At 72.3% G+C, this 56,272-nt stretch carries 57 protein-coding genes (1 of these 57 cut by a window edge); 10 read left to right on the forward strand and 47 right to left on the reverse strand.

All coding sequences use genetic code 11. The features are described 5' to 3' along the window. The first annotated feature begins 304 nt into the window (after positions 1-304). The 5 genes from LV78_RS37755 (at position 305) to LV78_RS37775 (ending at position 6,300) form a co-directional block, all read left to right on the forward strand. Positions 305-1,441, forward strand: coding sequence for a Gfo/Idh/MocA family protein (locus LV78_RS37755; RefSeq protein ID WP_253851005.1), 1,137 nt, complete (start codon positions 305-307; stop codon positions 1,439-1,441). Between the two features lie 53 nt (positions 1,442-1,494). Then, positions 1,495-2,499 (forward strand): sugar phosphate isomerase/epimerase family protein, encoded by a 1,005-nt coding sequence (locus tag LV78_RS37760; RefSeq protein WP_253851006.1) that lies wholly within the window; start codon positions 1,495-1,497, stop codon positions 2,497-2,499. Positions 2,500-2,597: 98 nt separating this feature from the next. After that, complete coding sequence (locus tag LV78_RS37765) at positions 2,598-3,839, forward strand: D-arabinono-1,4-lactone oxidase (protein WP_253851007.1); 1,242 nt, start codon at positions 2,598-2,600, stop codon at positions 3,837-3,839. 500 nt (positions 3,840-4,339) lie between these two features. After that, complete coding sequence (locus tag LV78_RS37770; RefSeq protein WP_253851008.1) at positions 4,340-5,512, forward strand: MFS transporter; 1,173 nt, start codon at positions 4,340-4,342, stop codon at positions 5,510-5,512. A 200-nt stretch (positions 5,513-5,712) separates the two neighbouring features. Beyond that, a complete protein-coding gene (locus tag LV78_RS37775; RefSeq protein WP_253851009.1) occupies positions 5,713-6,300 on the forward strand; it encodes a TetR family transcriptional regulator in 588 nt (195 codons plus the stop codon). A gap of 140 nt (positions 6,301-6,440) precedes the next feature. On the opposite strand, the gene LV78_RS37780 is transcribed toward LV78_RS37775, so the two are convergent. Further along, positions 6,441-6,623, reverse strand: coding sequence for a hypothetical protein (locus LV78_RS37780; RefSeq protein WP_041836710.1), 183 nt, complete (start codon positions 6,621-6,623; stop codon positions 6,441-6,443). 238 nt (positions 6,624-6,861) lie between these two features. On the opposite strand from LV78_RS37780, the gene LV78_RS37785 reads away from it, so the two are divergent. The 3 genes from LV78_RS37785 to LV78_RS37795 all read left to right on the forward strand — a co-directional run bounded on the left by LV78_RS37785 (position 6,862) and on the right by LV78_RS37795 (position 8,127). Then, positions 6,862-7,218 carry an STAS domain-containing protein gene (locus tag LV78_RS37785; RefSeq protein WP_253851010.1) on the forward strand — a complete coding sequence of 119 codons (357 nt, stop codon included), beginning with the start codon at positions 6,862-6,864 and terminating at the stop codon, positions 7,216-7,218. Between the two features lie 71 nt (positions 7,219-7,289). Next, positions 7,290-7,934 (forward strand): HemK2/MTQ2 family protein methyltransferase, encoded by a 645-nt coding sequence (locus LV78_RS37790; protein ID WP_253851011.1) that lies wholly within the window; start codon positions 7,290-7,292, stop codon positions 7,932-7,934. After that, on the forward strand, positions 7,918-8,127 hold the full coding sequence (locus LV78_RS37795) for a CDGSH iron-sulfur domain-containing protein (RefSeq protein WP_253851012.1): 210 nt from the start codon (positions 7,918-7,920) through the stop codon (positions 8,125-8,127). Before LV78_RS37790 ends, LV78_RS37795 begins: the two co-directional genes overlap by 17 nt. Before the next feature lie 102 nt (positions 8,128-8,229). Here the strand turns inward: LV78_RS37795 and LV78_RS37800 are convergent, their stop codons facing one another. The 18 genes from LV78_RS37800 to LV78_RS37885 all read right to left on the reverse strand — a co-directional run bounded on the left by LV78_RS37800 (position 8,230) and on the right by LV78_RS37885 (position 30,497). Next, positions 8,230-9,345 (reverse strand): iron-containing redox enzyme family protein, encoded by a 1,116-nt coding sequence (locus tag LV78_RS37800; protein WP_253851013.1) that lies wholly within the window; start codon positions 9,343-9,345, stop codon positions 8,230-8,232. Between the two features lie 621 nt (positions 9,346-9,966). Next, positions 9,967-11,043 carry a carboxylate-amine ligase gene (locus LV78_RS37805; protein WP_308208801.1) on the reverse strand — a complete coding sequence of 359 codons (1,077 nt, stop codon included), beginning with the start codon at positions 11,041-11,043 and terminating at the stop codon, positions 9,967-9,969. Positions 11,044-11,329: 286 nt separating this feature from the next. Next, positions 11,330-12,367: an LLM class flavin-dependent oxidoreductase gene (locus tag LV78_RS37810; protein ID WP_253851014.1), complete on the reverse strand. Its 1,038-nt coding sequence runs from the start codon at positions 12,365-12,367 to the stop codon at positions 11,330-11,332. 19 nt (positions 12,368-12,386) lie between these two features. Continuing rightward, positions 12,387-14,036, reverse strand: a complete 1,650-nt coding sequence (locus tag LV78_RS37815; protein ID WP_253851015.1) for a sensor histidine kinase — start codon at positions 14,034-14,036, stop codon at positions 12,387-12,389. A gap of 26 nt (positions 14,037-14,062) precedes the next feature. Then, a complete protein-coding gene (locus LV78_RS37820) occupies positions 14,063-14,356 on the reverse strand; it encodes a hypothetical protein (RefSeq protein WP_253851016.1) in 294 nt (97 codons plus the stop codon). A gap of 4 nt (positions 14,357-14,360) precedes the next feature. Then, positions 14,361-17,618 (reverse strand): hypothetical protein, encoded by a 3,258-nt coding sequence (locus tag LV78_RS37825; RefSeq protein WP_253851017.1) that lies wholly within the window; start codon positions 17,616-17,618, stop codon positions 14,361-14,363. After that, positions 17,596-19,638, reverse strand: coding sequence for a flagellar biosynthesis protein FlhA (locus LV78_RS37830; protein WP_253851018.1), 2,043 nt, complete (start codon positions 19,636-19,638; stop codon positions 17,596-17,598). The genes LV78_RS37825 and LV78_RS37830 overlap by 23 nt, the downstream gene beginning before the upstream one ends. 106 nt (positions 19,639-19,744) lie before the next feature. Then, positions 19,745-20,221, reverse strand: a complete 477-nt coding sequence (locus LV78_RS37835; protein ID WP_015801145.1) for a hypothetical protein — start codon at positions 20,219-20,221, stop codon at positions 19,745-19,747. Positions 20,222-20,226: 5 nt separating this feature from the next. After that, a complete protein-coding gene (locus LV78_RS37840) occupies positions 20,227-20,589 on the reverse strand; it encodes a response regulator (protein WP_015801146.1) in 363 nt (120 codons plus the stop codon). Next, the gene (locus tag LV78_RS37845; protein ID WP_015801147.1) at positions 20,586-21,071 is read right to left on the reverse strand and encodes a chemotaxis protein CheX; all 486 of its coding nucleotides are present in this window, start codon (positions 21,069-21,071) and stop codon (positions 20,586-20,588) included. The genes LV78_RS37840 and LV78_RS37845 overlap by 4 nt, the downstream gene beginning before the upstream one ends. After that, positions 21,068-21,457 carry a response regulator gene (locus LV78_RS37850; RefSeq protein ID WP_253851019.1) on the reverse strand — a complete coding sequence of 130 codons (390 nt, stop codon included), beginning with the start codon at positions 21,455-21,457 and terminating at the stop codon, positions 21,068-21,070. Before LV78_RS37850 ends, LV78_RS37845 begins: the two co-directional genes overlap by 4 nt. After that, positions 21,442-22,314, reverse strand: coding sequence for a CheR family methyltransferase (locus LV78_RS37855; protein ID WP_253851020.1), 873 nt, complete (start codon positions 22,312-22,314; stop codon positions 21,442-21,444). The genes LV78_RS37850 and LV78_RS37855 overlap by 16 nt, the downstream gene beginning before the upstream one ends. Continuing rightward, positions 22,314-23,498 (reverse strand): protein-glutamate methylesterase/protein-glutamine glutaminase, encoded by a 1,185-nt coding sequence (locus tag LV78_RS37860; RefSeq protein ID WP_253851021.1) that lies wholly within the window; start codon positions 23,496-23,498, stop codon positions 22,314-22,316. The genes LV78_RS37855 and LV78_RS37860 overlap by 1 nt, the downstream gene beginning before the upstream one ends. Before the next feature lie 431 nt (positions 23,499-23,929). Next, a complete protein-coding gene (locus LV78_RS37865) occupies positions 23,930-24,790 on the reverse strand; it encodes a hypothetical protein (RefSeq protein WP_253851022.1) in 861 nt (286 codons plus the stop codon). A gap of 118 nt (positions 24,791-24,908) precedes the next feature. Further along, positions 24,909-26,549: a methyl-accepting chemotaxis protein gene (locus LV78_RS37870; RefSeq protein ID WP_253851023.1), complete on the reverse strand. Its 1,641-nt coding sequence runs from the start codon at positions 26,547-26,549 to the stop codon at positions 24,909-24,911. Between the two features lie 173 nt (positions 26,550-26,722). After that, on the reverse strand, positions 26,723-27,157 hold the full coding sequence (locus LV78_RS37875; protein WP_253851024.1) for a chemotaxis protein CheW: 435 nt from the start codon (positions 27,155-27,157) through the stop codon (positions 26,723-26,725). A gap of 2 nt (positions 27,158-27,159) precedes the next feature. Further along, positions 27,160-29,436: a chemotaxis protein CheW gene (locus LV78_RS37880; RefSeq protein ID WP_253851025.1), complete on the reverse strand. Its 2,277-nt coding sequence runs from the start codon at positions 29,434-29,436 to the stop codon at positions 27,160-27,162. A gap of 845 nt (positions 29,437-30,281) precedes the next feature. Then, positions 30,282-30,497, reverse strand: coding sequence for a hypothetical protein (locus LV78_RS37885; protein WP_253851026.1), 216 nt, complete (start codon positions 30,495-30,497; stop codon positions 30,282-30,284). 224 nt (positions 30,498-30,721) lie between these two features. On the opposite strand from LV78_RS37885, the gene LV78_RS37890 reads away from it, so the two are divergent. After that, positions 30,722-31,210 (forward strand): hypothetical protein, encoded by a 489-nt coding sequence (locus LV78_RS37890; RefSeq protein WP_253851027.1) that lies wholly within the window; start codon positions 30,722-30,724, stop codon positions 31,208-31,210. Positions 31,211-31,721: 511 nt separating this feature from the next. Here the strand turns inward: LV78_RS37890 and LV78_RS37895 are convergent. From LV78_RS37895 to LV78_RS38030, 28 genes are all read right to left on the reverse strand, one after another. Further along, positions 31,722-32,813 (reverse strand): EscU/YscU/HrcU family type III secretion system export apparatus switch protein, encoded by a 1,092-nt coding sequence (locus LV78_RS37895; protein ID WP_253851028.1) that lies wholly within the window; start codon positions 32,811-32,813, stop codon positions 31,722-31,724. A 7-nt stretch (positions 32,814-32,820) separates the two neighbouring features. Then, complete coding sequence (locus LV78_RS37900; RefSeq protein ID WP_253851029.1) at positions 32,821-33,591, reverse strand: flagellar biosynthetic protein FliR; 771 nt, start codon at positions 33,589-33,591, stop codon at positions 32,821-32,823. A gap of 7 nt (positions 33,592-33,598) precedes the next feature. Next, entirely contained in the window at positions 33,599-33,871 is a 273-nt protein-coding gene (gene fliQ, locus LV78_RS37905) for a flagellar biosynthesis protein FliQ (RefSeq protein WP_015801159.1), read from the reverse strand. 11 nt (positions 33,872-33,882) lie between these two features. Continuing rightward, a complete protein-coding gene (gene fliP, locus LV78_RS37910) occupies positions 33,883-34,764 on the reverse strand; it encodes a flagellar type III secretion system pore protein FliP (protein WP_253851030.1) in 882 nt (293 codons plus the stop codon). Next, entirely contained in the window at positions 34,761-35,675 is a 915-nt protein-coding gene (locus tag LV78_RS37915; protein ID WP_253851031.1) for a FliO/MopB family protein, read from the reverse strand. Before LV78_RS37915 ends, fliP begins: the two co-directional genes overlap by 4 nt. Further along, a complete protein-coding gene (fliN, locus tag LV78_RS37920) occupies positions 35,675-36,430 on the reverse strand; it encodes a flagellar motor switch protein FliN (protein ID WP_253851032.1) in 756 nt (251 codons plus the stop codon). The genes LV78_RS37915 and fliN overlap by 1 nt, the downstream gene beginning before the upstream one ends. Further along, positions 36,427-37,329 (reverse strand): flagellar motor switch protein FliM, encoded by a 903-nt coding sequence (locus tag LV78_RS37925; RefSeq protein WP_253851033.1) that lies wholly within the window; start codon positions 37,327-37,329, stop codon positions 36,427-36,429. The genes fliN and LV78_RS37925 overlap by 4 nt, the downstream gene beginning before the upstream one ends. 271 nt (positions 37,330-37,600) lie before the next feature. Continuing rightward, positions 37,601-38,050, reverse strand: coding sequence for a flagellar basal body-associated FliL family protein (locus LV78_RS37930; RefSeq protein ID WP_015801164.1), 450 nt, complete (start codon positions 38,048-38,050; stop codon positions 37,601-37,603). A gap of 24 nt (positions 38,051-38,074) precedes the next feature. Beyond that, a complete protein-coding gene (locus LV78_RS37935; RefSeq protein ID WP_253851034.1) occupies positions 38,075-38,977 on the reverse strand; it encodes a flagellar motor protein MotB in 903 nt (300 codons plus the stop codon). Then, positions 38,977-39,750, reverse strand: coding sequence for a motility protein A (locus tag LV78_RS37940; RefSeq protein ID WP_253851035.1), 774 nt, complete (start codon positions 39,748-39,750; stop codon positions 38,977-38,979). Before LV78_RS37940 ends, LV78_RS37935 begins: the two co-directional genes overlap by 1 nt. Beyond that, entirely contained in the window at positions 39,751-40,056 is a 306-nt protein-coding gene (locus tag LV78_RS37945; RefSeq protein ID WP_015801167.1) for a flagellar FlbD family protein, read from the reverse strand. It lies immediately after the preceding gene. 133 nt (positions 40,057-40,189) lie between these two features. Continuing rightward, positions 40,190-41,020, reverse strand: coding sequence for a flagellar hook-basal body complex protein (locus tag LV78_RS37950; protein WP_015801168.1), 831 nt, complete (start codon positions 41,018-41,020; stop codon positions 40,190-40,192). A gap of 60 nt (positions 41,021-41,080) precedes the next feature. Then, entirely contained in the window at positions 41,081-41,500 is a 420-nt protein-coding gene (locus LV78_RS37955; protein ID WP_253851036.1) for a flagellar hook assembly protein FlgD, read from the reverse strand. 28 nt (positions 41,501-41,528) lie between these two features. Next, positions 41,529-43,517: a flagellar hook-length control protein FliK gene (locus LV78_RS37960; RefSeq protein WP_253851037.1), complete on the reverse strand. Its 1,989-nt coding sequence runs from the start codon at positions 43,515-43,517 to the stop codon at positions 41,529-41,531. Next, the gene (locus LV78_RS37965) at positions 43,518-44,498 is read right to left on the reverse strand and encodes a transglycosylase SLT domain-containing protein (RefSeq protein WP_253851038.1); all 981 of its coding nucleotides are present in this window, start codon (positions 44,496-44,498) and stop codon (positions 43,518-43,520) included. Beyond that, a complete protein-coding gene (locus tag LV78_RS37970) occupies positions 44,495-44,920 on the reverse strand; it encodes a flagellar FliJ family protein (RefSeq protein WP_253851039.1) in 426 nt (141 codons plus the stop codon). The genes LV78_RS37965 and LV78_RS37970 overlap by 4 nt, the downstream gene beginning before the upstream one ends. Beyond that, positions 44,917-46,236: a FliI/YscN family ATPase gene (locus LV78_RS37975; RefSeq protein ID WP_253851040.1), complete on the reverse strand. Its 1,320-nt coding sequence runs from the start codon at positions 46,234-46,236 to the stop codon at positions 44,917-44,919. The genes LV78_RS37970 and LV78_RS37975 overlap by 4 nt, the downstream gene beginning before the upstream one ends. Then, positions 46,233-46,913 carry a FliH/SctL family protein gene (locus LV78_RS41345; protein ID WP_301308132.1) on the reverse strand — a complete coding sequence of 227 codons (681 nt, stop codon included), beginning with the start codon at positions 46,911-46,913 and terminating at the stop codon, positions 46,233-46,235. The genes LV78_RS37975 and LV78_RS41345 overlap by 4 nt, the downstream gene beginning before the upstream one ends. Then, positions 46,894-47,910: a flagellar motor switch protein FliG gene (fliG, locus tag LV78_RS37985; RefSeq protein WP_253851041.1), complete on the reverse strand. Its 1,017-nt coding sequence runs from the start codon at positions 47,908-47,910 to the stop codon at positions 46,894-46,896. The genes LV78_RS41345 and fliG overlap by 20 nt, the downstream gene beginning before the upstream one ends. Before the next feature lies 1 nt (position 47,911). Beyond that, the gene (fliF, locus tag LV78_RS37990; RefSeq protein ID WP_253851042.1) at positions 47,912-49,591 is read right to left on the reverse strand and encodes a flagellar basal-body MS-ring/collar protein FliF; all 1,680 of its coding nucleotides are present in this window, start codon (positions 49,589-49,591) and stop codon (positions 47,912-47,914) included. Then, on the reverse strand, positions 49,588-49,905 hold the full coding sequence (gene fliE / locus LV78_RS37995; protein ID WP_253851043.1) for a flagellar hook-basal body complex protein FliE: 318 nt from the start codon (positions 49,903-49,905) through the stop codon (positions 49,588-49,590). Before fliE ends, fliF begins: the two co-directional genes overlap by 4 nt. Then, positions 49,902-50,300, reverse strand: coding sequence for a flagellar basal body rod protein FlgC (locus tag LV78_RS38000; RefSeq protein WP_253851044.1), 399 nt, complete (start codon positions 50,298-50,300; stop codon positions 49,902-49,904). Before LV78_RS38000 ends, fliE begins: the two co-directional genes overlap by 4 nt. Before the next feature lies 1 nt (position 50,301). Further along, a complete protein-coding gene (flgB, locus tag LV78_RS38005) occupies positions 50,302-50,658 on the reverse strand; it encodes a flagellar basal body rod protein FlgB (protein WP_253851045.1) in 357 nt (118 codons plus the stop codon). Between the two features lie 527 nt (positions 50,659-51,185). Then, positions 51,186-51,521: a hypothetical protein gene (locus tag LV78_RS38010; protein ID WP_253851046.1), complete on the reverse strand. Its 336-nt coding sequence runs from the start codon at positions 51,519-51,521 to the stop codon at positions 51,186-51,188. Further along, entirely contained in the window at positions 51,518-51,916 is a 399-nt protein-coding gene (gene fliS, locus LV78_RS38015) for a flagellar export chaperone FliS (protein ID WP_253851047.1), read from the reverse strand. The genes LV78_RS38010 and fliS overlap by 4 nt, the downstream gene beginning before the upstream one ends. A 7-nt stretch (positions 51,917-51,923) precedes the next feature. Further along, entirely contained in the window at positions 51,924-53,216 is a 1,293-nt protein-coding gene (fliD, locus tag LV78_RS38020) for a flagellar filament capping protein FliD (protein WP_253851048.1), read from the reverse strand. Between the two features lie 142 nt (positions 53,217-53,358). Further along, positions 53,359-54,519 carry a flagellin N-terminal helical domain-containing protein gene (locus LV78_RS38025; protein ID WP_253851049.1) on the reverse strand — a complete coding sequence of 387 codons (1,161 nt, stop codon included), beginning with the start codon at positions 54,517-54,519 and terminating at the stop codon, positions 53,359-53,361. 570 nt (positions 54,520-55,089) lie between these two features. Further along, entirely contained in the window at positions 55,090-55,974 is an 885-nt protein-coding gene (locus tag LV78_RS38030) for a sigma-70 family RNA polymerase sigma factor (RefSeq protein WP_015801184.1), read from the reverse strand. Positions 55,975-56,209: 235 nt separating this feature from the next. Between LV78_RS38030 and flgN the strand changes: the two genes are divergently transcribed. Continuing rightward, a protein-coding gene (flgN, locus tag LV78_RS38035) for a flagellar export chaperone FlgN (protein ID WP_015801185.1) crosses the window boundary here: on the forward strand, positions 56,210-56,272 show its 5' end (the start). It continues 420 nt past the right edge of the window; the window shows 63 of its 483 coding nt (coding positions 1-63); it begins with the start codon at positions 56,210-56,212; its stop codon lies off the right edge, out of view.

Genomic DNA, 56,272 nt, shown 5'->3' on the forward strand with positions numbered 1-56,272 from the left:
TGCGGCGGCGTCTTGACACCTGCGCTCGGGCTTCGCCAGGCCACACGGAGAAGAGGGACGCGGGAGTGGGGCTGCGTGGGCTCGCTGCGCTCGCCCCGCAGCCCGCGAGGAGGTCATCTCTCGTTGGTCGTTGGTCGTTGGGCGTTGGTCGTTGCGCTTTGGGGGACTTTTGTCGAGAATCAGCAAAAGTTGGGGGAGCTTACTGCGGCATCTGGCCTAATCTGGGGTGGCGGTCGTGTGAGTTGGCCCCTTTTGGGCTGGTTCGGTCTGGTTCGGGCTTGTTTGGGCTGGGTGAGAGGTGGCGATGACGCGATCGGGTGAGCGGATCGGCGTTGGGTTGGTTGGGCACGCGTTCATGGGGGCGGTGCACTCTCAGGCGTGGCGGACTGTTGGGCACTTCTTTGACGTGCCGCTTGTGCCTGACCTGGCCGTGTTGTGCGGGCGGGACGCCTTGCGCACCCGTGCCTCTGCTGACAAGTACGGGTGGCGTGAGGTCGAGACGGACTGGCGGGCGCTTGTCGCTCGGGACGACATCGGGATCGTGGACGTCTGCACGCCTGGGGACAGTCATGCGGACATCGCCATCGCTGCGCTTGAGGCCGGCAAGCACGTGTTGTGCGAGAAGCCGTTGGCCAACAGCGTTGACGAGGCCGAGCGGATGGTTGCCGCTGCTGAGCGGGCTGCCGCGCGTGGGGTGAAGGCGATGGTGGCCTTCAACTACCGGCGGGTTCCGGCGCTCGCGTTGGCGCGCAAGCTGGTCGCCGACGGGGAGATCGGGGAGGTGCGGCACGTTCGGGCCGTGTACCTCCAGGACTGGCTGTCCGACGCCGAGTCGCCCATGACGTGGCGGTTGCGCAAGGAGACCGCCGGGTCCGGGGCGCTCGGGGACCTCGGGGCGCACATCGTGGACGCGGCGCAGTTCGTCACGGGTGGGCTGGTCACCGGGGTTTCCGCGCTCACCGAGACCTTCGTGACGGAGCGGCCGGACGAGCGCGGGGGGCGGGATCAGGTCACCGTCGACGACGCGGCGCTGTTCCTCGCCCGGTTCGACAACGGGGCTGTCGGCACGTTCGAGGCCACTCGGTACGCGCTCGGGCGCAAGAACGCCATGCGGATCGAGGTCAACGGGTCCAAGGGGAGCCTCGCGTTCGACTTCGAGTCCATGAACGAGCTGTCCGTCTTCACCGACTCGGGGCCCGACTCCGGGTTCCGGCGGGTCCTGGTCACCGAGCCCGGTCACCCCTACCTGGAGGGGTGGTGGCCGCCGGGGCACCTGCTCGGGTACGAGCACACCTTCACGCACGAGGTCGCCGACCTGCTCTCCGCCATCGGGACCGGCGTCGACCCGCACCCCAGCTTCGCGGACGGGCTGCGCGTGCAGCGGGTCCTCGACGCCGTCCAGACCAGCGCGGGCTCCGGCTCCGCCTGGACCGCGATCTGACCGTCCCCGGCAAGCCGTCTGACAACGCCGACAGAACGGAACGGAACACCACGATGAGCCGACCCGTCACGCTGTTCACCGGCCAGTGGGCCGACCTGCCCTTCGAGGAGGTCTGCCGCCTGGCGTCGAGCTGGGGGTACGACGGCCTGGAGATCGCCTGCTCCGGCGACCACTTCGAGGTCGACAAGGCGCTCGCCGACGACGACTACGTCCCGGCCAAGCTGGCGGTGCTGGAGAAGCACGGGCTGAAGGTCTGGGCCATCTCCAACCACCTGGTCGGGCAGGCCATCTGCGACGACCCGATCGACGAGCGCCACAAGGCGATCATCCCCGCCTCGGTGTGGGGCGACGGCGACCCGGAGGGCGTGCGGCAGCGCGCCGCCGCGCACATGGCCGACGCCGCCCGCGCCGCCGCGAAGCTGGGCGTGGACACCGTCGTCGGGTTCACCGGGTCGAAGATCTGGAAGTACGTGGCGATGTTCCCGCCGGTCTCGCAGGCGGTCATCGACGACGGCTACCAGGACTTCGCCGACCGGTGGAACCCGATCCTGGACGTGTTCGACGAGGTGGGCGTGCGGTTCGCGCACGAGGTTCACCCGTCCGAGATCGCCTACGACTACTGGACCACCAAGCGCGCTCTGGACGCCCTGGGCAACCGCCCGGCGTTCGGCATCAACTGGGACCCGTCGCACTTCGTGTGGCAGGACCTGGACCCGGTCGGCTTCATCCTGGACTTCGCAGACCGGATCTACCACGTGGACTGCAAGGACACGAAGAAGCGCTTCGACGGCCGCAACGGCCGCCTCGGCTCGCACCTGGCGTGGGCCGACCCCCGGCGCGGCTGGGACTTCGTGTCCACCGGCCACGGCGACGTGCCGTGGGAGGAGTGCTTCCGCGCGCTCAACGCGATCGGCTACAGCGGCCCGATCTCGGTCGAGTGGGAGGACGCGGGCATGGACCGCCTGCGCGGCGCGGAGGAAGCGGTGACCTACATCCGCAAGCACCTCTTCGACCCGCCCGCGGCCGCCTTCGACGCGGCCTTCTCCGTCAAGGAGTGACCTGGGCCCACCGGGTGTGATGCGCCCGTCCCGCTTCCCTGCGGGACGGGCGTTCCGGTAGCTCCCCCAACCGGGTTAAAGTCCGCTCGGGAGGCACGATGACGCGCACCAACTGGGCCAAGAACCTGACCTTCTCCGCGCAGGAGATCAGCGTTCCCGAGACGGTCGAGCAGGTCCAGGAGGTGGTGGCGCGCTCGCGCGCGGTCCACGTCGTGGGCACCGGCCACTCCTTCAGCCCGATCGCCGACACCACCGGAACCCTGATCACCCTGGAGCGGATGCCGGAGCAGTTCGAGCTGACCGGCTCCACGGCGCGGGTGTCGGCCGGGATGCGCCTGGCGAGACTGGCCGAACTGCTGCACGCGAGCGGCGCGGCCCTCCCGACCATGCCGTCCCTGCCGCACATCACCCTGGCGGGCACCTGCACCACCGCTACCCACGGCTCCGGCAACACCGTCCCGTCCTTGGCGAGCACCGTGCGCGCGATCGAACTGGTCGGCCCCGACGGCACCCTCCGCAGGGTCGAGCGCGGCACCCCCGACTTCAACGGCTCCGTGGTGGCTCTGGGCGCCCTGGGCGTGGCGGTCACCCTGGAGATCGACGTGGAGCCCACGTTCGAGGTGGAGCAGCGCGTCCACCGCGACGTCCCCTGGGCCACCCTGACCGACCACTTCGACGCCCTCTACGGCTCCGCCTACAGCGTCAGCTCCTTCACCCAGTACCGGGGCACCGCCGAGGTCTGGGTCAAGCGCCGCCTGGACGCCCCGCAGCCGGACCTGTCCTGGCTGGGCGGCCACGAGTCCACCGAACCCCGCCACCCGGTCCCAGGCCAACCCGCCCACCACTGCACCGCCCAACTGGGCGAGCCGGGCCCCTGGCACGAACGCCTCCCGCACTTCCGCGCAGCCTTCACCCCGAGCGTGGGCACCGAACTCCAGTCCGAGTTCTTCGTGGCCAGGGAGCACGCGTCCCCCGCACTCCAAGCCCTGACCACCCTCGCGAACGACTTCGCCCCGATCCTGCTCACCTCCGAGATCCGCACGGTAGACGCGGACGAGCAGTGGCTGAGCCCAGTGCACGACCGCCCCAGCGTCGCCTTCCACTTCACCTGGCGACAGGAGGCGGAGGCAGTAGCGGCCGTGGCGAACAAGATCGAGCACGCCCTGGCCCCATTCACCCCAAGGCCCCACTGGGGCAAGGTCTTCACCCTGGACCGCACCACCCTGGCCTCCCGCTACCCCCGCTGGACGGACTTCGCAGCCCTCCTGAACCGCACCGATCCCCAGGGCAAGTTCCGCAACACCACCATCAACACCTGGTTCCCCCAACCGCCAGCATGACCGCCAGCACCACCATGGCCACCACGACCACCACCACCTAAGCCGACGGGCACGCAGCCTGACCGCTTCGCAGCCTGACCACTTCGCAGGCTGATCGCCTCGCGGGCTGCGGGGCGAGCGCAGCGAGCCCGCAGCCGCCCAATCCCGCGTCCCTCGTCTCCGTTTGGCCTGGCGAAGCCCGAGCGCGCTCGTCAAGATGCCGCCGCACCGCCACGGCAGACCGGGGTGTCATACGGCGTCTTGACGAGTGTGCTTGCCTGAAAGGAGGCCAAACGGAGACGAGGGACCCGGACCACCGCAGTGGTAAACCGGACCACTGCCGGAAGCGCCACCGGCCGGCAGAGCCCTTCCCCCTCGTTTTTGGAGGTCTGCCCCGCTGGCGAGGCGAGCTCTTCAGCTCTTGATCTTCACACCCAACTCCCACACCACCCCGCCCCACCCAACTCCCGCCCCACCAAGTCGCGGTACCCACCCCACCACCCCACCGCCACGATCGAACGGTGATCACCACGTTCGCCGTGCTGTCCAACCGGGACCTGCGCCTGCTCTGGCTCTCCCGCGCGGTCAGCTCCCTGGGCGCCTGGCTGGTGGTGGTCGCCATCCCAGCCCACGTCTACGCCGAAACCGGCTCGACCACCGCGACCGGCCTCGTCGTCGCGGCCCAGTACCTACCCCCCGTGCTGCTGGGCCCTCTGGCGGGCGCCCTGGCCGACCGCCTCGACCGCCGCCACGTCATGGTCGCCTCGGACCTCCTCCGAGCCGCAGCCATCGCCGTCCTCCTGCTCTCCGACGAGTTCTGGCTGGTCTACCCGGTCATGGTGGTGGAGAGCGCGGGCACCGTCCTCTTCCGCCCCGCAGCCCAGGCCCACATCCCCACCGTCGTGGGCACCGGCCCGTCCCTGACCGCCGCGAACGCCCTGACCGCCCTGACCGACGGCGCCATGCGCCTCATCGGCCCATCCCTGGGCGCGGCACTGCTCTTCACCGCCGGCTACCAAGCCCTCATCGCCGCCGACGTCCTCAGCTACCTCCTCTCCGCCGTCCTGATCGCCAAAACCACCCGCCACCCCCGCCCCCGTTCCACCCACACCCGGATCTCAGCGGGCGCCGTCTTCCTCCGCGACAACCCCGCCCCCCGCGCGCTCGTCCTCTCCCTGACCCTCTTCTTCGCCGGGAACGCCGCCCTGAGCGCGCTCGTCGTCCCCTTCTCCGTCACCGACCTGGGCGGCGAGGTCCACGCGGGCCTGGTCATGTCCGCCTTGGGCGCGGGCTCCCTCCTGGGCGCCCCCTTGGTCACCCCGCTGATGAACCGGCTCCCCGCCCACCTCCTCCTGGCCGCCTCCCTCCTCGGCGTGGCACTCGGCTTCGTCCTCCTCTTCTCCTCCGCCACCCTCCCCCCGGCCCTGACCGCAGCCGCCCTGACCGGCGCCGCAGGCACCCTCGCCCTCACCTCCGCCCACACCGCCCTGCAACGAGCCACCCCCACCGACCTCCTGGGCCGGGTCACCGCGGTCCTCCTCATGGCCGAAGCAGCCGCGACCCTCTCCGGCGCGGTGATCGGCCCCGTAGCGGCCGGGTCCCCAGGCGGCTCGACCCTCGCCGTGGCCTGGGCCGCAGCCGCCCTCACCACCCTCGCCGCCGCGACAGCCCTGCGCGGCAACCGCTACGCGTGACCCGCACCCCCGCACCCCGTGCCCTCACACCTGGCGTCCCCGCGCCCCCCGCACCCGGCGCTCCCACCCCCTCTGCACACCTGCCACTTGCACACCGTGCAAAGGGTCACGTGGCAAAGGACCACCCCCAAAGGGTCTACAGTGCACGCCATGCCAGCGCCGCTGATCAAGCCGCCGCTCCCGCACCACGGGGCAGCCGCGTGACGGGCCTGAGGGAGCGCCGCCGCCGCTCGACGCGCAAGGACATCTCCAAGGCCGCCGCGGAACTGGTCCTGGAACGCGGCCTGGCCGACGTCACCGTCGAGGAGATCGCCCACCGCGCGGGCGTCTCACCCCGGACCTTCTTCAACTACTTCCCCAGCAAGCGCTCCGCCGTCATCCCCGGCCCGGAACCGCTCCCCGCCGACCTGGTCGAGGCGTTCGTCGCCGACCGGGACCGCCCGGTGCTCGACGGCCTCGTCGCCCTCTTCTCCGACGAGCGCGTGCTCACCGACACCGAGCGCGCCGACCTGCGCACCGCGCAGGAGCTGGTGACCCGTCACCCCGAGCTGATCCCGGTGCTGCACGAGCGGATGGCCGACTTCGAGCGCGTCGTCGTCGAGGCGGTCGCGCGGCGCCTGGAAGCGCCGTCCGGCGACTGCCGCCCCGAGGTCGCCGCCGCCGTGCTCGGCGTGCTGCTGCGGGTGGCCATGACGCGAGGTCTCGACGACCCGACCCGCCAGTGCGTGGTCGGCGCCGAGTTCCAGGCCGACCTGGCCCAGGCGTTCGCCGCCCTGCGCGCCCTCTGAAAAACCCTTTCCCCCCGCTCGATCCGGTCACGCTTCGCGTTCGCGCGCCCCGTTCCGGTCGCGCTGCGTTCCGCCCCGACCGTCCTTTCCGGAGACCCGTGCGCCCACGTTCGGTGCGCGCACTCCCCGTCCGGTCGCTTTCAGTTCGCCGACGGGGCGCGCGCGGCGGTGGTGAGCCTCCGCCGCACCGATCCCCGGTCCCGCACCGCGAGCGCGTTGTCGGCGGCGCAGACCACCAGCAGGAAACCCGTCAGCGCGGGCAGCACCACCCCACCGTCCACTGCCGACCAGCAGGTCATCGTCATCCACAGCAGCAGTCTCATAATCCGCATCGTAGGGAGACCTGGATCACATCGGTATTCATTTGGGGCAAGCTTGATGTTTTCGCGAGAATGCCCTGGCAAATCGATTAGCCATTCCGGGTGACCTGGAAGTCGCGCCCCGCCACACCCGAACGCGGCAACCTCCTTGCCCGGCGGCGATCTCGGGTTAGGCTCGTGACCGAGCAGCAGGCGCCTCCTCAGGGCCGCTGCAATTCCCCGCGTGGTGAGGAGGCGAGCGGTGAGGGACCTCGACGAGGAGATGAGCGTCCACTCGCGGGAGTGCGGTGGCGCGGTGGTGCTCAAGGTCAGCGGTGAGGTCGACCAGCTCACGGTCGAACCGCTGCACCGCGAGCTGCTGGCCGCGCTCGCCCGCGTGCGCCCGCCGGAACCGGTGGTGGTCGACCTGACCGAGGTCGGGTTCTTCGGTTCGGCCGGGCTGAACGAGCTGGTCACCGGGCACCTCCAGGCCGAACTGCTCGGCACCAGGCTCGCCGTGGTCGCCCGGCACCGGGAAGTCCTGCGCCCGCTCGCCATCAGCGGCCTCGACGAGCAGCTGGACGTGCACCCGACGCTCCAGGCGGCGCTGGGGGCCTGACCGCCCCCCGACCGGGTGCCCGGTTGGCCCCGGTCCGTTTGGGCCGCTCCCGCGCGGGAACCACACCCCCCGTGCTGCTGCTGAGACCACCGGGCGTGTACCGCCCGCAGGAGGACACCGAACTCCTGGCCCGTTCACTGGCCGAGGCCGGTGTCCCGCGCGGGGCGACCGTGCTCGACGCGTGCACCGGCACCGGTGCGCTGGCGGTCGCCGCCGCGCGCGCCGGGGCGGGCGAGGTGACCGCCGTCGACCGGAGCCGCCGCGCGGTGGCGACCGCGTTCGTGAACTGCCTGCTGCACGGGGTTCCCGTGCGGGTGCGGCACGGGGACTTCTCGTCCGTGGGCGGGCGCTACGACGTGGTGTGCTCCAACCCGCCCTACGTGCCCGCGCCTGGCCCGCCCGAACCGACCGGGGCCGCGCGGGCGTGGGACGCCGGGGCGGACGGTCGCGCGGTGCTGGACCGGTTGTGCTCGGCGCTGCCGTCGCTGCTCGCGCCCGGCGGGTTCGGGCTCGTCGTGCACTCCGCGCTGTGCGGGGTGGAGCGGACGCTGCGGCAGCTGCGCGACGGCGGGCTGGGCGCCGAGGTGGTGGCGTGGCGGGACGTCGGCTTCGGGCCGGTGCTGCGCTCGCGCGCCCGGTGGCTGGAGGGGCGCAGGATGATCGCGCCGGGGCAGCGGCACGAGAGGCTGGTGGTGGTCCGTGCCGACGCCCCGTGAACCCCGTCGGGTGGTGGTGAGCCGGGAGGGGCCGGTGCTGGTGGAGGGGCCGGTGGAGGTGGTGGTCGAGGGCGGGGAGGTGGTGCGGTCGGACCGAGTGGTGGTCGCGCTGTGCGCGTGCAGGCGGAGCCGGAGCTACCCGTTCTGCGACACGAGCCACCGGAAGCGGGTGAAGCGGGAGGACGGGGGGTAGGGGAGCGGCTGGCGCGCGGAGCAGGGCGACGGCTGGTGCGCGCGGGCCGAGTTCCCCGGCCGGAGGATTGGCAGGCGGCGACGCCAAGCCGCGGTGGCTCGCTCAGCCCTGTACCTGCCCCTGCTCCTTCCCCTTCTCCTTCTCCTGCTCCTGCCCGTGCGCCTGCTCCCGTCCCCGCCCGTGGGCCGAGCTCTCACCGCGCGCCCACGCGCCCAGCACGTGCTCGCCGTACCGCCCCTCCACGAGTTCCGTCGCCCGCACGCCCAGCACCACGTCCGGGGTCAGCTCGGGTTCCCGGCGCAGCAGGTCACCGATCACGTCGTGCCGAACCACCTGCTCGTGCACCGCGTCGGCCTCGACGTGCTCGGTGAAGAACTCGACGCAGTCCGGGTGCGCCCCCATCCGCTCCAGCGCCGCCGCCATGCGCTTCGCGCTCGGGGCGGTGGTGATCTCGGCCGCCGCGAAGTGCCCGACCAGGGCCCCGCGCAGCGAGCGGCGCAGCCCGAACGCCGACATCAGGTTCACCACGGCCAGCATCGGCGCGGGCGCGCTGTTCTGGTGGGCGAGGTACGCGCGGGACAGCCCGGCCCCGGTGAGCAACCGCCCGTACAGCTCCGAGTGCATCCGCTCCGGCCGTCCGCCGCCGAACTCGTCGAACTCCACCGCGACCAGTGCCGCCTTGGCACGCCCGGTCAACCTGGGGATCACCCACGCGTGGGGATCAGCCTCTTTCAGGTGATACACGGACCGGTGAGCCAAGTGCTCCTGCATCTGCCACCACCGCCCGTCGGCCTTGAGGTGGTGGCTGATGCCGCTGCCGTCGACGGGTTCGACGAGAAGCTCGCCGATGACCTCGTCCACCGGGGGCGAACCGGGCAGCTCGTCCCGCACCGCCCCGAGGAACCGCCGCTCCAGCTCCCCGCGCAACCCCAGCAGGCGGGTGTCCCACTCCAGGTCGGGGTCGACGCCCGCGAACCCCCGGTAGTGCAGCTCGTAGAGGGTGTGGAGGGCGAGCTGGAGGTCGTCGCCCCACGGATCGGGGTCACCGGCAGCGGCGGGCGGAGGTGGCGCGCCGTCGCGCAGGGCGGCCACCACCCCCTCGGACAACGACCCGCGCGGCAGGGGCAGCGGAGGGCTCACCACCTGCTCGGCGAGGGGCCGCTCACCGGAGGCCTGCGAGGGCACCGCACCGGCCACGACCGCACCACGAACGCTCATGGCCGAGGGCTACCCCGGTGGGGGTCGGATACACGGGGGCGGTGGCGGGTGGCTGGCAGGCGGTGGTTCGGGCGGGGGGTGACTCGGGGCGGCTTTGACCGGTGGGGCGGGCTCGGCACGGAGACGGTGGGCCTGCGGGAGGCGAGTGGTCGGGCTGGCAGGCGGGCTGGCGGGTGGACGGGCAGGCGGGCAGGCGGGCAGGCGGGCAGGCGAGCGGGTGAACGGACGGCAAGGTGGTGGACAGGCAGGCGGCAAGGCGGTCGGCGGCTGGCGGGCAGGCGGGTGGACGGACGGGCGCGTGGACGGACGGCAAGGTGGTGGGTGGGCAGGCGGCGAGGCAGTGAACAGGCAGGCGGCAAGGCGGCGGTAAGGCGGCGATCGGGCAGGCGGGCGGCGATTGGGATGGCGGCTTGGAGCGGCGGCTGGCAGGAGGTTCGGCTGGTGGGGCGGGCGCTGATGTCGCCGGGGAGTGCCCAGACTCGGGCGTGGGCGTGGGCGTGGGCGTGGGCGCGGGCTCGGGGTCTGTGGCGGGCGTGGGTGTGGGTTTGCTGTCGGGGGCGTTGGTCCGGTGTTGTGGCAGGCCCGCGATCCCGCCAGTGCTCCAGCGAACGGTCCGTTCGCTCAACTTCCCGATGCGGTGAAAACCTCCGCCAGCGCCCGTACCGCCCCCGTCGCCCCACCACCCGCCCCGCGTTGCAGCGCCGCGCCCGACCGGCCGTGCAGGGCCAGGTCCGTCACCCACCCCGCGTCCGCCCCCAGCGCCTCCCGGACGTGGGCCAGCAGCGCGCGCACCAGCCCCTCCGCCCGCACCGCCCGCCCCGTCACCGGGTCCACGCCCCACCCCGCCGTCCCGTGCCGGGCCGCCGACCACAGGGCCGCCGCCAGCACCGCCTGCTCGTGGTCCCCCGCCTCCTCGCCCCTCTCCAGCGCGGCCAGCGCCGTGTCCACCAGCGCCCTGGTCAGCACCGCCTGCACCACCGCGCCCTCGGCCGTGGCCGCCGTGTCCGCCGCGCGGACCTCCACGGTCGGGTACTTCGGGGACAGCCTCGCCAGCCAGAACGTCATCGTCGCGTCCACCAGCACCCCCGCCCCCACCGCCGCGTCCACCAGCCGGTCGTGGCGCGCCGCCGTGCGCAGCACGGGCTGGACCCCCCACCCTGGGAACGACGACTGCCGCACCGCCCGCCAGCTGCCGTGCCCGGTGTCCTCACCCCGGTCGAACGGCGAGTTCACCGACAGCGCCAGCAACGTCGGCAACCACGGCCGCAGGTGGTCCAGCACCGCCACCCCGGTGTCCCGGTCCGGCACGCCGACGTGCACGTGGCAACCGCAGCACTGGTAGTCCGCCAACTGCGCCCGGTAGAGGTCGGTGATCCCCCGGTAGCGCGAACCGCGCGTCACCGGGACCCGGTTGAACAGGGGCGGGTTCCCGGTGGCCACCGGGCGGACGCCCGCCCGGTCCGCCGCGTCCGCGATCGCCGCCCGGCCCGCCCGCAGCTGGGCGCGCAGCTCCGGAACGCTCCGGCACACCCCGGTGGCGAACTCCACCTGGCTGGACAGCAGCTCCGGCTGGGCCAGCGCCCCCGGAGGCAGGTCGCGGACACCCGCCAGCACCTCGGGGGCGCTCGCGGTGGGCAGCCACGTCTCCGGGGAGACCAGCAGGTACTCCTCCTCGACGCCGAACGTCGTCGCGGTCACGTCACCCTGTTCCCTCACCGGAACGGTGGAAACCGCTTGCGCGGAGCGGAAGTGCTCGGCGCAAGCCCCACGGGCGGGGGACACCCGAGAGGACGGCGGTCGCCGGTGCCGTCACAGCAGGCGACCGGTGACCACCCGCCCCGCGACCGGCCACCCCAGCGACCGACCGACCTCAGCGACCAGCCACCCCAGCGGCCAGCCACCCCCGCAGCCGACCACCCCAGCAGCCGACCGACCTCAGCGACCGGCTACTCCAGCGCCCCGCCACCCCATCGCCCCGCCACCCTCAGCCCTCCGAAGCCAGCAGCTCCCGCACCCTCGGGATCACCTTCGTCCCGTACAGCTCCACCGCCGCCATCATCCGCTCGTGCGGCAGCGTCCCGTTCGAGTACTTCAGGTCGAACCGCTGCACCCCCAGCACCGACACCGTCTTCGCGATCCGCCGCGCCACCGTCTCCGGCGACCCCACGTGCAGCGCCCCGAACGCCGCGTCGTCCTCGAACCGATCCCGCGTCACCGGCGGCCACCCGCGCTCGCGGCCGATCCGGTCGTGCACCGCCCGCCAGTGCGGCCACAGCACCTCGCGCGCCTCCTCGTCCGTGTCCGCCACGAAACCGGGGCAGTGCACCGCCACCGGCAGCCGCTCGCGCCCCAGCTCGTCCAGCGCCCGGTGGTACAGCTGCACGAACGGCGCGAAGCGCTCCGGCTCCCCGCCGATGATGGCGAGCACCATCGGGAACCCGCCGCTCGCCGCCCGCACCACCGAGTTCGGGCTGCCCCCGACGCCGACCCAGGCGCGCATCCGCCCGCCCTCGGTCTTCGGGTACACGTGCTGCTCCTCCAGCCCGGCCCGCACGGTCCCGCTCCACGACACCGGACCCTCGTCCAGCAGCCGCGCCATCAGCTCCAGCTTCTCCGCGAACAACCGCTCGTAGTCCGCCAGGTCGTACCCGAACAGCGGGAACGACTCGGTGAACGACCCCCGCCCCAGCGTGATCTCCGCGCGCCCGTTCGACAGCGCGTCCAGCGTCGCGAACCGCTCGAACACCCGCACCGGGTCGTCCGAGCTGAGCACGGTCACCGCGCTGCCCAGCGCGATCCGCTCGGTGCGCGCCGCGATCGCCGCCAGCACCACCTCCGGCGCCGACACGGCGAAGTCGTCCCGGTGGTGCTCGCCAACCCCGAACGCGTCCACGCCGACCCGGTCCGCGAGCACGGCCTGCTCGACCACGTCCCGGATCACCCGGCCGTGCGGCAGCTTCACACCATCGGCGCCAACGGTCACGTCCCCGAACGTGTCCAGACCCAGTTCCACGGTCGTCATGCCGGCGGACAATACGTTCTCATCCGGGCGAACCTCCGATCGGGAGCGTCAGCTCCACCGTCGTCCCCCTGCCCTCGGCGGCCCGCACCCGGATGTTCCCGCCGTGCAGAGCCATGATCTGGCGGCAGATCGACAACCCCAGCCCGCTGCCGGGCACCCCCGTCGAGTTGCCCGCCCGCCGGAACACGTCGAACAGGTCAGGCAGGTCCGCCGCCGGGATGCCGATCCCGGTGTCGCTCACCGTGATCAACCACCCGGTCGGGTCCACCCGCGCCGTCACCCGCACGCTGCCCCCGGCCGGGGTGAACTTCAGCGCGTTGCCGATCACGTTGTCCAGCACCTGCGACAGCCGCACCGCGTCGCCGCGCACCTTCGGCCCGTCCACCGGCTCCACCACCAGCTCGATGCCCGCGTTCTCCGCCGGGTTCGCGTGGTCGTGCTCCGCCTCCGCGAGCAGCCCGGCCACGTCCACCTCAGCCAGCGACAGCGGCAACCGGTGGCTCTCCAACCGGGACAGCAGCAGCAGGTCGTCCACCAGCCGCACCAACCGCGCCGTGTTCCGGCGGATCACCTCCAGGTGCGCCAGGTGCTCCGGGTTCAGCGGCCCCGCGCCCGGCATCATCTCCGCGAACGCCAGCACGGCGGTCAGCGGCGTGCGCAGCTCGTGCGACACCGTCGCCACGAACCGGCCCTTCACTGCCGCCGCCTCGGCCAGCACCCGGTTGCTCTCCTCCAGCTCCACCCGCGCCGCCGTGTCCGCCGTGACGTCCCGGAAGTGCCAGAACCGCCCCAGCTCGGCCGCAGGCCCCAGCGGCACCAGGTCGCCGACCACGATCCGCCCGTCGCGCAGCACCAGCCGCACGTCCCGGTGCCCCCACTCGGACGACGCCAGCTCCGCGAGCCGCGCCGCCGTCGCCACCGGCTCCGCGCTCACCGCGCCCAGCGCCGCCGTGAAGTCCGCCACCGGCATCCCGTTCCACGGCCGGTCGCCGAACACCGCCGTGAACGCCGGGTTGTGCAGGAACACCCGCTCCCGGTCGTCCACCGCCACCGCGCCAGCCAACCGCAGCACCACCTGCTGCAACCGCCCGCGCTCGGCGCGGGCCTCCTCCTCGGCGATCCGCCGCGCGGTCACGTCCCGGCAGTGCGCCACGACCACCCCCGCCCCGGTGTCGAGCAGGTTCAGCATCCCCACCGCCAGCACCACCCAGTGCCCGGCCGCGTGCCGGACCCGCAGGTCCAGCTCCACCTGCCGGTGCGGCGAGGTCAGCAGCCGCCGGTACTCGCCGCGCACGCGAGGCAGGTCGTCCGGGTGCACCAGCGCGGTGAACCGCTCCATCGTCGGCGGCCCCGCAGCCATGCCCAGCAGGTCCCGCACCGCGTCCGGGTCGAAGTCGGTCCCGCCCCGCGCGTCCACCAGCACCACCAGCGAGCGCTCCGGGGCCGGGGCGCCCGCCGCGTGCCTGGGCTCGCGGGCCTGCTCGACGCGCAGGGCGTCGAGCAGGCCCAGCGCCTGCTTGAGCACGTTGTTCCCGTCGGGCAGCAGCCCGCACAGCTCCACCACCCGCGCCCGCGCCTCGGACGCGCCCGTGCTGTGGGTGGCCAGGTCGGCGGCCACGCCGAACAGGTCCCGCAGCACCGGGGTGAGCGCCGCCGAGGCGTGGTCCATGTCGCGCCAGCCTAGGAGTCGGCAGTTCAGTCCGCCGTGGACTGACCTGATCGGGTGGACGCGCCGTCACCGGCGCCCTTGCCCTGGAGCTCCAGGTCGACGCGCTCCGCGTGGGCCATGACCACCGCGTGGATCGAGCGGTCCGGCTCGTACTTGCGGAAGACCGCCCTGGGGATCGCCAGCAGGACCGCGGCGACCGGAACGGTGATCAGGAACCGGATCAGCGCGTCCAGCGGGTCCACGCTGCCGGTCACGAACGCGCCCCACATCGCGGGTGCGCTCAGCACGCCCGCCAGCAGCATCGTCGAGTAGCGCAGCACGGCGTCACGCTGCCACGAGGTCGGCGAGGGCGGTGGCGGCGGAGCCCGTGCTCGACATGCGCTTGCCGTCGACCGCCACGATCGGCAGGCCCAGCTCCAGCACCGTCGTCGGGTCCGCGCTGGCGGCGGCGCCGTGCACGGCCATGGCGACCACGTCGCCCAGCTCGCGCACGTGCCTGGCCAGGTCGCGGGACTTGCGGGTCGCGTCCACGACCGCCCAGACCGCGCTCGCGCCCAGGGCGCGGGTGATCTCGGCGGCCCACTGCGCGCCGTCGGCCTCGTCGACCGAGGCCTGCACGACCACGACCGAGGGGGTCTCGGCGGCGTGCAGCTCGGCGGCGACCTGGGTGGCGTGGCGGGCGCTGGCGACCCGGCGGTGACCGCTGGTCGTCGGACCGGCGACCAGCACGTCGGACGGGTCGATCCGCAGGTCGCGGCACACCGCGTTCGCGACGTCGAGGGCGTGCTCCAGCTCGCCCGCCACGACCAGGACCTGGCCGGGCAGCGCGGGCGCGGCCGGGGCGGGGCCCGCCGTGCGCAGGGGGCGCAGCGGGCGGGAGCTCTCGGTGCGCTGGTCCGGCAGCGGCGTGCCGGTCAGGTCGACCTCGACCTCGCACGCCGGGCGGGTGCGGCCGGTGTACATGGTGGCGCGGCGCGGAACCGGCTTCGGCGCGGGCAGCGCGGTCGGCTTCTTCGACGCGGCGGCGGGCTTGGCCTTGGGGGTCTTGGGCTTCACGGCCGCCTTGGACCCGGACGAGCGGGTCGTGCGGGTGGTGGCCTTGGGCTTCGGGGTCGGCTGGACCGGGATCTCGGCCGCGACGGTCTCGGACTCGGCGGAGGTCGCGGTGGGGGCGGCGGTGGTGGTCTCGGCGGTGGTCTCCTTGGCGCCGCCCATGATCTGGGCGACCGCCTCGGCGATCTCCTTCGCGGTGACCGCGCCGGGCACCAGCAGCGGGGCCGGGGCGAGCTCGGCGGTGGCGGCCTCGGCGGCGGCGCGGCCCTCGGCGCGCGCGGCGGCCTCCTCGGCCTCCATCGACGCGAGCCTGGCCTCGGCGACCTCGCGGGCGCGCTCGGCCTCGGCGCGGGCGGCCCGCTCCAGGGCCAGGGACTCGCGCGCGGCCAGCGCCTCCTCGGACTTCGCGGCCTCGGCGGCGCGCAGCTCCTCGGCGCGCTGCTCCTTCGCCGCCCTCGCGGCCCTGGCCTGCTCCGCCGCGTCGGCGGCGGTCTCGGCGATCGGGGCGCGGGACAGGCAGGCGGCCTGCTCGCCGTGCAGCACGGTGGTGCGCGGCTTGCCCTGCTCGGCGGCCAGGTCGGCGACGATCGCGGCCATGGCGGTGCCCGCCTTGGCGGCGGCCAGCTCGGCCATGCTCGCGGTCTCGGCCGGGGTCCACGCGGTGCCCGCGCGGTAACCGGGGGAGTCGACGTGCTGCACGTGCTGGACGGTGCCTGTGCCGGTGCCGGTGTGGGCGGCCTGGGACGGGGCGGACTCGGGGCCCGCGACCAGCGCGGACGCCTGCGGCGCGGCGACCACGGCCGAGGCCGCGACCGGGGTGGCGGCGATCGGGGCGGTGGCGTGGCCCGCGACGGCGGTCCCGGCGGCCGGGTGCCCGGCGACGGTCTGCGCGGCGATCGGGGCGACGGCGTTACCGGCGACGGCCTGCCCGGCGACGGCGGCCACCGCGTGGGTGACACCCGCCTGGGCGACGATCGTGCCAGCAGCGTGACCGGCCTGGGCGAAGCCCTCGGCGGACGCGGTGGCGACCTGCTGGCCGGCGACGAGGGCCGTCGCGACCGGCTGGGCGGTGGCGTGCTGGGCGGCGTTCTGCGCGGCGACCGGCTGCCCGGCGACGTGCTGCTGACCGGTGGCGTGCTGTGCGGCGACCGGCTGCGCGGCGGCGGCGTGCTGCTGACCGGCGGTCTGCTGCGCGGCGACGTGCTGGGGGATGACCTGCTGCGCGGGCTGGCCCGCCGCGAACGCGCCCGGCGCGAAGTGGCCGACGCCGTCGGCCTGGCTCGCGTCGTGGTGCTGACCGGCGGTGATCGGCTCACCGGCGGCCGTGGTGGCCGGACCGGTGGGCAGCTGGCCCGCCGCGTCCGCCTGGCCGAACGCGAGGCGCTGGGCCTCGGCGGAGCCGTAGGGGGTGGTGACCGGGTGGCCCGCGATGTTCAGCTGGGCGATCGCCAGGCCCGGCTCCTCGTAGCCCAGCACCGGCGCGGTGCGCACCGGGGCCTGGAGGGCGTTGTCGGCGACCTGGGCGGTGGCGACCAGCTGGGCGCTGGCCAGCGCCTGCGTGGTGGTGACCGGCGCGGCGGCCTGCTGCTGCGAGGCGAACTCGGCGGCGGTCTGCGCGGCGGCGACCCCGGTGGGGGCGGAGCCGGTCAGGCCGGTGCCCGCGTTGGAGGTGGTCGGCTCGGGGGTGCTGTGCACGGCGATCCGGCCCGCGCCGCTGGCGTACGCGGCGGCTGCGGCGGCCTGGGCCGCGCGGTGGGCCTCGGCGTGCGCCTCGGCGGCCTGCACCGCGTCCAGCCCGGCCAGCCCGGAACGGGTGACACCGGCCTGGGTGGCGGTCTGGGCGATCCCGGCCTGCGCCACGGCGGCCTGGGCGGCCCCGAGCGCGGCGCCGCGCTCGCCGGCCGCGCCGTGCGCGGCCAGCGCGGCCTGCGTCACGGCGGGCAGCCCGCTGTTGTTGCTGGCCAGCGCGATCGCCGCGGCGATCTGCTCCTCGGTCAGCCCGGCGGCCCGCGCCGCCGCCAGCTCGGCGATCAGCGCCTGGCTCTCCGCCGACACCAGCCCGGTCGGGGCGGCCTGGGCGGCGCCGGGGGCGCGTCGCCCGGTCAGGTCCGTGCTCACGCCCTGCGGCAGGGCGGAGGCCGGTGCGGCCTGCGCCTGTTCGCCCGCCTTCGCGGCGGCCAGCTCGTCGGCCGACACCGGGGTGCGCTCCGCGCCGTCCTCCCGGTCGGCCAGCGCGAGCAGGCCGTCCAGCGAGTCCGCGCCGGAGCCCTTGCCCGCAGCGCCCTGACCAGCCGAACCCTGACCGGCCGAACCCCGACCGGCGGAGTCCTTCCCGGACCCCTCGCCCGAAGCGCCGCCGTCCGGCACCTCGACCGTGATCTCGAACCAGCGCTGGGCGAAGAACCCCATCACGCCGCCCTTGCGCAACTTCTCCGCGGACACGATGCGCGCGTCCTTGCCGTGCTCACGGGCGACCTGGTCCAGCAGCGCCGTGAGGTTCGGACCCTCAAGCAGCAATCGAGTGGACACTGTTCACGACTCCAACGGTCTCGATCCGGTTGGTGCCACCGGAGAGTTCGGGGTAGGACAGGACGGCCAGGCGGGGAACGGCCACGTGGAGCAGGCGGTAGAGGGGGGCGCGCAGCTGCGGCGCGCACGCCAGCAGCGGGGTGGCCCCGCGCTCCTCGGTCTGGAGCGCCAGGCGGGACACGTCGCCCACCAGCTGCTCGGCCAGGTTCGGGTCCAGCACGACCTGCGCGCCGTGCTCGGTCATCCGCAGCGACTCCAGGAGCACCTGCTCCACGCGCGGGTCCAGCGTCATGACCGAGAGCACGCCGCCGGAGGCGAACCGGGAGGCGATCGCCGGGCCCAGCGCGTTCCGCGCGGCCTCGACCAGGTGGTCCGTGTCGGTGCTGCCGGACTTCGCGGCCAGCGACAGCGACTCGTAGATGCGGACCAGGTCGCGGATCGCCACGTCCTCGTCCAGCAGCCGGTGCAGCACCCGCTGGATCTCGCCAAGGCTCAGCAGGTTCGGGGTCAGCTCCTCCACCACGACCGGGTGAGTGCGGCGGACCACGTCGGTGAGCTGGCGGACGTCCTCGCGCCCCAGCAGCCTGCTCGCCTGGGTCCTGGTCACCTCGGCCAGGTGGGTCACGATCACCGAGGCGCGGTCCACGACCGTGGCGCCGGTCAGCTCGGCCTGGTAGCGCAGCTCGGCGGGCACCCACTTGCCCGCCAGGCCGAACACCGGCTCGACACCGGGGCGGCCGGGCAGCGCGTCGAGGTTGTCGCCGATGGCGAGCACGGCCCCTGCGGGGGCGGTGCCGGTGGCGACGTCGGACCCGCTGATGCGGATCACGTAGGTCGAGAGGGGGAGGTCCAGGTCGTCGCGGGTGCGCACGGGCGGCATCACCACGCCCAGCTCCAGCGCGATCTTGCGGCGCAGCGCGCGGACCCGCTCCAGCAGGTCGCCGCCCGAGCTGTCCACCAGCTCCACCAGGTCGGTCGCGAGCGCGAGCTCCAGCGGGTCGACCTGCATCTCGGAGAGCAGCGCCTCGGACGCGTCCGGCGCGGCCTGCTCGGGGACGGAGACGGCCTCGTCGCCCGCCTCGCCCTCCTTGGGCATCCGCATCCCGAGGAACAGCAGCCCGCCGCCGATCAGCAGGAACGGCAGCATCGGCAGCTCGGGGATCAGGGACAGGCACAGCAGCGCGGACCCGGCGACCATCGGCACCAGGCGGTTGCGGCCGAACTGGCTGAACACCTGGCTGCCCATGTCCCCGTCGGACACCGGACGGGTGACGATGATGCCGGTGGCCAGCGACAGCAGCAGCGCGGGGACCTGGGAGACCAGGCCGTCGCCCACGCTCAGCAGGCTGTAGGTGTTGATCGCCTCGCCGGCCTCCATGCCGCGCTGGATCATGCCGATGGCGAAGCCGCCGAACAGGTTGACCAGCGTGATGATGACCGCGGCGATGGCGTCGCCCTTGACGAACTTCGAGGCGCCGTCCATCGCGCCGTAGAAGTCGGCCTCCGAGGTGACCTCGGTGCGGCGCTTGCGCGCCTCGGCCTCGTCGATGAGCCCGGCGTTCAGGTCGGCGTCGATCGCCATCTGCTTGCCGGGCATCGCGTCCAGGGTGAACCGGGCGCCGACTTCGGCGACCCGGCCAGCCCCGTTCGTGATCACCACGAACTGAATGATGATCAGGATGAAGAACACGACCATGCCCACGATGAGCGACCCGCCGACCACGAAGTGGCCAAAGGCGCCGATCACCGCTCCCGCGTCGCCGTCGAGCAGCACCAACCGGGTGGCGGCGATGTTGAGCGCCAACCGGAACAGCGTCGCCAGCAGCAGCACGGACGGGAAGACCGAGAATTCGAGTGGCCGCTTGACCTGCATGCTCACCAGCACGATCAGCAGCGACAACGCGATGTTCGCCACGATGAGCAGGTCGAGCACGAAGGAGGGCACCGGCAGGATCATCATGACGATGATCAGGATGACGCCCGCCGGGACGGCGAACTGGTTCAGGCGCTTGGCGTTCACGACACCTTCCGGGGTGTTCGCTTGCTTCGCGGCCGATCCGTGGCCTTCGTCGCCGTCCTGGCAAACAGGTCATCGGCCCCCGCCGGGGGGAGCTGAGCGTTTCCGCTCAACGCCCCCCAACGAGTGAGAACAGGCCGTGGCTGTAACCCGTGACGGCGACGTCCAGGTCCAGCCGGTTGCCCAGCGCCTGGAGGTACCCGAGCACGTCGCCGGGCACCTCCTCGCCGGGCGCGTGGATCGACGAGAGCTTCACGTGCGGGCCGCCGTCGCGGTTGAGCAACCCGGTCAGCACGTTGCAGATCTCGGCGAGGTTGTCGGTGAGCATCGGGGAGAGCTCCCCGTCCTCGAGGGCGGCCTGGGCGCCGCCGGGCGGGATGAGCCCCACCGCCGCCGCCAGGTCGGCGGCGAGGGGGAACTCCATCCCGATGACCCCGGCGATGCTCATGTCGTCGTGGACGAAGACCGCGACCGCGGGCTTGTCCACCTTGCCGGGCGGGTCCGCGAGCTGCACGGACACGTCCTTGCCGATGAGGTCGGTGAGCAGGTCCCTGATCTCCTTGGGAGCGGGAAGTGTGTCGGCCATCGGTGTCATCCCAGAATCGAGTCGAACCGCTCGCGGAAGGTGTCCGCGGAGAACGGCTTGGTGATCAGGAACATGGCGCCCCCGTCCTCCGCGATCTTCTGCATCTCGTCGGAGCTCTCCGAGGTGACGAAGGCAAACGGGGTGTTGGTGCCGCTGCTGCGCAGCGCTCGGAGCAGTTCGATGCCGGTCATGCCGGGCATGTTCCAGTCCGACAGCACCAGGTCGGGCTTCTCCGCCTGCACGACCTCGTGGGCGTGCTGGCCGTCGGTGGCCTCGACCACGTCGTGGTCCCCGAACCCCGCCTGGCGCAGGGTCCTGATCACGATCTGGCGCATCACCCTGCTGTCATCGACGACCAGGATCTTCATACCGGCAGCTCCTCGCTGACTTGTTCCTGCTTGCTGCTGCTGAAGAGGACCACCGAGAACGGCTGGCCCTTCCACTGCACGACCGTCCGGCACAGCTCCACGGCGCCGGGCCAGCGCTCGGAGTCGGCCGCGCCGACGCGCGGCAGGGAGAGCTTCGCCGGGGAGGGGACGAGGCTCTTCACGTTGCCGCCGACCACGTTGGCCAGCTCACCGAGCGCGTCGCTCACATCGTCGTCGGTCAGCTCTTCGTGAGACATCATCAGCATGACGCTGGCCACGTCCTGGGCCCCGGCCTTGGAGGTCGACACCACCAGGTGCCCGTCCCAGGCGCCCACGATGGACACCGAGGCGGTCAGCTCCACCGGGTTCGGCCCGAGGTCTCCGAAGAGCAGCGGGTGCTCGGTCTCCGGGTCCAGGTAGGCCGACCAGACCTGCTCGGTCATCGAGCCCAGGTCTTCAGTGGTGGGGAGGACCAGCGTCATGATGCGACTCCAATCGGTACCAATCCGAGCAGGGCGAGCTTCTCGCCGATGCCTTCGGCGTTGAAGGGCTTGATCACGTACTCGTGAGCCCCGGAAGCGAGCGCCCGGACGATCTGCTCCTGCTCGCTCTCGGTGGTGACCATCATCAAGGTCATCTCGCGGAGGGCAGGGGTCTTGCGAGCGGTCATGATGAACTGCAGCCCGTCCATGACGGGCATGTTCCAGTCGACCAGCGCCAGGTTCGGCGCCGTCTCCTGCTCGGCGAGCACGTCCAGGGCGACCTGGCCGTTCTCGGCCTCCAGCACCTCCTGGAAGCCGTGGCCCTCCAGCAGTCGGCGCAGGATGACCCGCATGGCTCGGGAGTCGTCGATTACGATGGCGCGCACGTCGTTACCCCTTTCAAGGAAGTGGTCGCTGCGTCGGATTCGCCGCCGGCGAGTCGGTAGACCGCCGTGCGCCCGACGGGGACGCGCTGGAACGCGCTGTCGATGCCCATGGTCGTCTCGGCGGAGCCCAGCAGCAGCCAGCCGCCGGGGCGCATGAGCGCCCGCATCCGGCGCAGGATCTGCCGCTTGGTCTCCACGTCGAAGTAGATCAGCACGTTGCGCAGGAAGATCACGTCGAACGGCTGCATGGGGGGCAGCGGGTTCGCCAGGTTGATCCTGCGGAACGTGATGTTGCGGCGAAGGGCGGGCTTGACCTGCCAGTCCAGCCCCGCGCGGTCGAAGTGCGACACCAGCAGGGACGCCGGGAGGCCGCGGTTGACCTCCAGCTGGCTGTACTTGCCGGTCTGGGCGCGGTTGACCATCTCGCTGGAGAGGTCGCTCGCGGTGATGTCGTACGCCCGTCCGGGCGGCAGGCTCTCCTCCAGCTTCATGGCGATGCTGTAGGGCTCCTGACCGCTGGAGCAGGCCGCCGACCAGAAGCGCAGCGGCCTGGCGGGCCCCGCGCTCTCCAGTGCGGCCGGGAGCACCACGCTCTTGAGGGCGAGGTACGGCTCCTGGTCGCGGAACCAGGAGGTCTCGTTGATCGTCAGGGCCTCGACCAGGGACTGCCGCAGGTCCGGCGACTTGCCGGACTGCACGGCCTGCACCAGCGAGGCGGTGTCGGCGTGACCAGACTTGCGTGCCAGTGGGAGGAGGCGCGACTCGACCAGGTACTCCTTGCCGGGAGCCAGGACGATCGCGGCTTCTCGCTTCACGAGGTCTGCCACGAAGGCGAATTGCTGGGCGTTCAGTTCCACTACGCCACTCCCGGTGCTGTGGCAGCTACCCGATCGGGGAGCTGGGAGAGGATGTAACCGGTCATGTCGGACAGGGGGAGGACGTCGTCGGCCAACCCCGCCTCCACGACCGAGCCGGGCATTCCCCACACGACCGAGCTGAACTCGTCCTGTGCGGCGATCCGGGCGCCCTTGGCCCGGAGTACCTGTGCGCCCGCCCTGCCGTCGTGACCCATTCCGGTCAGCACCACGGCCAGGACGTTCCCGCCGTAGACCGAGGCGACCGATCGGAAGAGCACGTCCACGGCGGGACGGCAGTGGTTCTCCTGCGGGCCGTTGTGCAGCTTGGTCTGCACGTTCGTGCCCGCCCTGACCACTTCCAGGTGCTTGTCACCCGGAGCGAGGTAGACCGTGCCGGGACGCAGGGGCGTGCCCGCGGTCGCCTCGACGACCTTGACCTTGCACCCCGCGTCCAGGCGCTGCGCGAGCATCGCCGTGAAGACCGGGGGCATGTGCTGGACGACCACCACGGGGACCGGGAGGTTCGCGGGCAGCTCGGAGAGCACCACGCGGAGCGCCTCGGGTCCACCCGTGGACGAGCCGATGGCCAGCACGTCGACGCGGTTGTGACCGCCGGGGATTCCGGGAGCGGAGGGCCTGCCGGGGCCTCGGCCGACCGGGGCGCCGGGGCGGGCGGGCGCCTGGGCGCCGGGCCGCGCGGGCGTGCCGGGTCGGGCGGGCGGGCCGCCCACCGGGGGAGCGCCCACCGGGCCGCGCCTGGCGGGCGGCGGGGGCAGCTTGGGACGCCCGCACAGGGCGTGGATGCGCGGCAGCAGCTGCTCGCGCACGCTGGAGATCGATTCGGAGATGCTGCCCACGTTGGCGGGCTTGGTGACGTAGTCGCTGGCGCCCGCGGCGAGGGCGGCCAGGGTGGCGTCCGCCCCGACGCTGGTCAGCGTGCTGAACATGATGACGGGCAGACGCGGGTGCTTCTTGCGCAGCTCCCGGACGGTGGTGACACCGTCCATGATCGGCATCTCGACGTCCAGCGTGATGATGTCAGGCTGGAGCTGGTCGATCTTCGTCAGGGCGATCTTGCCGTTCGCCGCCGTGCCCACCACGCGGATGTTCGGGTCCGCGCTGAGCACGTCGGCGACCAGTCGTCGGATGACCACCGAATCGTCGACCACCAGAACCGAGATCACGGAGGCCTCCACCGCTTCGGCGAGGGAGCGGATTCTCCCTCGCGGCAGTGGTCCAAACGGTCATCCGGCTGGTGAGTTGAGGTATTTCCGAGGTTGTGGAGCGGTGAATTACCGTTGTGCACCCGGTGGGGTGAAACCGCAGGTCAGGGCGCTCAAGAAAGGGGCTGGAAAAGCTCTGCGGCACCTCTCGCGCAACCGTGGCACCTGCGGCGCAACCGGTCCGTTCCAGGTTACCGGCCGGTCGGTCCGACCGGCCCGTCCTCGGGGGCGTCCCACCCGCCTCCCGTGACCGGCGCGGGACGCCGGGCGCGGTGTCGCGGGGTGGCGGTGTTACTAGGGGGATCGCGGGGGAGCTGGATCGCCGGACGCGCTGGTCCGCCGGGGTGTGCCGTATCGCTGGGTTCGCCGGGTGCGCTGGGGAGCGGGGTCGGTCAGCGCAGCCAGTCGAGGCCGAGCACGGTGACGCACGGGGTGAGCAGGTCCAGCGACGAGCTGCTCTCGCCGAGGTCGCGCACGACCAGGGCCTGGGCGGCGCCGCTGAGCAGGTTCCACACCCCGCCCGCGCTGACCTGCACCGGGACCCGTGCCAGCTCGACCGCCTGCACCAGCATGAGCTGCGCGGCGGCGGCGGCCCTGACCCGCTCGGACAGGTGCACGGCCCAGGTCGCCGAGTGCATGGACTTCGCCCAGTCGCCGCCGCCCGCGCGGACCCGGTCGGCGGTGGCCGCGAGCGCGGTGACCTCGCCCTGGGTGGTGCGGCGGATGCGGTTGGTGAACGCCTCGACCGCCTCGGCCTGCGGGCCCAGGTCCACCGGGACCGGGCTCAGCTCGCGGCCCGCCGACACCCAGCCCGAGGCCAGGCGCCTGCGGTCGGCGTCGGGCAGCAGGTCGCGCAGGTAGGTCGAGGTCAGCACGTCCTCGATCACGCCGGTGGCGCGCTCGACGGTCTCCTGGTCCAGGCCGCAGTTCGCGGTCCAGTCCAGCACGTCGTCGCGCAGGCAGCGCAGCAGCCCGGACAGGTCGCCGATGGGCGCGCGCTCCAGCAGCGCGATCACCTGGTTCGGCTCGTGCGAGGACAGCTCGCGCACCGACGGGCGCGCCGCGGCGGCGTCCAGCGCGGCGGAGCGGGTCAGCATCAGCTCCGCCGACGGTGACGGAGCGTGGTCGGCGAGCGTCACCAGGTCGTCCGGGGTGAGCCCGCAGGCCGTCAGGAGCACCTCGGCGGTGGCGGAGCCGCCCGCGAGACGGGACAGGTCGAAGCCGAGAACCGGCGCGCTGATCAGGCTGTACATCGTTGCAGTATGCATGAACGCCCCGTACGGCGACACCTGTTCGAGTGAACGGTGTCGCCGTGCGGGTTGTCACACAGAGTTAGGTAACGTGGATCTCACCGAGGAGCGATACCCCTCGTCAGACCTTGAAGCGGCTCACCTGCTCCTGCAGCTCCGCGGACAGCCGGGCCAGGCCCTCCGAGGCCCTGGAGGTCTCGGTGACGCTCGCCGTGGTCGACTCGGCGGCGGTCGCGACGCCCTGGATGTTCGAGGCGATCTCGCCGACGCCGCCCGCCGCGTCGCTGACGCTGCGGTTCATCTCGGCCGTGGTCGCGGTCTGCTCCTCCACCGCCGAGGCGATGGTGAGCTGGAAGCTGTTGATCTGGCTGATGATCTCGCCGATCTCGCCGATGGCGCTCACCGCGTTCGAGGTGTCCGCCTGGATCAGCTCCACCCGGCGCGAGATGTCCTCGGTGGCCTTGGCGGTCTCCTGCGCGAGGTCCTTGACCTCGTTCGCGACCACCGCGAAGCCCTTGCCCGCGTCACCGGCGCGCGCGGCCTCGATCGTGGCGTTCAGGGCGAGCAGGTTGGTCTGCTCGGCGATCGAGGTGATCACCTTGACCACGTTGCCGATCTCCACCGACGACTGGCCCAGCTTCGACACGGTGCTGTTGGTGGTCTCGGCCACCGTCACGGCCTGGCTGGCGACGCGCGCCGCCTCGTTCGCGTTCTGCGCGATCTCGCGGATCGAGGCGCCCATCTCCTCCGAGCCGGTGGCCACGGTCTGCACGTTGCGCGAGACCTGGTCCGAGGCGGAGGCGACCACGCCCGCCTGCGCCGAGGTCTCCTCGGCCGCGGCGGCGACCTGCGTCGCGACGGCGGCCAGGCCCTGCGCCGAGTCCTCCAGCGAGTTCGCGCTGCGGCCGATCGCCTGCACGGTCTCCTGCATCGCGTCCGAGGCCCGGTTCAGCGAGGCCGCCATGACGCCGACCTCGTCGGCCGAGCGCACGGTGACCCGCTTGGTCAGGTCGCCCTCGGCCACCGACTCCAGCGCGTCGGACACCTCGCGCAGCGAGCCGGTGATCAGCCGGGCGATGTACAGCGCCAGGCCCAGGGCCAGCGCCAGGCCGACGACCAGCACGCTGATCTCGGTCCAGAAGCTCTTGGTCTGCTCGCTGGCGATCGCCTCGGTGCCCGAGGTGACGTCCGAGACCTCCTTGTCGCGCAGCTTGGCCATGGTGTCGTCCAGGACCGCGATGACCGGGCGCAGGTCGCTGTTGTAGAGCGCGTACCCGGCCTCGGCGTCGTTGCCCAGCGCGGCGTCCTTCATGGTGCCGTTGAGCTCGACGACCAGCTGGTCCAGGGTGCTGGAGAACAGCTTCTTGTCCTCAGGGGAGGTGTCGCTGCCCGCGCTGTAGTCCGTGAAGTAGCCCTTGGCCGTGGTGAACGCCTTGGCCGCGTTGTCCAGGTTGGTCTGGGTCTCGGTCGGGTCCGAGGTGATCAGCGACTTCAGGATGCTCTTGTAGCCGCTCTCGGTGCGGTCGACGACCATGTTCAGCGAGTTGAGCGCCCTGGCGTTGTCCGCCATGCCGTTCGCGTTCGCGGCGGAGCTGTTCAGCGACAGCAGGCCCTGGACCCCCACGACCACCGCGACGGTGGCGGACAGGCCGACGGCGGTCAGGATCTTGGTGTTGACCCCGCGGTCGGCGAGCAGCCGGGACAGGGCGGAGCGCTCCCGCGACGACGACTTGCCGTGCTCGGCGCTGGTCTGGGTGGCCATGGTGCGGTGGTCCCTTCCTGGAACGGGATCCCGTGCTGCGTACGGGCGGGGGTTGAGGGGGGGCGGACTTCTTCACCCGTGACATGCAGAACGGCGCACAGGGGCGGAACCTGAGGGTTCCCCTGTGCGCCGTTCGGTGTGAAGCAGGTCTCACCCGGTGGAGTGAGGGCAGGTCAGGCCGCGTTCGCCGCCTGCACGGCGCCCGAGGCGTCCAGCGCCAGCATCAGCCGGTTGGCCAGCGGGAACGTGCCGGTGATCAGCGTGCGGATCGGGCCGGTCAGGGTGTCCGGCGGCGGCTCCTCGTCGGCGGACTCGACCTCGACCACGTCGCCGATCCGGTCCACCAGCAGGCTCACCGACTCGTCGGCCGAGCGCACGATGATGTTCATCGCGGGCCCGTCCAGGACGGTGGGCTCCAGGCCGAGGCGGACCCGCAGGTCCAGCGCCGCGACGACCTGGCCGCGCAGGTTGAACAGCCCGCCCACGTAGCTCGGGGCCAGCGGGACCGGGGTGTACTCGCTGTACGAGAGCACCTCCTGCACCCGCGAGACCTCAAGGCCGAAGAGCTGGTCGGCGACCTCGAAGGTGGCGTACTGGATGATGGTCATGATCAGGCTCCCGCCATGTCGAAACCGGCGTAGTCGGCGTTGAAGAACTGCGGGTCGGCCGCCAGGATCGCCCTGCGCACGTCCAGCAGCTCGGTGACCTGCTGCTGCACGACCGCCGAGCCCGCGAGGCCGTCGTCGTCCAGGTTGCTGCGGGTGACGTCGTCGCTCTCGACGATGTCCAGGATGCTGTCCACCGCGAGCGCCACGCTGTGGCCGCCCTCGGAGTACACGATCGCCGAGATGACCTCGCGGTCCGTCTCCGACCAGGCGCCCAGCAGCTGCGAGAGCCGGGTGATGGGCAGGATCTGGTCGCGGTACTGCACGACCTCCCTGGTGCCCACGCGCTCGACGTTCTTGGCCGGGAAGTCCTCCAGGCGGGTGACCATGCTCAGCGGGATCGCGATCCTGCGGTCCGCGACCTTCGTGATGAGCAGGCGGTCGCCGTTCGAGGAGGCCGTGACCTGCTCGTCCTGGCCCGCGCCCACCGTGCGCTCCAGCGAGCTCAGGTGCGCCCGGCGCGCCAGCGACTGCACGTCCAGGATCAGCGCGACCTGGCCCTCGCCGAGGATCGTCGCGCCCGAGTAGCAGCCCACGTCCTTGAACCGCGAGGCCAGCGGCTTGACCACGACCTCCTCGGTGTTCAGCACGCGGTCCACGACCAGGCCGAACTGGCGGCCCTCGGCCTTGAGCACGGCCACGTAGATCTCGCTGTCCGACGCCTTGTCCGTGCCGGGCCCGCCGAGCACCTCGGACAGGCGCACCAGCGGCAGCAGCTTGCCGCGCAGGCGGTAGACCGGGGCGCCCGAGACGTACTCGACCACGGAACCGGACTGGCCGTCCACGTACACCAGCTCGTGCACCGCCATCTGCGGGATCGCGTAGCGCTGCTCGCCGGAGTCGACGATGAGCGCCTGCACGATCGCCAGCGTCAGCGGGATGTTCAGCCGCCAGGTCGTGCCCTTGCCGGGCACCGACTTCAGGTCGACCGCGCCGCCGATGGCCTCGATGTTGGCGCGCACCACGTCCATGCCGACACCTCGGCCGGACACGTTGCTGACCTTCGCCGCGGTCGAGAAGCCGGGGCGGAAGACGAGCTTGAGGATCTCGTCGTTGTCCATCGACTCCAGCTGCGACTGGGTGATGACGCCGCGCTTGACGGCGGTCGCGCCCACCTTCTCCGGGTGGATGCCCGCGCCGTCGTCGCAGACCTCGACGATGACCTGGCCGTGCTCGTGGTACGCGCGCAGGGTCAGCGTGCCCTCGCGGGACTTGCCGGTGGCGACGCGGGTCTCCGGCGGCTCGATGCCGTGGTCGACCGCGTTGCGCACGAGGTGCGTCAGCGGGTCCTTGACCGCCTCCAGCAGGCTGCGGTCCAGCTCGGTCTCGGCGCCCTCCATGACCAGCTCGACCTCTCGGCCGCAGGCCGAGCTGAGGTCGCGCACGACGCGGGGGAGCTTCGACCACAGCTGCTTGATGGGCTGCATGCGCGTCTTCATGACGCTCTCCTGCAGCTCGCTCGTGATCAGGTTGAGCCGCTGGGCCGCGCGGCTCAGGTTCGGCTCACCGGCGGCGTCGGCCGCGCGGATCATCTGGTTGCGGGTCAGCACCAGCTCGCCGACCAGGCGCATCAGGGCGTCCAGCAGGTTCACGTCGACGCGGATCGAGCTGTCGGCGACGCTGCGCTTCGACCCGCCCTCCTCGGCGGCCTCGGCCAGCGGCGCGGGCGCGTTGACGGCGACCGGGGCGCTGGGCTCCTCGTGCTGCTCGGGCTCGTCGTGCTCCTCGTCCTCGACCTCGACCTTGGCCTCGGGCTCCTCGGGGGTCGCGGGCGCCTCGACCACGGCCGCGACCTCGGGCGCCGCGGCGGGGGCCGCCGGGGCAGCGGCGGCCGGGCCGCCGGTGATGCACGCGGTGACCGCGTCGATCACGTCCTGCACGTCGAGGTCGCCCTCGGCGCCGTTCTGCTCGATCTGGGCCAGCAGCTCGCGGACCGTGTCCACCATGCGCAGCAGCACGTCGGCGCTGGGCTTGTCCAGCTCCTGCGTGCCGTCACGCAGGCGGACCAGCAGCGACTCACCGACGTGGGTCACCTGCTCCAGCTTGGTGAAGGCGAGGAAACCGCTCGTGCCCTTGATCGTGTGGATGGTGCGGAAGATGCTGGCCAGCCGCTCGTGCGACTTGGGCTCCTTCTCCAGCGCCACCAGATCGCGGTCGAGCTGGTCCAGGTTCTCGTAGCTCTCCACGAGAAATTCCTGCACCACATCGTCGAAATCGTCCACCGGGTCCTCCTAGTTCCGCTGTGGACTCCCATCGGCCGGGTGGACGACGAGATGAGAACTGCTCGTGCTCGTTTTTCCGGGCGAACCGGACATCGTGGTCGGTTGCTCGGGGGTGAGGCCCAGGTCAGGCGCTTGTGAGCGCTGAGCGGGGGCGCGCGCCGAGGGCGCGGCCGGTGGGCTCCGCACGGGTGAACGGCATGGGGGTGGGGGTTGTGAAGGGTGTTGGGGGCTCGATCGGGTGAACCGGGGGTGGGGGTGGGGTGGGGAACCGGCGGGTTGGCGGCCGGGGCGTGAACGCAAACTGCCAACTGTTGACTGTCAACAGTTGGCAGTTTGGGGGCGAGTGGGGCAACCAGCGCCGGCGGGGCCTGGAGCGGCGGGTGCGGCTGGATCGGCCGGGCAGGGGGGCTGGGCTGGGCCGGGGGGTCGGGTGTCGCGGTGGGCGCTCGCCTTGCGGGGCTGCCTCGTCGTCGCGGGGGTTGGAGCTAGAGCTGGGGGTGGGGTCGCGGAGCGGGAGCGGCTCGGACGCGGTGTCCCGGTTGTCTTTCGGTTGTCGAGTTGCTTTTTGGTTGTGCCGGGTTGTTTTTCGGTTGCCCGGTTGTTTTTTAGTTGTCTTCGGTTGTTCTTCGGTTGTCCCCGGTGTTCGTCCGGGTTCCGGGTTGCGCTTCGGTTGTGCTCGGTTGCTTTTTGGTTGCGAGGTGTCGGCAGAGTCCTGCCCCGGTCGACACCCGGTCTTTCACAGCCGAATGGCGCGGTGCGTGGTGGGCCAGCCCCTCGGGGGCTGCCTCTGCCACTACCGCGCCGTTGACCAGCGGACCGGTGTCCGCTCGGGCTGCGACGATGCGTCAGGCCGAGCGGCGCAGGGCGTGGGCCGGGACCGCCACGGGGGTGCTGACCTGCGTCGGGACCGCCGCGCGCACGAAGGCCCAGCCCTCGAACGCCGCGCGCTCGTTCTCCTCGGCCAGGATGCGGTCGAGGGTGCCGTTCGCGGCGCGCATCCGCCACGCGACCAGACCGACCAGCAGGACCCCCGCCGTCGCGATGAGCATCCAAGTCGCCATGTCCGTCTCCTTGCTCGAACCGGTGCGGTTGTTCCGCAGGCCTGTCGTCGGCCGGGGGTGAGAACTCCTGAGAGGTTTTCTCGGAGAAATTTTTCGCGCTCTTTCGGGGCTCAGATAGTCCGATCGGGTGACGTACACAGCGGGACATGGGCACGGATGACCAACCACTCGGGGGAGTGACTCATTCGTGCAGGTCAAAGCTGTGCACGGAGGAGTGTTCCCCTATGTTCCACCGCGTCCGTCAGGTCGCCGAGGTGCTGGCCGTGCTGGGGGTGTGCGCGCTGCTGGTCGTCGGGGCGCGCAACACCACGGCCACCGGAGCGACGCCCGTCACAGCGGTGGCGAGCGCCGCCGACCAGGTCAGGGCGCGGGTCGACGGGGTGCTGCTGTCCTGCGAGCGCCTCGACCCGGCCACCTGCGCCCTGGCCGCCGACGGGGTCGCCGACCTGGCCGCCTCGGCGCTGGCCGTGGCCGGGCAGGTGCGCGGGGTGGTGAGCCCGGAGCTGCGCGTGCTGGCCGAGGCCGTGGAGGCGGACGTGTCCGCGCGCAAGGCCGCGCTCTGCACCCCGAGCGGCGCCGCGACCGGTGAGGACCCGCGCGCGCCCGTCGCGACCGGTGGGCGCTGCGGCGCCCTGGCGGAGGAGCAGCGGCCCCGGTTGCTGGCGTTCCTCGGGGCGCTCAGGGGGAGTGGAGCGGGCGGCGACGGGGTGTGAGGGCGCGGACCGGGCGGCTGAGGGCTGCGGTGACGGGTGGCGGCTGGCTGCTGGGCCTGCGGCGATGAGCTGCGGCCGGGGCTCTGGGCAACGGGGTGCACCTGGGCCTGTTCGAGGGGACCTGGGTGAGGGCTCGCGGTGACCGGCGACTGGCGACCGGTGACTGGTGACCAACCACCGGTGACCGAAGGCTCGTGGTCGCGGCGGTGACCGGGCACGTGTCGCCGGTGTGCTGAGCTGCGGAAACAGGCGGTGGTTCGGGCGCGGCCCGCGAGCCTGAGCGCGCGCCCGGCGAGCGGCGGGCCGCAGGTGGGCGGCGCCCACGTCCAGCGGTGGCGGGCCGCTGCCGGCGGCGCGTCCCGGCGGGTGGCGCGCCCGGCGAGCGGCGGGCTCTGGAGAGGTGGAGCTGCTCCCGGTGGGGCTCGTCGTGCGGCCCGGCTTCCGGGTGGCGCGTGGTGGCGCGGGCCTGGGGGCGTGGTGGCCCGCCTGCGTGGCCCGCGCCCCGCCCCCCTCACGCCGCGTGCGCCTGCATCCGGTGCGTGCCCGCCGCGCTCCCCTTGCGCTTGAGCCGGTGCAGGAACGCCAGCACCTGCGCCACCGGCCCGAACATCTCGAACGGGATCTCGTGCCCCACCTCGCACGCCTTGTGCAGCGCCCGCGCCAGCGGCACGTCCTGCACGATCGGCACCCGGTGCTCGGTCGCCAGCTCCCTGATCTTCGTCGCGATCGCGCCCGCGCCCTTCGCCACCACCCGAGGCGCCCCGCGCGCCGGGTCGTAGCGCAGCGCCACCGCGATGTGCGTCGGGTTCACCAGCACCACGTCCGCGTTCGGCACCTCCGCCATCATCCGGTTCCGGCTCATCTGCATCTGCTTCGACCGGATGGCCCCCTTGAGCTGCGGGTCGCCCTCGGACTGCTTGTGCTCGTCCTTGACCTCCTGCTTGGTCATCTTGAGCTCCTTGTGGATGCGCCGCTTCGCCACGGCGTAGTCCACGACCGCCATCACCAGCCCGCCGATCGCCGCCAGCCGCAGCAGCGACATGGCCGTGCCCGTGGCGACCTGCGTCAGCGACGCCAGCGACAGCGACCCCGACGCCACCACCGACGGCACCAGGCCGCTGACCGACACGTACAGCAGCGCCGCCAGCAGCGCGGTCTTGATGAGCGTCTTCAGCGCCTCCCACAGCGAGTGCGGGCCGAACATGTTCTTGATGCCCTTGAGCGGGTTGAGCTGGGTGAACTTCGGCTTGAACTGCTTGGTCGACATCCGCAGCGTGCCCTGCAGCCCGGCCGCCACCAGGGTCGCGACGATGATCGTCAGCGACAGCGGCAGCACCGCGATCGCGCCGTCCAGGACGCCGTCCTTCACCATCGCCACCGCCAGCGCGGGCTCCGGCGCCGCCATGAACGCCGCGGCCTTCTTCAGCAGCCCCTGCCCGATGTCCAGCAGGCTGGTCAGCGTCATCGGCAGCGTCCAGGTCGCCCCCAGGATGCCCAGCCACGTCCCCAGGTCGGGGGTGCGGGCGATCCGGCCCTCGCGCTTGGCGTCGCGGATCTTCTTGGCTGTGGGTTCCTCGGTCGCGTCCTTGTTCTTCCCGCTCACGCCGCGCTCACCTCCCGATCGCTTCCATGACGGCGGACGCCGCGTGCTTCGCGATGTTCTCCACGCTCATCGGCAGCATCGGCATGGTCAGGCCGACCAGCACCAGCGTCAGGCCGATCTTGGCCGGGAACCCGATCTGGAACGGGTTCAGCGCGGGCGCGATGCGGTTGAGCAGGCCGAGGCCCACGTCCGCGCAGAACAGCACCACGATCAGCGGCCCGGCGATCTGCGCCGCCGACAGCAGCAGCTGCCCGAGGCCGGTGGTCAGCAGCGTCCCCAGCCTGCCCAGCGACAGGCCGCCGTCCAGCGGGATCGCGTCGTACGAGAGGGTGAACCCCCGGATGATCACCTGGTGCGAGCCGGTGACGAACAGCAGCGTCGTGGCCAGCAGGCCGTAGAAGCGGCCCAGCACCGCGTTGTTGCCGGAGAACGACATCGGGTCGAACGCGAACGCCAGCGAGAAGCCGCCGAACACGTCCAGCAGGTCGCCCGCCGCCTGCACCCCGGCGAAGATCACCGCGGTCAGGAAGCCGAGCCCCGCGCCCACCACGACCTGCTCGCCCGCCGCGATGACCAGCGACCAGGTGTCCAGCGAGGGCACGCTGCCCTCGGACAGCCTGGGCACCACCGGGAGCGCCAGCCCCACGGCCAGCATCCCCTTGACCGTCATCGGGATGGCCTTGCCGTTGAACGGCGGGCACACCATCAGCCAGGCGGCGGAGCGGGTCGCGGCCAGCAGCAGCGCGACCAGGACGTTGACGCCGATGTCGAGGTTCACGCCGCGCTCAGCCCGAGACCAGCGACGGGATGCGGCCGAACAGGTCGGTGGTGAAGGTGATGATCTCGTGGACCATCCAGCTGCCGCTCAGCAGCAGCGCCACGCACACCCCGGCGGCCTTCGGCACGAACGACAGGGTCACCTCCTGGATCTGGGTGACCGACTGGAAGAGCGAGATGGTGAAGCCGATCAGCAGCGCGGTCAGCAGGACCGGCGCGGCGAGCTTCGCCGTGATCATCATGGCGTTGGAGCCGAGCTCGACGACGGTGGTGTCATTCATCAGGAGGTCCCCTAGTTGTACGTGGCGACTAGCGCGGTGATGACCAGGCCCCAGCCGTTGGCCAGCACGAACAGCAACAACTTGAACGGGAGCGCCACCGTGACGGGTGGCAGCATCATCATTCCGAGTGACATCAAGGCGGCGGAGACCACCATGTCGATGACCAGGAACGGGATGTAGAGCACGAACCCGATGATCATCGCGGCGCGCAGCTCCGAGAGCACGAACGCCGGGATCAGCGTGGTCAGCGGCACCGACTCCGCGTTGGCGGGCTTCTCCTGCCCGGCGACCTTGGTGAACAGCGCGATCTCCTCGGGACGCGTCTGCTTCACCATGAACTCGCGCAGCGGCTTCGAGCCGTCCTCGAACGCCTGCTCGGTGCTCTTCTCGCCCTTCAGGTAGGGCTGGATGCCCTGGTCGTTCACCTCGGACGCGACCGGGCCCATGATGAACAGGCTCAGGAACAGCGCCAGGCCCGCGAGCACCTGGTTCGGCGGGACCGTGGTCAGGCCGAGCGCGTTGCGGGTGATGCTGAGCACCACGAACACCTTGGTGAAGCTCGTGCACAGCAGCAGCAGCGCGGGCGCGACCGACAGCACGGTCAGCGCGATCAGCACGGTCAGCGAGTCGCCCGGCTTGCCGTTGCCCACGGTGATGTTGACGCTGTTGCCGTTGTCGCCGGTGGTGGCCTCGCCCTCGGTGGGGGCGGTGGGCTCGACCGGCGCGGTGGGCTCGGTCGGCTGGGCCGCGAGCAGCCCGGCGACCGGGGAGGACGCCAGCGCGACGGGGCGCGCGGCGGGCTCGGCCGTCGCGGCGAGCGCGGTGGGCGAGGCGATGAGCAGCAGCACGAGGGCCGCGAACCCGGCGGCGAGCAGCGCCGCAAGCCGCCTCACGGGCGCACCGACCGCTCGCGCAGCGCCTCGAAGGCCTGCTTCCAGGTCTGCGGCGACAGCGCCGAGCCGGACAGCGCCGACTCGGACCCGGCGGGAGCGGCACCGGCGGCAGCGGACCCGGTGGAAGCGGTCTGCTTCCGCTCGGCGCCGGACTTGGCGCCGGACTTGGTGGACCGCTTCTGCGCGGAGCGCGCCTTCGGCACGGACGTGGCCTCGGCGGCGGGCTTCTCGGCGGCCAGCTCCTCGGCGCTGGGGCCACCGGCCTGCTCGAACGCCTCGGCGAACGCGGCGCCCCTGTCCACGGCGGGCTCCTCGGCCGCCCCGGACACCTCGGTCGCGACGACCTCCGCCGCGAGCACCTCGGTGGCCGCGCCGTCCGCAGCCGCCTCAGTGGGAACCTCACCCGGACCAGCGACCGCGTCACCCGACGCCGCACCCGATCCGGTCGACCCCGAGGTCAGCGCGGGGACCTGCGCGCCAGCCGCCCCGACCAGCGACTGCGTGCCCACCCCCGCCCCGCCCCGGCGCCTGCCCAGCAGCCGCCCGAGCGCCTCGCCGACCGGCACCGAGCCCAGCCCGCGCTTGGCCTCGTCGTCCGCCGCGGTCTCCCGCAGCCGCTCGACGTCCAGCGCGACCCGCTCGACCCGCTCGCCCGCCTCGGCGTACTCCTGCGCGTCGGTCGACATCAGCAGGTTCACCCCGCCGTCCGCGACGCCGATCACCAGCGCCTTGTCGTGCACCCGCACGACCGCCACCATCGAGTTCCTGGTGAGCTGGGCCCGGTCCAGCACCTGGAGCCCACGACCGCCCAGCTTGCCGCCGACCGGCTTGTTGCGGACCAGCTTGCCCAAGCCCCACATCAGCCCGAAGACCACGACCAGGGCGATGACCACGCGCAGAGCGGTCTCCACTACCTGACCTCCTGGCTGCCGTCGCCCGGCTTGATGATCTCGGTGACCCGGATGCCGAAGTTCTCGTCGATCACCACGACCTCGCCGCGCGCGATCAGCCTGCCGTTGACCAGCAGGTCCGCCGGGCTGCCCGCCGCGCGGTCCAGCTCGATGACCGCGCCGTTGCTCAGCGACAGCAGCTCCCGCACGGTCAGCCGGGTCCGGCCCAGCTCGGCGGTCACCTCCATCTCCACGCCGTGCAGCAGCTCCAGCCCGCCCTCGCGGGGCGCCGCGATCGCCACCGCCGCGGCGGGGACCTCCTCGACCACCTCGGCCACGTCCTCGGCGGGCACGGCCAGCGCGACCACCGCGTGCAGCTCGCCGTCGGCCAGCAGCGGCACGAACACCGCGTCGCCGACCTCCAGCAGCACCCCGCCGACGACGTCCGCCGCCACCTCCTGCGCGGGACCGGGCACCGCGCCCAGCACGCCCGCCGCCGCGACCAGCGCGGGCGCCACGGCCTGGCCCAGGTCCAGCTCGCCCAGCGGGCTGGTGCGCATGGCCTCGACCAGCTCGCCGTTCACCACCACCGCCAGCAGGCCCTCGGCGGGCCCCTCCAGGCGGGCGGTGACGGCCACGCCGTCCAGCGCCACGGCCATCGGGTCGGTGGTCGGCACGCCGACCGACAGCGCGGTCGCGGTGGGCAGCACGGTGAGCGCGGCCTCCGCGACGGCCCGCGCGGTCGCCAGCACCGATTCGGTCTGCACGCTCGTCATCGCTTGTTCTCCTCGGAGTCGGCGCCTGCCACCACGAGGCAGGCCAGGCGGGTGCCGCGCTTGGTGGCGACGGCGTTCGCGAAGGTGCGCCCGGCGGCGACGATGTCCAGCGGCTCGTCCAGGCGGTGGGTCAGCGGGATCACGTCACCCGGCTGCAGGTCGACCAGGTCGGCGGGCTCCAGCCGCACCGACTGGAACTTGACGGACACGGCCACCGGCACGTTCTGCAGCCCCGCCGTGATGGCGTTGCGGGCGGCCTCCCTGGTGGCCCGCTCGCTCGCGCTCACGGCGACCTTGTCGCGGTAGCTGCGCAGCGAGGGGAGGATGGTCTGGAGCGGGATGCACAGGCTGACCTGGCCCTGCTCCTCGCCGACGTTGAGCTCGAAGTAGCCGACGACCACGGCGTCCGTGGGGGTGCTGGTCTGCACGAGCTGCGGGTTGTACTCCAGCCCCTCCAGCTCGGGGCGCACGTCCGCCACGCTCTCCATGCCCACGCGCAGCTGCTCCAGCGCCTGGTCCAGCAGGTCGCGCAGCAGCGGCGTCTCGATGTCGCTCAGCGGGCGGGCGGGCTGCGGGCCCCCCTTGCCGCCGAGCAGGTGGTCCATGGAGGTCATCGCCGTGGACAGCGTCATCTCCAGCAGCGCCGTGCCGGGCAGCGGCTCCAGCACGACGGGGGCCAGCAGCGTGGGGTTGGCGAGCTCGGCCATGTGCTCGGCGTAGGAGAGCTGCTCGATCGAGATCAGCTCGGCGTGGCACACCACCCGCAGCGTGGAGGTCAGCAGGGTGGCCATGCGGTGGGCGAACGTCTCGTAGCAGAGCTGGAGCACGCGCAGCAGCTCGCGGGGCAGCTTGACGGGGCGCGTGAAGTCGAAAACCTCGGGGTCCCCGGGGTTCGCCACGAGCCCGGGGGAGCGCGAGGCACCACCGGATGAGCTGGTCAGGAGCGGCGACTGGGTCACGCCGCCTAGTACGGCCGTGGCCGGGGGGAGCTGAGCACTCCAACGGGGGACTGCCCCCGCCCGCTGCGGGGCGGGGGCGTCGACGCTCGTCGTCGGCGGTGCTCAGTCGCTCTTCCGGCGGGCCGTTCGACCAGGTCAGCGGCGGTTCGCGGCTGCCTGCTCGGATCGCGGGACCGGGGCTCGGCCACCGGTCCCGGTCACCGGATCGGGGTCACTGGGTCACGAACTCCGTGAAGTAGATGCCCATCACCAGGTCCTCGTACGCGGACACGACCTTCTCCTGCAGCGCGGCCTTCAGGCTCTCGCGGGCCTCGTTGCTGGACAGCTCCGCGATCGACCGGTTGCTGAACTCGCTCACCACCAGGTCCAGGGCCTTGCTGCCGTCCACGTCCTCGGCGGCGTCCTTGGTCTGCTGGAGCGAGAGCTTCAGCTTCAGGTAGTGCCCGTCCGCCAGGTTCATCGTGATCGAGTCCAGCGCGACCACCGTGCCCGGCTCCGGCGGGGCCGGGGTGCTGTCGCGGAACAGGAAGAACCAGCTCCCGGCGCCGCCGAGGGCGAGCACCGCGACGGCGACGATGATCAGCAGCTTCTTCTTGCCACCGCCCTTGCCCTCGCCCTCCTCGGGCTTGTCCTTCTCAGCCTTCTTGTCGTCCTTGGCCATCTCTCGTCCTCCTCTGCTCTCTCGTCACTCGGCCGCGGCGGCTGGCAGCAGCGTGCGGACCTCGGTGGGCTGGTCGGACAGCACCACGACCTCCACCCGGCGGTTGCCGGTCACCGACCTGGGGTCCGCCGGGTCGTACAGCGGCCTGGTGTCGGCGTAGCCGACCGCGGTCAGCCGCGACGCGGCCAGGCCGTCCCGCTCGATCAGGTAGCGCACCACGCTGGACGCGCGCGCCGTGGACAGCTCCCAGCTGCTCGGGTAGTTCACCGTGGCCACGGGCAGCTGGTTGGTGTGCCCGTCCACCTCGACCCGGTTGCCGACGGACTTCAGCACCGGCGCCAGCGCGTCGACGATCCGCTGCCCGTCGGGCAGCAGCTCGGCGCGGTCGCCCGCGAAGACCACCGACGTGGTGACCACCGTGACCACCAGGCCCCGGTCGTCCACCCGGAACTGGGCGGTCCCGCCAAGGCCCTGGTCCTGCAACTGCTTCGCCATCTGCTCGCCCAGCTCCTTGAGGTGCTGGACCTCGGCCTCGGCGGCCTTCAGGTTCTTGGCGGCCTTCTCGCGGTCGGCCTGCTGGACCGCCTCCTGCGCGGCCTTCGAGCTCATGTCCTGCGTGCTGCCCGACCCGCTCGCCTCGCTCTTGAGGTCCACCGGGTCGGGGTTGATGCCGCCGTTGGCGCTGCCCGCGCCGCCCGCGCCGCCCGCGCCGAACACCGTGATGTGGTCCGAGCCGCTGAACGCGCCCGCCAGGCTCTTCTTCAGCTCCTGGAACTTCTGCGAGTCCACCGAGGACATGGCGAACATGACGATGAAGAGCACCATGAGCAGCGTGATCATGTCCGCGTAGGTGACCATCCACCGCTCGTGGTTGACGTGCTCCTCTTCCTGGTGCTTCTTGCCCTTGCCACCTCCGCCGCCGGACATCAGGCGGCCTTCTTCTCTGCCTCGGGCGGACCGGTGGCGACCATGGCGCGCAGCTTCTGCCCCACCAGGCGCGGGTTGGAGCCCGCCTGGATGGCCAGCACGCCCTCCACGACCACCTGCATCTGCTCGCACTCCAGGTCGCTGAGGCGCTTGAGGCGGCTGCCGATGGGCAGCCACATCGCGTTGGCCGTCATGACGCCCCACAGGGTCGCCACGAAGGCGCCCGCGATCAGGTGGCCGAGCTTGGCCGGGTCGCTCAGGTTCTCCAGCACGTGGATCAGGCCGAGCACGGTGCCGATGATGCCGATCGTGGGCGCGAGGGCGCCCATGTCGGTGAACATCTTCACGCCGACCTTGTCGTAGCGCTGCTTGGTCTCGATCTCGCCTTCGAGGATCTCCCGGATCTCCTTGGAGTCCATGCCGTCGATCGCCAGGACGAGGCCGCGGCGCAGGAACGGGTCCTCGACCTTCTTGGCCTCCTCCTCCAGGGCCAGCAGGCCCTCGCGGCGGGCCCGGTCGGCCAGCGAGACGATCGACTCGACCACCACGGAGCCGTCCATCTTCGGCGCCAGGAACGCGCGCTTGAGCAGCGCGGGCAGGCTCATGCTGTCGCGCATGACACCACTGGCCATCACCGCGCCGATCGTGCCGAACACGACCAGCAGGATGGGCGGGAGCAGGAACATCGAGAGCGGGTTGCCGCCTTCGAGCGCCGTCGAGACGAAGATCGCGACGAAGACGAGGGCGGTGCCCGCGATGCTTGCGGGATCCATCTACAGCTCCCTGTCCGTGGGCAGTCGCAGCACCGACGGCTCGGTCGGCTCGACCGGGTCGGGGGCGACGCGCATCCTGCGTCGGGGAGCCGGGGGGTGCTCGGCGGGAGCGGGGTCCTGCGCCAGGCTCAGCACCCCGGCGCGGTGCCTGCGCACCAGGTCGGAGATCTCCTCGATGGTCTGCGCCACCACGTACTTGGCGCCGCTGAGGAGCGTGACCACGGTGTCCGGGTTGGACTCCGCGCGTTCGATCAGGTCCGGGTTCAGCGCGAAGGGCTGACCGTTCAATCTGTTGAGCACGATCACGGCTTCCGTCCTTGGATATCGGGCATCGGGCCCGTCCGTGGGTCCGTGGCGTTACAAACGGCAGTGCGCCTTCACTCCTGAGGGGGAACGACGGGCGGCCGGGGTGGAGAAGGCCCCGGCCGCCCGTCACCCGTCAGCGCTTGAGGTTCATCAGGTCCTGCAGGATCTCGTCCGACGAGGTGATCACCTTCGAGTTCGCCTGGAACCCGCGCTGGGCGATGATCAGGTTGGTGAACTCCTGCGAGAGGTCCACGTTGGACATCTCCAGCGCGCCGGACACGACGGCGCCGGTGCCGTTGTCGCCCGCGCCGCCGATCTGGACCGGGCCGGAGTTGACGGTGGCCCGGTAGAACGAGCCGCCCGCCTTGTCCAGGCCGCCGGGGTTGGCGAAGTTGGCCATGGCGATCTGGCCGACCGTGCGCGGCGTGCCGTTGGCCAGCACGCCCACGATCGTGCCGTCGCCGGAGACGCTGAAGCTGGTGTAGGTGCCCTTGTCGACGGTCAGGCCCGCCACCGGCTGGTTCTTGTCGACCACGCCCGCGCCGTTGGCCATCCAGCCCTGCAGGATGCCGCCCGCCGGGGTGGTGAGCTGGCCCGCCGCGTCGAACGACAGGGCGCCCGCGCGGGTGTACAGCTGCTGGCCGGAGGAGTTGACCACGAAGAACCCGTCGCCCTGGATGAGCATGTCCGTGTTGCGGCCGGTGCTCTGCGTGGTGCCCTGGTTGAAGTTCGTGTTGATGCCCGCGGTCCGCACGCCCAGACCCACCTGGGCCGGGTTCGTCGCGGCCGTGTTGGCGCCCGCGGCCTGGGCGGCGCGCAGGGTCTGGCTGAGCGTGTCCTCGAACACCGTCTGCGACGACTTGAAGCCGGTCGTGTTGACGTTCGAGATGTTGTTGCCGGTCACGTCCATCATCTGCTGGTGGGCGCGGAGACCGCTGATGCCGCTGAACAGCGAACGGAGCATGTGCTTGTTCTCCCTGTGGAGTGGAGTGAGGGTGCTACTGGTCTGATCGGCAGGCAGGCGCTAGGCCTGCGCGCTCGTTCCGGTGATGGACGAGAGCGGCACGTCGGTGGCGCCGACGCGCAGCGTGGGCGCGGAGCCGAAGGTCGTGGAGCTGACGATGCCGCTCGCCCGGTCACCGCTCGCGGTGGTGTAGGTGACCTCTCGGCCCACCAGCGCCGCCGCCTGCGCGCTCAGCTGCGAGGCGACCAGCTGCGTCTGCTGCTGCGCGATCGAGTTGAGCTTGTCCACCTGCGTGAGCTGCGCGGTCTGCGCCATGAACGCGGTGGAGTCCGTGGGGTTGCTCGGGTCCTGGTACTTGAGCTGGGCGACGAGGAGCTTGAGGAACGCGTCCCCGCCCAGCGAGGACAGCGCCGACTGGCCGCTGCTCTGGTTGGGGGTGGTGGCCTGCGTCGACCCGGCGCCGCCGATGGGGCTGGTCATGGTCTCTCCGTGGGGGCGGGCGCGCGGATCAGGCGCGCAGGTCCAGCGACCCGGTGGCGCGCGTGGTCGCCCCGGTCGCGGTGGTCTGGGTGGTGCCGAACGCGGTGACCGCGCCCATCGCCGGGCGAAGGCCGAAGCCGCGCTCGGCCGGGGACTGCCACGACCCGCGCTGCTGGCCGCCGCCGTCCTGGCCGCCGGTGAAGGAGGTCGTGCCGAACCCGGCGCGCTCCATCTCCCGGCGCAGGTCGGGCAGCGCCGCGCGCAGCGCGTCCCGCCCGGTCTCGGTGGCCCCGCTCAGGGTCAGCTGGATCTGGTCGCCGTTGACCTGCGCGGTCACCGCGATCGGACCCAGGTCCAGCGGGTGCAGGTGCACGGTCAGCTCGTGCACGCCGTTGCGCCCGCGCAGCGGGGCGAGCGCCGCCGCCAGCTGGGAGCTGGGCGGCAGCTGCGGGACCGGCTGCGGCGCGGCCGGGGCCTGCGCCTGCGCCGGTGCGGCCACCTGCGGTGCGGGTGCGGTCGGGGTCTGCGCGGCCAGCGAGGCGTGACCGGCGGCGGCGACGCCGTCCAGCTTCACCTCGGCGCCCGCGCGCTCCTCCACCGCCCCGCCCGTCCGGGCGACGCCCTGGAGGGTGGACTGCGCGGCGCCCTGCACGGCCGCCTGGGCCGCCGTGACCTGGGTGGCCACCTGGCCGGTGACCGCCGCCGCCGTGGTCGCTGGCGCGGCCTGCGCGCCCGCGTCGACCTGCGCGGTCGCCGCGAGATCGGCCTTCACCGCCGCCTCGGCGACGTGCTCGGCCACCGGCCTGCCGTGGACGCGCGGTCCGCCGAACAGCTTCGGCTCACCGCTCACCTGCGCGTCGGTCTGGTCGTCTACCTGGGCGACCCCCGGAGGAGTGACACCGGTCGGCTCCTCCGCCGCGGCGAGCTGCCCGGCCACCTGCCCGCCCACCTGGGCGGGGACGCCGGAGGCCTGCCCCGGCACGGCGGGCGGGAGGACCGCCGCGCCGGGGTCCTGACCGGCCGGGACCCGGCCGGTGGCGGCGCCCGCCCGCGCGGCGAGCCGCGCCGCGACCTGGGCGTCCACCGCCGCGTCGACCTCGCCCTGCGCCGTGAGCAGCGCCACCGCCTCGACCAGCCCCGCCGAGGGGGAGGACGGGGCGGAGGAGCCCGGCTGTCCGGGGACGGTCGGCGCGTCCGGGGACGGTGCGGCGGGGGACTCCGCACCGGACCCGGCCTGCCCCGCCGGGCCGACCGCGACCCGCGCGGACAGCTCGGCGGAGACCTGCGCGCCCGCGTCGGACGACAGCTGCGCCGTCGCCCGCGCGGAAACCTGAGCGGCCTGGGCCGCGACCGCCGACACCACCTGGGTGGCGCCCGCGCCCGCCTGACCGGCGACCTGGGCGGTCAGCTCGGCCTGGCCCGCGACCTGCGCGGACATCTGCGCCGACACCTGCGCCGACAGCGCCTGCGCGGCGAGGTCGACCTGCGCCGGGGCCTGCGCCTGCGAGTTCGGGACCTGCGCGGACGGCCCGGCCCCGGCCTGCGCCGCGAGCCGCGCGGCGGCCTGGGCCTGCCCGGCCACCTGGCCGAGCGCCCGCGTCGCCGACAGCCCGAGCCCGACGCCCACCTGGACGCCCTGGCCCGCCTCGGCGTCCGCGCCGCCCTGCGCCGCCTGCGGCTGGGCGCCCAGCGCGCCGAGCAGCGCGGCCAGCGCGGCGGCCTCGGCGCGGGTCTCGGCCTTCGCCTCGTCCACGTCCTCGGCCCGGTCGCCCGCCTTCGCGCCGACGGCGGCCTTCACGCCCGCCTTCACCCCGGCCCTGGCCTCGGCCTGCCGGTCCGCGCCCGCCTTCCCGGCGGGCTGCTGGTCGCCCTCGTCCCGCGCCGCGCGCCCGGTCGACGCGCTGACGGCCTGCGCGAGCACGCCGTCGAAACCGCTCCCCGCCCTGCCCCTCGGCCGCGCGTCCGAGGTGGACGACGACGAGGGGGTGGGCGCCGCGCCCTGCACGGTCACGTTCACTCAGGCACCGCCGTTCAGCCTGGCCATGGCGGCCTGGACCTTGGGGACGTAGTTCTGGGTCTCGGCGAACGGCGGGATGCCGCCGTACTTCTGCACCGCGCCCGAGCCCGCGTTGTACGCGGCGATCGCCAGCGGCAGCGAGCCGTTGAAGGACTTGAGGTTGCCCGACAGCAGTCGGGCCGCGCCGTCGATGGCCTGCATCGGGTCGAGCGCGTTCACGCCGAGCCCGGCGGCGGTCGCGGGCATGATCTGCATCAGGCCCTGCGCGCCCGCGCTGCTCACGGCGGTCGGGTTGTAGTTGGACTCCACCGACGCCACCGCCGACAGCAGGCCCTGCGGCAGGCCGTACTTGGCCGTCGCCGCCGCGAACGCGCTCTCGTAGGTCGCCGCGCCGCCGGACAGCGCCGTCGGGCGGGCCACCGACCCGCTCGCGGACACCGCCGAGGTCGCCTCGGGCACGATCCGGCGGATCGAGGTCGGCGTCTCCCAGATCTTCTGCTCGCGCACCTGCGCGCCAGGCTCGGGGGCGTGGATCATCTTGCCGTCGCCGGTGTAGATGCCGATGTGGTAGGCCGGGTTGCCGAACGTCACCAGGTCACCGGGCTTGGCCTGGTCCAGGCTCGGCACGGCGGTGCCCTGCTGCGCCTGGTCCTCGGCCACGCGGGGCAGGGTGATGCCCAGGTTCTTGTAGACCAGCTGCACCAGCCCGGAGCAGTCCAGGCCCTTCGCCGGGTCGGTGCCGCCCCACACGTAGGGCACGCCGAGGTACTGCTTCGCGTTCTCCACGACCTGGCCGCCGGACACCCCGCCCGACGCCGACGCCCCGGAGGTCGCCGTGGTCCCGGACAGGGCGCTGGTCAGCGCCGACGCGAAGTCCGTCCCCGAGGTCGCGGCGGGCTCGGCCGCGCGCGGGACCAACCCGACGATCATCCGGTTGATCTCCTGCATCCGCACGCCGATGCCCGCGATGCCCGCGCTCACGCCTCACCACCCCCGGTCCGGCCGCCCCACAGGTCGTCCACGACCCGCTGGGCCGCCGCCAGCTCGTCCTTGCGGGCCTGGTCGGCCGCGCGCTCCGTCAACTTCTCCACCGTCCGCCGCCGCGTCGCCGCCTCGCGCAGCGCGCCCTGCCGGTCCGACGCGGCGTCCTCGGCCTCGCGCCGCACCTGCTCGGCGGCGCCCAGCGCCTGGGCCATCGCCCGGCCCGCCGCGACCGACGCGAGGTACGCGGTCGGGTCGCCGCCCTCGGGGCCGCTCCAGCCGTCCAGCCGCTCCTCGTGCCGCGCCACCCCGGCGCTCGCCCGCGACACCGCCGCGTTCGCCTTGGCCACGTCCCCGCGCGCCATGTCCTCCTGCGCGCGCCTGGCCCGCAGCACGGCCGCCAACCTCGATCCCACGCTCATCCCCGCATACCCCCGTGCAGCAGTTCCCGCAGCTCCTCCCAGGACGACTCGGCGCTGGTGCGCGCGTGGATGTCCTGGGTGAGCAGGTCGTTGATGCGCGACTCCAGCGCCATGGCGCGGTCCGCCTCCAGGTTCGTGCCGCCGACGTAGGCGCCGATCTCCACCAGCTCGCGCACGTCCCGGCGGGCCGCCAGCAGCCTGCGCAGCTGCGCGGAGTCGGCGCGCTGCTCGGGCGTGGTCACCGCGCCGGTCACCCGCGACACCGACTCCAGCACGTCGATGCTGGGGAAGTGCCCCGAGGTGGCGAGCCTGCGGTCGAGCACCACGTGGCCGTCCAGGATGGACCGGGCGGTGTCGGCGATCGGCTCGTTGTGGTCGTCGCCCTCCACCAGCACCGTGTACAGGCCGGTGATGCTGCCGCGCTCGGCCGGTCCGGCCCGCTCCAGCAGGGTCGGCATCAGCGCGAACACCGACGGCGGGAAGCCCCGCGTCGCGGGCGGCTCGCCCGCGGACAGGCCCACCTCGCGCTGCGCCATCGCGATGCGGGTGAGGCTGTCCATCATCAGCAGCGCGTTCGCGCCCCGGTCCCGGTACCACTCGGCGATGCGGGTGGCCACGAACCCCGCGCGCAGCCGCACCATCGGCGGCTGGTCGGAGGTCGCCACGACCACGACCGAGCGGGCCAGGCCCTCGGGGCCCAGGTCGTTCTCGATGAACTCGCGCACCTCGCGACCGCGCTCGCCGATCAGGGCGACCACGGTGATCTCCGCCTCGGTGCCGCGCGTGATCATCGACAGCAGGCTCGACTTGCCGACGCCCGAGCCCGCGAAGATCCCGATGCGCTGGCCCTGCCCGCACGGCACCATCGTGTCCAGCGCGCGCACGCCCAGCTGCAGCGGCTTGTCGATCAGCTGGCGCTGCAGGGCCGACGGCGGGGTCATGTCGACCGTCACCGACTCCAGCCCCACCAGCGGCGGCCCGCCGTCCATCGGCCGCCCCAGCCCGTCCAGCACCCGGCCGCGCAGCTGCTCGCCCACGGCGATCTGCAGCGGCCGGTTCGTGCTCACGACCTCGGCCCCCAGGCCGATGCCGCCCAGCGCGCCCAGCGGCAGGCAGGTGACCTTGCCCGCGCCCAGCGCCACCACCTCGGCCAGCACTTCCTGACCGCCGGACCCGATCCGCACCAGGTCGCCGATGCGGGCGCTGATGCCCGCCACCGTCACCGACAACCCCACCACACCGGTCACCCGGCCGATGACCTGCGGCTTCGCCGCGGCCAGGGCGGGTGCGAAACGCTCGTCCAGCAGTCCGGTCACAGTCCCAGCTCCTCGCGCACCCGGCGGAGCGCCGTCTCCAGACGGGCGTCCACCGTCGTCTCGTCGGTTTCTGCGATCGCCGCTCCGGGGGTCAACTCCGGATCGGCGACCAGAACCACCGTGCGTCCGTGCTCGGTGAACTCGGTGCCGTTCTCGTCGGCCAGCAGGGCGTGGTCATGAGGGTGCAGCCGAACCCTCACCGGAACGTGTGACGGCGCCAGCGCCAACGCCCTGGTCAGCGCGTCCCGGCCGCCCTGCTCGCCGCCGATCTCGCGGCCGACGAGCGCCTCGGCCAGGTCCACCGCCGCCGACACCAGCGCGCCGGTCATCTCGGTGGCCTGCACCACGTCCCGCGAGCGCAGCGACTCGGCCGCCAGGCTCACCGCGCCGATCGCCCGCCGCACCTCGGCCTCCTGGTGCGCCAGGAGCCGCCGCAGCTGCTCCTCGGCGTGCGCCCTGGCCTCCGCGGTGGCCGCGCGGGCCTCCCGCATCCCCTGGGCCCAGCCGATGGCGTACCCCTCGGCCCTTGCCTCCGACCGCAGCGCCGTCAGCGCCTCCGCCGGGCTCTGGGCCGCCGTGACCACGTTCAGCTCGAACGCGGTCACCCCGGACGCCACCGCGTCCACCTGCCGCAGCACCGACACCTGGGTCGGGCTCTCAGTCGACGTACTCGTCATCCTCGTTGCTCCGTCGCAGCACGATCTGGCCGGACTCCTCCAACTGGCGGATGACCCGGATGATCTTGGCCTGGGCCTCTTCCACGGTGCGCAGGCGCACCGAGCCGAGGACCTCGATCTCGTCGGACAGGTTCTCGGCCGCGCGCTCGGACAGGTTGCGCACGATCTTCTGGTTGACCTCGTTGCTGACGCCCTTGAGCGCCGTGGCCAGGTCGTTCGGCTCGATCTGCCGCAGCACCAGCTGCATCGACCGGTCGTCGATCCCGACGATGTCCTCGAACATGAACATCTGGCTGCGGATGAACTCGGCCAGCTCGGGGGACCGCTTGGTCAGGCCCTCCAGGATGGAGCGCTCCGTCGCCCGGTCCGAGCGGTTGATGATGTTCACCAGCGGCTCGACGCCACCCACCGTGGACAGGTCCGAGGGCTGGAGCAGCGACGAGAACCGGCGCTGGAGCAGCGACTCGACCTTGCGGATCACCTCGGGGGAGGTCTGCTCCATCGTGGCGATCCGGTGGGCCACCTCGGCCTGCTTCTCCGGCGCCAGCCCCGCCAGCACCTGCGACGCCTGCCCGGAGGGCACGTGCGCCAGCACCAGCGCGATGGTCTGCGGGTGCTCGTCCTGGAGGAACGAGAGCACCTGCCGGGGGTCGGCCCGCTGCAGGAAGCTGAACGGCACGTCCAGCAGCAGCGCGCCGATGCGGTGCACGATCTCGTCCGCGCGGTCGTAGCCCAGCGTGCTGACCAGCAGGTCCCGCGCGTAGTCCATGCCGCCGTGCGCGACGTACTTGCGCGCGGTGGCCATCTCGTAGAACTCGTCGGTGACCGACTGGGTGGCCTCGTGGCTGACCGAGTCGAGCCGGACGATCTCGCTGGAGAGCTGCTCGACCTCGTTCTCCTGGAGCAGCGACAAGACCTTCGTGGAGTTGGTCTTGCCGAGGCGGAGCAGCAGCACGGCCGCCTTGCGCAGGCCGGTCATGTTGTCGTGCGGCGCCATGTCATCCCTTCACGGCGAGCCAGCCGCGCAGCAGTCGCGCGACTTCCTCGGGCTGTTCGTCGACGAGCGACTGGATCTCGCCCATCCGCTTCTCCTGCTCGGCGACCACCAGCGGGTCGACCTCGGCCCGCTTGGGGCCGCTCAGCTGCGGGAAGTCGTTGCCCGCGACCAGCGCCTGCTTCTCGGCGATGGCCGCCTCGATCTCGCTGGTCCTGGTGCGCTCCAGCTGGGCCTTGAGCTCGTCGAGCTTGGCCAGCTCCGCCTCGGCCGCCGCGGCGGCGCGCTTGCGCCTGCGCCGGGTGGCGATCACCGTCATGATCAGCAGCACCAGCACGCCCAGTCCCGCGACGCCCGTCTTGATCATGCTCATCAGGTCGTCCTGCTGCGCCTGCGCCTGCTGGGCGGCGGCAGCGGCCTCGCCCAGCTGCGCGGCGCTGGTGTCGAACGGCATGGAGCTGACGGCCAGCGTGTCCCCGCGAGCGGCGTCCAGCGCCACGGCGGAGGAGGCGATCCTCTCCACCTCGGCCATGTCCACGGCGCCCGCGGTCTTCTGGTCCAGCAGCACCGCGACGCCCAGCTTGCGCACCTTGCCGGGGGCCGACTGGCGGGTCTCGATGACCGAGTTCACCGCGTTGTTCCTGGTCGACTTCTCCTGGTTGTAGGTGCCGTTGCCGCCGCCACCGGTCCCGTTCGTGGTGTTGCTCTCCAGCCCGTTCAGGGTGCCGTTCGTGGACCCGAGCACCCCGCCCGCCGCGTTCTGCCCGCCGTCGCCGGTGTAGCTCTCCGTCGTGGACGACTCGGACAGCGGAGCGGTGCCGTCACCGCTGGTGTAGGTCTGGCTCTTGGTCTCGGTCTGGTCGTAGTCCAGGTCCGCGGTCACCTGCACCACCGCGTGGTCCTGGCCGACGACCTGCGAGAGCATCTGCTGGAGCGAGGTGCTCAGCCGCTGCTCGAACGCCTTGGTCTGGTCGTCCCGGTCCCCGTTCGCCGAGGCCGACGCGCCGTCCGCGCCGCCGGTGGACAGGACCTTGCCGTCGGTGCCCGCCACGGTCACGCCGTCCGCGCTCATGCCCTCGACGCTGGAGGACACCAGGTGCGTGATGGTCTGCACCTGGGCCTGCGACAGCGACTTGCCCGCGCCGGTCCCCACCAGCACGGCCGCCGTCGGCTTCGAGTCGCTGTCGGCGAACACGTCCTTCTGCGGGATCGCCAGGTGCACGCTCGCCGAGGTCACCCCGTCGATCGCCTTGATCGTGCTGGACAGCTCGCCCTCCATGGCGCGCTGGTAGCCGACCTGCTGCATGAACTCCGAGGTGGTGACGCCCTGCTGGTCCAGCAGCGCGTAACCGGTGTCCGACTGCGACGGCAGGTTCGCCGCGCTCATCTTCAACCGCATCGCGTACACCTGGTCCTGCGGCACCATGATCGTCTGACCGCCGTCGGTCAGCTCGTACGTCACCCCGGACGCCGTGAGCTGGTCGACGATCGCGCTGGCGTCCTTCGAGGCCAGGCTCGTGTAGAGCGGCGCGTACGTGGGCTTGGAGGCCCAGAGGAAGTAGAACGCGATGGCGCCGACCACCGCCAGCACCGTCGCCCCCGCCACGACCTTCTGGCCCGCCGTGAACGCCTTGAAACCGGAGAGCACGCCCTGGGCGCTCGCCTTGATCCGGTCCAGGTTCATGCCTGCAACCTCATGATCTCGTTGAAGGCCTCGACGGCCTTGTTGCGGATCGCGACGGTCATCTGCACCCGCAGGCCGGCCTCAGTGCTGGCCGCCAGGTAGTCGTGGACGTCGTTGAGCGTCCCGGTCGCGGCCTGCACGGCCAGCGAGTCCGACTTGGCCTGCGCCTGCTGGATGCCGTCGAGCACCCCGGAGAACAGCGACCCGCTCGCGGAGCCGGCAGCCGTCGCCGACTCGGCGCCGTCGGCCGCGATGGGCGCGACGACCGCGGGGGGAGTGGGGGAGCCGCCGATCGCGGCGATCGGGGCGGTCACGCGCCACGACCCAGCTGCAGCGCCGCCTCGTAGGCCGTCTTGGCCCGGTCGACCACCGCGAGGTTCGCCTGGTAACCGCGCTGGGCCATGATCAGCTGGCCCATCTGGTCGCCGAGGTCGATGTCCGGGTACCGGACGTTGCCGTTGGCGTCGGCCAGCGGGTTCGTGGGCTCGTAGACGATCTTGCCCTCGGCGTCGCCGGAGAGCACGCCGCCCACGGTGACCCCGCCGTCCTCGCCCCGCGAGCGGGCCACGACGTAGCGGGCCTGGAACGCGGGACCGGCGGTGGAGGTGGCGTTGTTGACGTTCGCGATGTTGTCCGCGACCGCGTCCAGCCACTTGCGGTGCACCGAGACCCCGGTCTCGGCGATGCCGATGCTGTCGAAGAGGGCCATCTCAGACCGCCTTCAGCACGGCCGCGAAGCCGTTGTACTTGTTGTCGAGGGCCCGCACCATCAGCTGGTAGCGGAGGTTCGTGTCGGTGGCGGACACCGTCTCCTCGTCGATGTTCACGTTGTTGCCGTCCTGGCGGGCGGCGTTGACGCTGTCGCTGATGACCGGCCTGGTCCCCCGGACCGCGGCGGAGCCCTCACCGGACCGCACCGCCTCGCCCAGCGACTCCTCGAAGTTGACCTTGCTGGCGATGAACCCTGGCGTCTGGACGTTGGCGATGTTGTTCGCGGACACCCGCTGGCGCATCGCCAGACCGGTCAACGCGGCACGCACGCTCGTTGTCGCGAGGTCGTCGAACACGGCTCGTGCTCCCTATGCCGTAGCTGGAGGGTGCCGATCCGTGGCGGTGGAGAAGCGAGCAATCCATGCTCTAGTTGCTGTGATCGGCGGGTGAGAGCCGACCGTGAACTTTTCCGGGAGAAATTCCGCAGGTCACAGCCCGTTCACAGGTATTAATCCGAACGAGTGGACGTGCTGGTGGAAATCGCCTGGCGGGTGATTCCCCGGAAGCCGTCAAGAGCCAAGTCAACAGCGGCGCGGTTGCCGCGCGATCGCCGGACGGGTGCTCTTCGGTTGCGCAAAAAGGACCCCTGAAAAGCCCGCAGGCGGCCGAGATCCGTCTCGGCGCCCCCCCGGCAGCCGAAAGCCCCCGTCAACGGGCGAGGAGGCCGCTGACGGGGGCTTATCGGGTCTGCGCGGTCGCAGGACGGCTCCGCTCCCGCGCAGGGTTTTCGCACAGGCGGCCGGGGTGCCGCCGTAGCGAAGTCTTCTTCTCTTGCACCGTCTCGCCCTGCCGGTCCGCTCCCGGTGTCACCCGGAGGCGGGACTCACAGCGCGCAGTCCACGTACGCCGGTCGGGGAGCGCCCATGCTGCCGCTCTCGACCCGGTCCAGCACCGCGGCGTGCCGAGCGGTCCCGCTCAGCGCCCTGGCCATCTTCGAGGCCACCACCAGCTGCCGGTTCAGCACCTCGTCGGCCCTGGGCCGCAGCTCGATCGGCAGCGGCCCCAACCCCTCCGGGGGGCTCCACGGGTTCGCCGGGGGGAGCTCGCGCATCCTGCGCTCGTCCCTCAGCAGCGCCTCCGCCTCCGCGACGTCCTCCTCGAGCCGGTCCAGCGCCGCGCTCCATGCGACGAGCCAGCCCGAGGGGTCGCGGCCGGTCATCCGGCGCGCGCCGCGTCCGGGGCGGGGATGCCGTGCACCGCCTCGCGCCAGGCGTCCCGCAGCGGTTCCACCACCACGAGGCACGCCTCGACCTTGTCGGGGTCCTGGCCGGTGTTGGCCCGGATCAGCTCGGAGATCAGGAAGCTGTACAGGTCGGACAGCTGCCCGCTGCCCTCCCACACCCCCTGCTGGAGCGAGCCGCGCAGTTCGAGCAGGATGTCCTGCGCGTGCACGACCAGCTCGGAGGCGCCTGCCCGGTCGCCCGCCCGCATCGCGGTGGCGCCGCGCCCGAGGTCCAGGCACAACCGGTCGTACAGCATGACGAGCAGGTGCCCTGGTGAAGCGGTGCTCACCGAGTCGTCCAGGTACCTGTCCCGCAGGGACGTGTTCCGCATCTCACCCTCAGCTCGACAGGCCAGCCAACTGGCCCGAGAGCCAGGAAGCCTGCTGGTTCAACTTGCTCATGGACGTTTCCAGCGTGGAGTAGTACTTCTGCAGCGAGACCTTCTTGGACGCCAGCTTGGTGTCCCACTCGGAGATCGCCGTGTTCAGCCTGCGCAGGGTGGTGTCCCCGCCCTGCACGGCGACCGTCAGCGACCCGGTGGTCGAGTTGGACGCGTCCTCGCCGATCTTCTTGTACGGCTTGACCAGCCCGTCGGTGACCGCCGTGCGCACCTTCTCCGGGTCGGCCTCGAAGGCCGCGACGAACTTGGCCTTGTCGAAGGTCAGCTGCCCGTTGGTGCCGAGCGCGACGCCGAAGGCGCTCATCGTGCCGAAGGAGGTGCCGCCGCCGGAGACCGTGGTCAGCAGGCTGCTGCGGAGACCGCGCGCGAGGGTGTCCCCGTTCAGGGGACCCGCCGACTTGCTGGCCGCGTCGTACGTGTCGTAGCCCTTGGCGGTGCTGATGGCGGAGTTGACCGCGTTCACCAGCGCGGCGACCTTGTCGCCGATGCCGGAGCTGTCCACGGTGCTGGTGACGGTGACGTCGTTCTGCACCTTCGTGGCCCGCACGGTCACGCCCGGCAGCACCGACGTGAAGTTGTTGTCCGCGCTGGTCAGCTTGTACCCGGTGGTGGCCGGGTCGCCGACGGTGATCGTCGCGTCGCTGCCCTGGGACAGCACGGTCGGGTCGTTGGCCATGCCCGAGACGGTGAACGCCTGCTCCGCGCCGGTCTTGGCGGACGAGAACTGCACCCGCTGACCGGTCGTGGTGGTGATGACCGTGGCCCGGACGCCGAGCCCGGCCTTGTTGACCGCCTCGGCGACGCCTGCCGCCGTGTCGTCGGTGACGTCCACGTGCGTGGTCTTGCCGCCGACCGTGAGCTCCAGGCCGGAGCCCTTGGTCGCGCCGCCGGACTCGGGCACCTGCGCCGTGGCGACGTGCGCCTTGGCCAGCGAGGTGATGCTGAAGGTGATGCTGCCCGCGACCGCCGAGTTGCCGGTGGCCGTGGCCACCGCGGCGTCGCTGGAGCTGGAGGCCTTGAGGGCCTGCCACGTGGAGTCGCCGTTGAGCGCCTCCGCGGCGCCCTTGACCGCGAGCATCCGGGCGTTGAGCGCCTGGTAGGCGCTCTGGACCCGTTGCTGCGCGCTGACCTGGCTCTGCAACCGGGTCTTGGGCGCCGCCTCGATCTGCATCAGCTGCGAGATGATCGAGGTGGTGTCCAGACCGGTGACGAGTCCGTCTACAGCGGCCATGGGAAGTCAGGTCCTTCCTCGGGCTCGGGGGCCCGGCACTACCGGTTTCCCGGTGGTGGGGCGGGCCGGGGAAGTCCGGGGGAGGGGAGGCGGACCTCGGAGGGGGCAGATCGGGGAGATGTCCCCTCCGAGGTCCGGTCTATCACCTCAGGAGCTGCAGGACGTTCTGCGGCGCCTGGTTGGCCTGCGCGAGCATGGCGGTGCCTGCCTGCGACAGGATCTGCGACCGGGTGAACTTGACCATCTCCTGCGCCATGTCCGTGTCGGTGATGTTCGACTTGGACGCGGACAGGTTCTCCACCTGGACGTTGATGTTGTTGATGGTGTGCTCGAACCGGTTCTGGTAAGCACCGAGCTGGGCTCGCGCGGTCGACAGCCCCTTGATGGCGCTGTCGATCGAGTCGATCGCGGCCTGGGCGTTGGCGGTGGTGTCCACCTTGACGGTGGAACCCACGCCGAGGCCCGCGGAGTCGAAGCCGGTGGCGCCCGCGGTGCCGTTGGTGCCGGCACCGGTCAGGCCCGAGGTACCCGTGAGGGTGACCGCGCCCGCGCCGTTGGTCTTCGACTCGATCTTCAGCTCACCGCCGTCCTTGCTGGCGGTGAAGCCGCCCGAGAAGGTGGCGTCAGCGTTCAACTGGGTGACCACGGCGTCCAGGTCAGCCGGCGTGGCCAGCGTGACCGTGGCGGTCGTGGCGCCCTGCGTCGCGGTGATCGTCTTCGTGTCGAGGTTGGCGGAGGTGTAGTTGCCGCCCGACACGGTGTAGCTCGACTTGGTGCCGCCGGAGCTGCCGAAGACCGTGGCGTCCAGGTTGACCTGGATCTGGTCGTCGGCGGTGTTGTTGGCGCCGACCTGGAAGGTGCCGTTGTAAGCGGTGCCCGCCGTGTCCAGCAGCTTCTGACCACCGAAGGAGGTGGTCTTGGCGATGCGGTCGAGCTCCTTCTGGAGCTGCCCGAACTCGGTCTGCGCGGCGGCACGCGCGTTCGTGTCCTGGGAGCCGCCGTTGGCGGCCTGGACGGACAGGTCACGCATGCGCTGCAGGATCTCAGCCGACTCGTTCAGGGCGCCGTCTGCGGTCTGGACGACGTTGACGCCGTCCTGCGCGTTGCGCGCAGCGACCTTCAGGCCACCGATCTGAGAGGTGAGGCCCTGGCTGATGGACAGGCCCGCCGCGTCGTCCGCCGCCCGGTTGATCCGCAGACCGGACGACAGCTTCTCCAGGCTGCCTGCCATCTGCTTGTCGTTCACCGAGAGGTTGCGGTAGGCGTTCATCGCCGCGATGTTGGAGTTGATGCGAAGACTCATTGTAATTTCCTCCGTGAATCGAGTCCCTTGCGGGCCTTCCGTGGCCCGGCAAACATGCAATCGGCCCGGCCTGGGTCCGTATGAGGTTTTGGTGGAACTTTCTTTCGGACCAGGCCCTGCCGGGTCTGAACCTGCTGGTGGTGCCGTGGTGCGACCCGTGTGGAACGGGGCCTTGCGACCCGCCTGAGCGGGCTCCTGCTGCCCGCGTGAGCGGGCGTCGCCCTTCGAGGGGAAGGGCGGGCTCTGGGGGACGCCCGCGCTGGAACCTGCCCCGGTGGGGCGTTCGCGGCGCGGAGGGCGTCTGAACCGGGGAGTGCTCACCCGGTGGAACCGTTTGCCACCAAAGAGAGCGCTTCAACGGGCGTCGTCGACACCGGGAGTGTCCCCAGTGGACGTCTGCGCCGGAAGGGCGTCCCAACGGGTGTCACCACTGCGGGCGACGACCGGGGGCAGACGGGGAAAAGCGTTGTCGTGCAACAACAGCCGTGCGAGTACAGGAGGAGCGGTGCCGGGCGCCGGTGCCCTGGCGGAGGCCCGTGGCGGGCCCGGTCCTCGCGATGACGGCCTGGATCAGGCGGTCTTCGCGATGACCGGGACGCCCAGCGAGCTGGTGTGGCTCAGCCTGCTGCGCATGGTGCCCTGCGCGGCGACCGACGCGTAGTAAGCGGCCTTGCGGCGCGCGGCGCACCCGTCGGGACGGGCGGGCTCGGGCAGGCGCTCCGGGTCCAGCTGCGAGTTCAGGCCGTCGCGCAGCAGCGCGATCGCCTCGGCGCGCAGCTGCGACACGCGGGACTCGTGCACGCCCAGCTCCTCCGCGATCTCGGCCATCGGCCGCTCCTCGAAGAAGTAGCCGCGCACCACGGTGCGCAGGCGGTCCGGCAGCGCGTCGATCGCCGAGTGCAGGTAGCCGATGCGCTCGCGGCCGAGCAGGGTCTCCTCCGGGCCGGGCTGCCGCTCGGGCACGACCTCCTCCAGCACGCCGCCGGTGAAGCCCTGCAGGCTCAGCAGCGCGGAGCGCTGGACGTCGTCCTGGACGGCGGTGACCTCGCGGGTCTCCACCTCCATGATGCCCGCGATCTCGGCGGTGGTGGGGGTGCGGCCGTGCTTGGAGACGAACTCGTCCTGGACGGCGTTCATCTTGCGGGCCTTCACGCGGACCGAGCGGCTCGCCCAGTCCTGGCCGCGCAGCTCGTCCATCAGGGCGCCGCGGACGCGGACCACCGCGAAGGCGGCGAAGGGGGCGCCGCGCGAGTCGTCGAAGCTCTTGGCCGCGGCGACCAGCGCCAGGTTCCCGGCCGACATGAGCTCCTCGCGGCGGACGTGGACCGGCACACGGGCCAGGACCTCGCGGACCAGGTGGCCCACCAGGGGGAGGTGCTTGACGATGAGCTCCTCGGCCTCCGCGGCGGTGCGAACCGACTGGACCGCCTGCGTCGCCTGCTCCTGAACCATCATGTCCACTCCCGGTGTCCTCGTCCGGGAGCCGTCTGTTCCCGGTGGTCCGGGAGCCGTCGTCCCGGTGACAGGGAGAAGATTCCGGCGCTCGGGTGAGCAGCCCGGTTGTTGCTTCGGTTGCCTATCGGTTGCGGATTTTTCGGATCACAGGGGCAAAAACCTCAGGTGCCCGAGCGCCCTGCCGTTGCCGGGTGCAAGACCTGCTGACGGACCAGGTCAGGGACGAGGACTAGAGATGGGCCTGTCGGAGACATCCACGATTCTCTGGCGGCAGCGAGAGCTGCTGACCATGCTGCTG

The sequence above is a fragment of the Actinosynnema pretiosum genome (assembly GCF_024171695.1).
Classification (GTDB): Bacteria; Actinomycetota; Actinomycetes; order Mycobacteriales; family Pseudonocardiaceae; genus Actinosynnema; species Actinosynnema pretiosum.

Coding starts and splice junctions, on each gene's coding strand:
- LV78_RS37755 (WP_253851005.1), top strand. CDS start 305: ATGACGCGATCGGGTGAGCGGATCGGCGTTGGGTTGGTTGGGCACGCG.
- LV78_RS37760 (WP_253851006.1), top strand. CDS start 1,495: ATGAGCCGACCCGTCACGCTGTTCACCGGCCAGTGGGCCGACCTGCCC.
- LV78_RS37765 (WP_253851007.1), top strand. CDS start 2,598: ATGACGCGCACCAACTGGGCCAAGAACCTGACCTTCTCCGCGCAGGAG.
- LV78_RS37780 (WP_041836710.1), bottom strand. CDS start 6,623: ATGAGACTGCTGCTGTGGATGACGATGACCTGCTGGTCGGCAGTGGAC.
- LV78_RS37800 (WP_253851013.1), bottom strand. CDS start 9,345: ATGAGCGTTCGTGGTGCGGTCGTGGCCGGTGCGGTGCCCTCGCAGGCC.
- LV78_RS37810 (WP_253851014.1), bottom strand. CDS start 12,367: ATGACGACCGTGGAACTGGGTCTGGACACGTTCGGGGACGTGACCGTT.
- LV78_RS37815 (WP_253851015.1), bottom strand. CDS start 14,036: ATGGACCACGCCTCGGCGGCGCTCACCCCGGTGCTGCGGGACCTGTTC.
- LV78_RS37835 (WP_015801145.1), bottom strand. CDS start 20,221: ATGGCCGACACACTTCCCGCTCCCAAGGAGATCAGGGACCTGCTCACC.
- LV78_RS37840 (WP_015801146.1), bottom strand. CDS start 20,589: ATGAAGATCCTGGTCGTCGATGACAGCAGGGTGATGCGCCAGATCGTG.
- LV78_RS37845 (WP_015801147.1), bottom strand. CDS start 21,071: ATGACGCTGGTCCTCCCCACCACTGAAGACCTGGGCTCGATGACCGAG.
- LV78_RS37865 (WP_253851022.1), bottom strand. CDS start 24,790: ATGTACAGCCTGATCAGCGCGCCGGTTCTCGGCTTCGACCTGTCCCGT.
- LV78_RS37870 (WP_253851023.1), bottom strand. CDS start 26,549: ATGGCCACCCAGACCAGCGCCGAGCACGGCAAGTCGTCGTCGCGGGAG.
- LV78_RS37875 (WP_253851024.1), bottom strand. CDS start 27,157: ATGACCATCATCCAGTACGCCACCTTCGAGGTCGCCGACCAGCTCTTC.
- LV78_RS37885 (WP_253851026.1), bottom strand. CDS start 30,497: ATGGCGACTTGGATGCTCATCGCGACGGCGGGGGTCCTGCTGGTCGGT.
- LV78_RS37890 (WP_253851027.1), top strand. CDS start 30,722: ATGTTCCACCGCGTCCGTCAGGTCGCCGAGGTGCTGGCCGTGCTGGGG.
- fliQ (WP_015801159.1), bottom strand. CDS start 33,871: ATGAATGACACCACCGTCGTCGAGCTCGGCTCCAACGCCATGATGATC.
- fliN (WP_253851032.1), bottom strand. CDS start 36,430: ATGACGAGCGTGCAGACCGAATCGGTGCTGGCGACCGCGCGGGCCGTC.
- LV78_RS37930 (WP_015801164.1), bottom strand. CDS start 38,050: ATGGCCAAGGACGACAAGAAGGCTGAGAAGGACAAGCCCGAGGAGGGC.
- LV78_RS37935 (WP_253851034.1), bottom strand. CDS start 38,977: ATGTCCGGCGGCGGAGGTGGCAAGGGCAAGAAGCACCAGGAAGAGGAG.
- LV78_RS37940 (WP_253851035.1), bottom strand. CDS start 39,750: ATGGATCCCGCAAGCATCGCGGGCACCGCCCTCGTCTTCGTCGCGATC.
- LV78_RS37950 (WP_015801168.1), bottom strand. CDS start 41,020: ATGCTCCGTTCGCTGTTCAGCGGCATCAGCGGTCTCCGCGCCCACCAG.
- LV78_RS37955 (WP_253851036.1), bottom strand. CDS start 41,500: ATGACCAGCCCCATCGGCGGCGCCGGGTCGACGCAGGCCACCACCCCC.
- LV78_RS37970 (WP_253851039.1), bottom strand. CDS start 44,920: ATGAGCGTGGGATCGAGGTTGGCGGCCGTGCTGCGGGCCAGGCGCGCG.
- LV78_RS41345 (WP_301308132.1), bottom strand. CDS start 46,913: ATGACGAGTACGTCGACTGAGAGCCCGACCCAGGTGTCGGTGCTGCGG.
- fliG (WP_253851041.1), bottom strand. CDS start 47,910: ATGGCGCCGCACGACAACATGACCGGCCTGCGCAAGGCGGCCGTGCTG.
- fliF (WP_253851042.1), bottom strand. CDS start 49,591: ATGAACCTGGACCGGATCAAGGCGAGCGCCCAGGGCGTGCTCTCCGGT.
- LV78_RS38000 (WP_253851044.1), bottom strand. CDS start 50,300: ATGGCCCTCTTCGACAGCATCGGCATCGCCGAGACCGGGGTCTCGGTG.
- LV78_RS38010 (WP_253851046.1), bottom strand. CDS start 51,521: ATGACCGGCCGCGACCCCTCGGGCTGGCTCGTCGCATGGAGCGCGGCG.
- fliS (WP_253851047.1), bottom strand. CDS start 51,916: ATGCGGAACACGTCCCTGCGGGACAGGTACCTGGACGACTCGGTGAGC.
- fliD (WP_253851048.1), bottom strand. CDS start 53,216: ATGGCCGCTGTAGACGGACTCGTCACCGGTCTGGACACCACCTCGATC.
- LV78_RS38025 (WP_253851049.1), bottom strand. CDS start 54,519: ATGAGTCTTCGCATCAACTCCAACATCGCGGCGATGAACGCCTACCGC.
- LV78_RS38030 (WP_015801184.1), bottom strand. CDS start 55,974: ATGATGGTTCAGGAGCAGGCGACGCAGGCGGTCCAGTCGGTTCGCACC.